Raw genomic sequence first — 41062 nt, 5'->3', positions numbered from 1 at the left:
ATCTCGCCCGAGGCGTACGCGATTGACGATGTCGGCTTCCCCAAGGACGGCTACGACTCGCCGGGGGTGGCGCGGATGTACTGCGGCGCGCTGGGCAAGCGGGGCAACTGCCAGATCGGGGTCAGTGTGAACCTGGTCAGCGACCGCGCCTCCTCGGCCGTCGACTGGCGCCTGTTCCTGCCCGAGAACTGGGACGACACCAAGCACGGCGAAGACCCGCTATTGGCCGAGGCGATCCAGCGCCGCCGGGCCAAGGCCGGAATCCCGGACACCGCAGGGCACCGGGAGAAGTGGCGCCTGGCCCTGGACATGCTCGACGAGGTGCGCGGGGACTGGGAGTTGCCCGACCTTCCGGTCGTCGCCGACGCCGGATACGGCGACGCCACGGGCTTTCGCGAGGGCCTGACCGAACGCGGCCTGACCTACGCGGTCGCGGTCAAGGCCACCACGACCGCCCACCCGGGCGACGCCACGCCCGAGCGTCCGCCGTACTCCGGGCAGGGCCGCCCTCCCGTGTCCGCCTACCCCCAGCCGCACACCACCCTGCGCGCGCTGGCCCTGGCCGCCGGACAAGCAGTCACCCGCACCGTCACCTGGCGCCAGGGCAGCAAGGCCACCAAGCACAACCCACGGGCCGAGATGCGCTCGCAATTCCTGGCCCTACGGGTCCGCCCGGCCAACCGGTCCATCCGCCGCGCCGCCGACGGCTCCCTGCCCGAATGCTGGCTGCTCGTCGAGTGGCCACCCGACTCCGCCGAGCCCACCGACTACTGGCTCTCAACGCTGCCCTCCGACACCCCACTGCGCGAGCTGGTGCGAATCGCCAAAATCCGCTGGAGAGTTGAACACGACTACCGCGAGCTCAAAGACGGCCTCGGTCTGGACCACTTCGAAGGCCGCAACTACCTCGGCTGGCACCGCCACGTCACCCTCACCTCCCTCGCCCAGGCCTTCTGCACCCTGCTCAGACTCGACCCAAAAGCCCCTGCGCCGGCCTGACCCTCTACGCGGTCCTCCGCGAACTCCAGGCCCTCCTGGCCACCTGGACCGGCGCCTGCTCGATATGCGGCCAACCCGCACCAACCCCCGAACCTAACAAAGCCCTACTAGGGCCAATACCGGTGACTTTGTTGGTGGTGGGTCGTTGGGTGTGGTGTGCCAAGGCCTGGACAGGTGAAGTCGTCGGGTGAGCGGTTGTCGGACCGGATCGCTCTGGGTGTGCTGACGCGGGTGTTCCCGCCCGAGTTGGTGGATGAGGTGGTTGTTGGGTGTGGGCGTCTGGAACAGCGGTCGCGGCTGTTGCCGGCCCGGGTGGTGGTCTATTTCGTGCTCGCGATGTGTCTGTTCTCCGGGCAGGGCTATGAGGAGGTGGCCCGGCTGCTGACGCAGGGGCTGGAGCGGGTGCGGCGGTGGGAGAAGCCGTGGCGGGTGCCGACGACAGCGGCGATCGGCCGGGCCCGTCGGCGGTTGGGGCCGGAGCCGTTGAAGGTGCTGTTCGCGCGAGTGTGCCGGCCGGTGGCCGTTGAGGACACTGCTGGTGCCTGGTATCGGCGGTGGCGTCTGGTTGCGGTGGACGGCACGGTCTTCGATGTGCCGGACACCGGGGCGAACAGCGCTTCCTTCGGCCGTCCCGGCTCGGGCAGGGGACAGCAGCGCAGTGCCTACCCGCAGGTGAGGGTTGCTGCGCTGGTGGAGTGCGGGACACACGCGGTGTTCGCCGCGGCGACCGGCCCGCTGTCGGTTCATGAACAGCAGTTGATTCCCGCCCTGCTGAGCCGGCTCGAGCCGGGAATGCTGCTGATGGCCGACCGCGGCATCACCGGCTTCGAGCTGTGGCGGGCCGCCTCGGGCACGGGCGCGGACCTGTTGTGGCGCGTCCGGAAGAACATCGTGCTCCCGGTCCTCGAAGCCTTCGACGACGGCTCCTACCTGTCCGAGATCGTTGCGGCAGGTGACCGCAAGCGCCGGGATCCGGTCCGGGTCCGCGTCATCGAGTACACCCTCGGCCGTGACGACGACACGGTCTACCGGCTGATCACGACCATCTGCAACCCGCAGGAGGCCCCTGCGGCCGACCTGGCGGGCCTCTACCATCAGCGCTGGGAGATCGAGAACACCCTGGACGAGATCAAGACCCATCAGGGCGGACACCGCCTCGTCCTCCGCTCGCAGTACCCCGATGGCGTCGAGCAGGAAATCTACGGCTTCCTTCTTGTCCACCACGCACTTCGGGACGTCATGCACCACACCGCTCACCAAGCCGGCCTCGACCCCGACAGGCTGTCCTTCACCCGCACCCTTCGCATCGCCCGCCGCCACGTCACCGACCAGGCGGCACTTTCCCCCCTCACGACTCAGTCGAGCCCTGACTCACACCAACCGTGAGCTGCTGGAACGACTCCTGCCACCCCGCAGGCAACGCTCCAACCCCCGTGTCATCAAACGCAAGATGGCCAACTGGCACCTCAAACACACCCACCACCGCAACCCACCCCGACCACCCGCAGCAGCAATCACACTCATCCCGCCCACCAAACCCGCCAGCAGACGCCAGAAGAACACCTAAATCACCGGTATTGCTACTAGGGCGTGTGTGAGGTCGTGATCACCAGGTCGTCTATGTGAGGCCGTTGATCCAGATCATGGAGGCCCGGAGGTGGAGGCCTGCGTCGTAGCTCTCGGGGCTCTTGTCGTAGCGGGTGGCGATGCCTCGCCAGGCTTTCAGCTTGTTGATCATGCGCTCGACGGTGTTGCGGTCCTTGTAGAGATCCGCGTCGTGGGTGACGGGCCGGCCGCCCCTGCTGCCTCTGTTCTTGCGGTGGGCGGACTGGTCCTTCTTCTCCGGGATGACGGCCTTGATGCCGCGTCTGCGCAGGTAGGCGCGGTTGGCGCGGGAGGAGTAGGCCTTGTCCCCGGCCACGGCGGCGGGCCGGGTGCGCGGGCGGCCGACGGGCAGCCGGACGCGGACCTTTTGCAGGACGGGGACGAACTGCGGGCTGTCGGCGGCCGGTCCGGAGGTCACCACGATCGACAGCGGGCGACACCTGCGGTCGGAGGCGAGATGGATCTTGCAGGTCAGGCCGCCTCTGGATCTGCCGAGCAGGGCCTGTTCCAGACGGGCTCTGCGTCTGCGCCGGACGCGTCGCCGTTCTTCCCGCCCGGGGTCGTCTCCGTCGTCCTGTCCGTTCTGTTCCTCGCGGCCGCCCCCTTTTGCCGGGCCTGCTCCTGTTCGCGCACGGCTTCCTCCAGGGCCTCCATGACCTCGGGACCGATGCGCATCCCGGCGGCGTCGTGATGCGCGCGGGCGGTCGTGGAATCCACGCTGACCAGCGACAGGTCCGTCTTCCCCTGCCGGGCGGCCTCAGCGATCAGCCCTTCCAGCAGCGCGGTGAACACCCCCGCGTCCCGCCATACCCGGAAACGGCCGTAGACGGTGGGCCAGGGGCCGAACTCCTCGGGCATCTCCCGCCACTGAGCGCCGGACCGGAAGCGCCAGATCACTCCCTCGAACTGGTCACGCAGCCTCACCGGGTAAGGGCCGTACTCGCCGATCGGCAGGTACGGCTCGATGAGTTCCCACTGGTCATCGTTCAACTGTCGGCGCGTCACACCGCCGTCCTATCGCGATCCACCCCGGCGCGGCAGCAGAATACGAATACTGATCATGACCTCACACACGCCCTAGTGCTGTGACCGGCAACGTTCACCGGTTTGCCATGGATGATCGGAAAGTTAGGCAGGGCGGAGCCGATGTCTGGGCTACTGCGCTGAGGGAGCGCGCTGTGCGGTGAGCACGGGCTGGTAGTACCCGCTGGAGGCCGGACTGTGCCAGGCGATTTTGGTGAAGCCGGCTTCAGTCACGAACTCTGTCAGCTGCGGGGGCGTCAGCGCCCAGTGGGTGGTCCGGCGGACTCGGACCTGCCAGGTGTTCTTTGCGGGGATGAGCTGGAAGTGCTCCAGGTCGTAGCGTTCGCCGTCTTCGTGCCAGTGCCACAGCTGGAAGGTGATCGCTTGGCCGTCGCGTGTTTGCGAGACCTGGGGAGGTGTCGACGTGGGTCTGGTCTGGCGCGTCTCGTTATAGGACCGGACGGTGATCACCAGCAGTCCGTCGTCTCGGAGTACTCGTCTCATGCCGAGGAGTGCCGTCCGGAGATCTTGCCCGGAGAGTAGGTGCGTGAGCGAGTTGTCCGCGCAGAGGACGACGTCGAATGACGTCTCTCTGAAAGGCAGTTGGCGCATGTCAGCCGCAGCTGCCGGAAGCCGGCTGCCCCGGGCCGCCGCCTCGGCGGCGGCGCGCGCGGCGGCGACCGGGCTCACGTCGCTGCCGACGACTTGGTGCCCGGCCAGGGCCAGGCCGATGGCCTGGGTGCCGATCCCGCACGAGCAGTCCAGGACGGTGTGTGGTCCCGCGCCGAGAGATTGGCGGAGGAGCCCGCCCAATACCTTGGCCTGGTAGGCCATGCTTGCGTCCCAGTCCAGGAACATCAGGTGGTAGTCGTGGGCCAAATCGTCGTAGAAATCCCGCACGGAGAGCTCGGACATGTATCCCACCGTAGTGCGTGGTCGCCGGGGAGTGCGGGCAGTTCAGGCAGCGGCTGCCTGACTTCGGCCGCCCCAGCGGATGCCCTTCTCGCTGCGGATACGGGCGCGTTCGCGGCGTTGGGCGGCCAGCACGTCGGGGTGGCGGGCGTTCGCGTTGCGCCAGCGGAGGTAGGCGTGAAGGGCTCGGGTCTGCGCGGTGTGGTTGCGATAGTTGGAGTTAGCGATGGTGAACTGCCGCAGCGGTCCGAAGTGGGCCTCGATCGGGTTGGCCCAGGACGCGTAGGTCGGGGTGAAGCACAGCTCGACCCGGTTCTTCTTTGCCCAGCGCCGGATGGTCTCGCCCTTGTGGGCGGACAGATTGTCCAGGATGACGTAGATCGGGGCGCCGTCTGGCCGGGCCGCCCGGATTGACCTCAGCGCAGTCAGGGTGTTCGCGGCCCCCTTCTTGCGCCGGTTGACGCCCCAGAGCGTGTCGTCGCCGACCGAGTAGCAACCGTGGAAGTAGCGCACCCCGTGAGTACGGTGGTAGGTCGCGGGATGCCGCTCGGGCCGACCCTGTTCGGCCCAGCACGACCCGGCGGTGGGCCTGATGCCGAGCGGGCCGAACTCGTCGAACGCGAACACGCGGTCCGGGAAGTGCTCCAGCACGTGCTCGATCCGGTCGAGCTTGGCGTCGCGCTCGGGGTCGGGGGATTCCTTCCAGGTCTTGGTGCGCTGGAAGGTGACGCCGCGGCGGGCGAGCAGGCACCGTAACGCCTCGCGGCCGATCCGGATCACACGGCCGTGTACGAGGCGCAGGTAGGCGGCGAGTTTGCGGATGGACCAGCGGGTGAAAGGCTGCCCGAGCTTGGTCGGTCGGGTGGTGGCCGTCTGGACGACGAAGTCCTCGTCGTCAGGACTGAGAAGGCGGGGACGGCCTCCCGCCCACCGAGGGTCCAAGCAGGCCAGACCGATCTCGTTGAACCGGTGGATCACGTCCCGGACCGTGTCCTCGTCGGCCTGCACCAACTTCGCGATCACCGGCACCCGGTTCCCGCCAGCCGAGGCCAGCAACATCATCGCGCGCCGGTAACGCACCGCACTGGTGCTGCCCCGGCGCACGATCTGCTGCAGCTTCTGCCCCTCCTGGTCAGTCAACCTGCGCACACGGACAGGCTCAGCCACCACACCCCAAGCGGTCAGATCGGACGTCACCGCTCATCTCACCGCTCGGACACCCAACCCGGCGAACCTACGTGGTCAGAGCACTAGCCAGCGGATGTTCATCGGGCGTGGGTTACACGGGGGCGTGGTGGTGCCGGTGGCTTGGGTGCGGTTCTTTTGAAATTGGCCGTGCTATATCGGTTGGCCTGACGGGCCGCTATCCCACGGCTCATTGCCGGCCGGCCCGACCGGTAGTCCGGCCCAGGACAGACCTGCCAGGTCCCTTCAACGCTGCGGTCGGCGATCACGACACCGGTGTTGTCCAACTCGCATTGCATTACGTCTCGGACAGAAAAGTTGACGGCACGGGCGGCAAGCCAGACCCGGATCGCCACGCCGTGACTGACCATTGCTACCGTCCCCACGCCGCTTTGTACGGCCTCGTCAACGACGCCGTCGAGCTGTTCCAGCACCCCCAGACCGCTCTCACCGCCGGGTACGCGGGTCGTGGGATCGGTGGGCCAACCGAAGACGAACTCCAGGAACGCGCTGTGGGAGGCGTGGTCGCTCGCACCTTCCCAGTGGCCGGCTGAGACCTCCCGGATCCCGTCACGGATCAGCACCTGTAGCCCGCGGGGTGCTGCGAGGGGGGCCGCGGAGAGTTCAGTGCGTTGATGGGTGGAGGCGTAGAGGGCGTCGATCTTCTCGTTGGCGAGGGTGCTGACAAAGAGCAGCGGCTTGTTGCTGACTGAGGCGGGTCAGCTGGGGACCGGGGAGGGTGGTGTGCATGGTGTATGCGACATTCGCCGGGGTTTGGCCATGGCGGATCAGAATCAGGCGCATGACGCCATGCTCGCGTCCCGCCCTCGATTCAGGCAGAGGGCCTCGGCGTGCAGAGCATCCCGACGGCGCACGATCCACCTGTCAAGTGCGCCAGAAGGCATGGCAGTTCAGTCGTGCCGCTCCGCGAAGGCCGGTGCGGCTATCGGGGGTAGAAACCGGTGATGCGGTAGAGCTGTTGGTGGTAATGGATTCTGAAGCCCATGACCCACTGCTCGGACAGGTCATCCACGACGATTAGTCGCGGGTCGGTGCGCGCGGTGGGCCGGTGCAGGGGCATGGCTACTGGCACTGGGCACTCGCCGAACGGGGACCGGGCGTGGAAGGCAGGGGCGGTTACCATGCGCCCCACGAGGGGACCGGTCGGGTGGTACTCGGCCGGCAGCTGTTGCAGGAGGCCGTCTAGTTCGATCGTGACGGTGCGGTGGCGTTGACCGGGGGAGGGGGGCGAGTTCATAGGGCCACTGCCAGGTGGCCCGTGGGAGGGAGGCCGTAGCGCATCCAGGATCTGAGGGCACTGGCGGTGTGGATCTGGCCGGTACCCGTGGCCCGGGAGCCGTCGAAGACCCAGCGGGTCACTTGCAGGAAGGCGCCGTGGCCGGTGCGGAGATCGAGCTCTAGGTTGAGGAAGACAGGGCGCTTGGAGATGGCGAAGCCTTGCCAGGGGCGCTCCCAGCGCAACAGCGTGCCGAAGTGCGGGTCGCTCCAGACGATGAGGCGCCGTGCGCGGTGAGCGGCACGGCAGTCCAGGATCCACAAGTCGGTGTGTGCTTCCCGGCCGGTGACCTCGGCGGGGGGAAGCGGGCGGGCCTGTACCTCAGCCCGCTTACCGCAATGCAGTTGGCAGTCGGCGCGGCGGTTGCCGAGGGAGATCTCGGTGACCACGCCCCATCCCTTGATCTCCTTGTGCCATGCAGACTCGGTCACAGGGCACCTGCGTAGCGCAGGAGTTCGGCGTCGTCCTCTTCCAGGCCGAGGGCCTGCGGCCCGATTTCCGTGAGCAGGTCGGCGACGGTGAAGATGCCGGGAAGGTTGTCGATGCCGGCGACCAGGCGGTCGTAGCGTTTGACCAGGGCGAGGATGCGGTTTCCGCGGAGTCGGTGCTTCTTCGCTCCCTGGGTGGACTCCTTGGCCTGCTGGTCGAGTCGGTCGGCCTCCCTGAAGTCGCGTTCGGCAAGAGGTGGCAGGACGTCGATGATGCGGTCGAGGTCTTGCAGTACGAGCTGCCGTGCGGTCTTCTCGGTCAGTTCGCCGCCTTCGCCGAGTACGACCTTCGCGACGACGTTGTCGTCGGTGGCGCCAGCGCGTGGGCCGGGAACGCTTACGCCGTCCGGGTCGGCGGGGGTGGTGCCGCAGTCGGGGCCTTGGGGGGCGCGTTCGTTGTGCGGGGGGCCAGGTGGTCCGGCCAAGGCGGCGACGCGGATCTCTTTGGAGACCTTGTTGAAGGAGGTGGTGCACATCGACTTCACCGCGCGGTCGAACACCGCGTGGTACTCGACCGACAGCACCTTGACCTTCGACCGGACGATTCCCTGCAGCCGGGCGAACTGCTCACTCTCGCTCCCGCCCGCGAGAATGCAGCGCAGGGCTTCACGGTCGAGGACGTCGCGCACGGTGTTGGAGTAGCGGCCTGCGGCACTGGGCATGGATTTCTACTTTCCCGTCAGGAGTCGGATGGTGCGGGGGCGCTGTTGTAGGACCCGGTCGGCCCAGGAAGTGACCGAGTCACGGATGGACTCGACGGACTCCCACACTTCGGGGTCGTTGACGTCCACGAAGTCCTCGGGACCGAGCAGCAGGATTTCTCTGGCCTTGTGGGCCAGACCGAAGTAGCGGATGGTCCAGTCGGCGTGCGGATCGTGTTCCTCACTACCGACGAGCTCGTCGAGCAGCGCTTCGTCCGCTACGGGAGCCGGCCGCATCTGCGCGCGCACATACCGGGCGACGTCCTGGTCCTTCAGGACCGCCCGCACTGCCGGTTCCCGCAGCACGGCCAGCACTGCCGCCGGACTCTTGGTCAGCTCGGCCAGGACGGCCTCGCGGACCTCCTTCCGGTCGAGCTGCGCAACGATCTCACCGGGAGGTTCCGCCCCGGAGTCCATCCCGCCCGCCAGGCCCAACGCCTCGCGGTACTGTGCCGCATCCAGTGCCACTGGCCAGCCCGCCCGCTCCGCGCTGTCCAGCCGTTCGAGCAGCAACTGGACGCGTCGGGCACGCTCTTCAGGGGCGGCGACGCAAGCGGTGGTCACGCACTTCCACGGGACGTGGATGGCGGAGGCGAGTAGGCGCTCGCGAAGCGAGGTCCCCGCCAGGCGGGTAACCCGCAGGTACTTCTCCAGTGTGTCCGGCGCGTAGCCGAGCTGCTGGGCCAGCTGTTCCAAGGCGAAACCTGCGCCAGGCGGCGCCCCATCGGCGATCTCGGCGCAGACGTCACCGAGACCGAAGCGGGCCGCCAGCTGCGCCCGGGATGCCCGGATGTCCTTTTCGGCGAAGGTTCTCGCGCGGCTGAGCTGTTCCTCGGTGTAGCCGGGATCGGTGGTCCCGTCCGGCTCGATCCATACGTTCTCCATGGCCGAGGACCGTAGGCGGCCTCAGCTGCCGTGAGCGCTGCGTATCCCCGGATCGGACCAGGCGAAATGTCTGCGACGACGAATCATGCAGAACCGTGTGCTAGGCGCCGAACCGGGTGCGCAGCGGTTTGACTGGCCGCACCGGATGCCTCGAATCTGCACGTCGTCGTAGTCGGATTTGCAGTGAGGCGTACAAGATGAGCACAAGCCCGAGCTTCGCCCTGGGCCGGGAGTACCCGTCATTTCCAGAAGGAGACCTGCCCGAGGAACTGCTGACCCTCTTCGACCTCACCGAGTCCGAGGTCGAGCTGGTTCTCGTGAAGCGCGGACCGCAGAACCGGTTGGGGTTCGCCATCCAGCTCACCTGCCTGCGCTATCTGGGACGGCTTCCCAAGCCGCAGGAGTTCGCGTCACTGCCGCAGTCGGTCGTGGAGCACGTGGCGGCCCAGCTCGACATCAGCGACGGCATGAACATCCTGCTCACGTACGGAGAGCACGACGGGCTGACGCGACGTCACGCCCAGGAGATCAGGTCGGTCTGCCACTGGAAGCCGTACGGCAAGGGTGAGGGCGCGCTGAAGGTCCAGTTGGCTTCGCGTGCCAAGCACACGGAGGAGGGAGTCAAGGCCCTTCTACGGCTCGCGATCGCCTGGTTGCGGGAACAGCACATCGAGCTGCCAGGTGAGCGAACCCTGACCGACCTGGTGCGATCAGTACGAGGGGAGGCCGACCAGGAGATGTGGCAGGCGCTCCTGGGCCCGTACGTTGATCGGCTGTCCGAGCTTGATCGACTGACGGCAGTTCCGGACAGCGAACGCAAGTCGCCGTTGGCCGAGATGCAGCGAGGACCGGGCAAGCCCACCTGGCCGAACCTCGCGGGCGCCTTCGACCGGAACAAGAAGGTCCGCTCTCTCGGGCTGCCGTTCGTGGACACCCGGGCCTTCTCCCCCCGACGGCTGTCGCACCTTGCGCGGTTTGCCGCAGACCATGAGGCGCAGAGGACGAAACGGCGAGCCGCGACCGTCGCAGCAGTCGGCCGCCTCACCGAGACCGCCGCGGATGACGCCGTGGACATGATGGTCCACCTGATCGCCAACGAGCTCATCGGAAAAGCACAACGCAAGACGGCCAAGGAACGAAGCGCGTCCTGGCCGGATCTTGCCCAGGCTGCCAACGTCCTGAAGGAGACGATCCAAGCCCTGCTCGACACGAGGCGTGAGCAAGTCGACACCGCGACGGGAGAAGTCCTCCCACCTGCGGCGGACACGATGATGGTGGGGCAGTTCCTCGCTCGGATCGACGACCTGTCCGCGCTGGAGGCCGCCGCCGCGGTGGTGGGTGATCTGGCTCCCTCGTCGGGATCGGACTCCGAAGAGGCTCGCCGTGCGAAGATGATCAAGCGGATTGCCGTGCTGCACGCGTACCTGCCGCACATCGTCGGAGGGCTGCCTTACAGGGCTACCACCCCGGACGCAGAACACGTCCTGCATGCCCTGTGGTCGCTGACCGACCTGATCGACCGTCCCGTGGCCAGCCGCGCCGAGATCGACGAGAGCCTGTTGACCGGGTCGTGGAAAGAGCTGGCTCTCCACGCTCCCCACCTTGCGCCCGACACGGTCGACACCGCGGCCTACGCGTTCTGCGTGGTGGAGCAGTTCCATTCCCGGCTCCTACGGCGCGACATCTTCGTCGAGGGCGCATCGAAGTGGGGCAACCCCGAGGCAGGCTTGCCAGCGGGGGCAGAGTGGGCCGAGAAGCGATCCTCGGTGGCCAAGAGCCTGGGGCTTCCGCTGGACCCGGCCGCCCACCTGAAGCGCCTGGGAGAAGCACTCCACGCCAAGACCCGTGCGGTCGCGGAGCGCCTGCCCAAAGGCCAACAAGTCGAGCTCGGCGATGGCGGCCGGCTACTTCTGTCCACGTCGCCGCTCCCTCCGGACCCCAGGCTGCGCAAGGTGACCGCGGAACTCGCCGGATGGTTGCCCAAGGGCGACCTGCCTCAACTCCTCCTGGAAGTCCTCACGTGGACCAAGGGCACCGAGGTGTTCACCACACCCACTGGACTAGCCCCCCGCCACCCGGACTTCGATGTCACCTTGTCCGCAGCCCTGGTGGCGCTCGGCTGCAACGTCGGCGTCGACGCCGTCGCCGGCAACTTCCCCGCACTGAACAGAGATCACGTCACCTACGTCATCGACAACTTCCTGCGACCGGATCGTCTGGAAGCACTCAACAACCGCCTGCTGGCACGGCAGTCACAACTCGACGTCGCCGCATCATGGAACGGCGGCCACATGGCCTCCGTGGACGGCCAGCGCCTGGTCGCACCCCCGACAGCCATCCAGGCCCGCCTCTCTCCCCACGGCACCCCGCATGTCACCCACCTCACCCTGCTATCCGGCCAGGCAATGGGACTCGCGACCAAGGTCGTCGCAGGATCCGTCCACACCTGCCTGCACGTTCTCGATGTCCTCAACGACCGCCGTACCAGCGCTCTCAAAGCCACCAGCACCCGTCACCACAATCGCCGACAGGAACCCCAGAAGATCGTCGCAGAGGCAGGCCCACATCAAGAGATCATCTTCGGCCTCCTCGCGCTCTCCGGCTACGCCTACACGCCTACGGCCGCTGACATCACCGACATGACCCTCGCGCGCATGGACACCGCCTCCGCCGAGGACTACGGCCCTTTGCAGCACGCCACCCGCAACAAGATCGACTCCGCTCTCATCGAACGGAACTGGGACGAGATGCTCCGTCTCGTCGGAGCGGTCCACCTCGGCCTCGTGCGATCCGAGGACGCGATCCGCATGGTGGTCCGCAACGGCCGCCCCACGCCCGTCGGTAAGGCGCTCGCCCACTACGGAAAGATCTCCAAGGCCGCACACATCCTGGACCTCATCGACAACCCCGACTACCGCCGCCAGATCGAAAACCAGAGCAGCCGCCACGCCCAACGCCACACGCTGGCCGCGAAGATCTACCACGGCACCGAAGACCGCATCCACCGCTACCAGACCGGAATGGAGGAACAACTCGGCGCGCTCGGGCTGATCGTCAACATGGTGGTGCTGTTCAACACCGCCTACATCGACCTGTTCCTCCAGAAGAAAGCTAGCCACCTCCGGCCCGTTCCCGACGAAGTCATCCGGAGCTTGTGTCCCTTCCTCTACAGGCACATCCACATGAAGGGGCGATACGCCTTCGAGAAGCCCGAGCTGTCCGACAGCTCCATGCGGGCCGTGGAGGATCTGGACGACGGCCCTGACGACGTGACGGACGACAGCCCCGACGCCAGCTGATCCGCGGCGGCGCTCCCCACGCTCACGCAGTACGCCATTTCGACTTCGTGATCAATAGACAGTCGATGCGCCGAATCCGTCAGCTTCCGTCCGCTCCGCATCGCCCCTGCGACTCGCACTCGGCTACGGCAGTCGATGACCTCACTCTGACCTGCACTGATAGGGGCTATCGCACGGTTCAGCAATCTTCGGCGTCGCAGCCTCGGCTACCCCAGCGAATCCCTCGCCCAGCACCCCGTCACGGCGTTCCAGCCCCTACCTGACGGCTCTCGGGCTCGCGCACCGCTCGGTTCAGGTAGGGGCGAGGCCGTCACCCGCGTGGATCGTGGCTGGCCAGCGGAGCATTTCTGAGCGGGGTGTAGATCCTCTTTGGCGCTGTTGCGGACTCGGTCTGGCCGTCCGGACTCCGGAGGAAGGCCCCGATGGGCTGGCGTCAAGGTGCCTCGAGGGGCGGACTGCTGTGGCTGGGGCTTGGTACGTTCTGGCGTATAACGCTGCGTTCGGTGGATCTGCGCAAAGAGCCTGTGGAAGGCGTACTGGATCGTGCGGAGTGAATGCTGGGGGTGCGCCTCGATCGCGAGACGGTGGTGCGTAAGCGGCGGTGTGTGGGGGCGCGTACGGACCGCGATACGTGGGTGCGTATCGAGCGGCGTGGGCTCGACCGGATCGGGGTTCAGGGCGGGGATGGCACCGCGTCCGCGGAGGCCCTGCGAGGGATCGCCAAGCCGGCCTGGCTCGCCGGTGTTGCGTGGCGGGACGAGGTGGTCCACGTTCCCGCCCGGATCGCCCGCTCCGCCCGGCGCCTCACCCTGCACCTACCGCAGCGATGGCCCTGGCAAGACGCGTGGGCACAACCGTTCGCCACCGTCCACGCGCCGCCCGAGACACCCTGACGCCACTCCCCACCCCGCCCGCCAGGGCCCGACCCAAGCCGAATCGTGGAAAAGCTGGGCAGACCAGCGGATACACCCTGCCCGCACTCAGCTGACAGTCCGAGGCCCCGCCCCAAAAACCCTCGCAGATCATTTCGAAACCACGTCGGTGAATCGAGGCTAAGGCCAGGTGGCGGATCCTGCCGCCCGGACGGATTGCGGTGATCGTCCTGGCCGTGCTGCGGCATGACCAGCGCCTGGCCGACATGGCCGGCGGCAACAACGTGTCCGAGTCCACCGTCCGCCGCGGGCGCGACGAGCTGATCACCCTGCTCGCCGCGCAGGCACCATGCCTGGACCGCGCCCTGGAGAAGATCGCCGACGATGGCGGGGTGGTCGTCCTGCTGGACGGCACCCTCGTGCGCACCCGCCGGCGCACTGGGACAGAGAACCGTAAGAACTACAGCGGGAAACACAAGTCCCACGGCCTGCTGTTTCTTGCGCTCACCGACGAGAAGGGCAACCTGATCTGGATCTCCGCGGCCAAGCCCGGGCGGTCCAGCGAGATCGCCACCGCCCGCCACAACAAGATCACCGAGCATCTCCGCGAGGCCAAACTCGGGGCCCTGGCCGACCTCGGCTTCGTCTGCCTGGACGACGACCCTGACAACCCGGTGATCATCACCGGCCGCAAGGCCACCCATAACCACCGGCTCACCGACGCCGAGAAGGAGGCCAACCGCCTACTCAGCCGTGAACGCGCGGCCGTCGAGTATGGCTTCGCAAACCTGAAGCCAAGACGGCACGCTCCGACGGCGATGAACCGCCACCCTGCGCCACCCTCTTCCGCTGACGTTGCCGCCAACTACTGTCGTCAAACAGCCGAGAGGCCCCTCCGGAACCTTCGGAGGAGCCCTCTCACTTTGTCTGTGCTACAGAAGCGCGTCGATCATCTGACGGAACCAGACGGACATCTCTATCACCGGATACAGGACGAAGACGGGGATTACCAGATTTCTGGCTCCTGCCATTGGGCACACGTTGGACGCTGCCCTCCGGAAGAAAGGAATTCCTTTGCGGCCTGACGCACCAGAGAAAGGGGGATTTCTGCAGTTTCGGGAAAATCGGTCGGATTCTCTGCGACATAGTAGGTAACCTCCCCTCCGTTACCTGCCGAAGAGCCGAGCGAGACGTAGTTTTTCTCGTCCATGAAGCTCAGAACCCCTACCTGCCGTTTCCCGTCAGCGCCAACCCTGAACTCGTGATCTGGAAATCCTGACGGCAGAAGCTCACGCTCCGAACTGTGCAGAATAGCCGAGTTCTCGAACTCGTCGCCCGTAGCAAGAGCGTCGATCAGCGCATCGACATCTTCGGGGGTTCGGATTACCGATGGTTCGTCTGCATGCTGTACGTGATAGTACGCCTGAACCCTGTTGTGCGTCACTTTCCACCCATCCCTACTTTGCCATTTCCATAAGTCCACGACCTGTAGCCACCTTGCCCGTTCGGCCAGTGTACCGTGAGTTCCCTGTTACCCAGCATGGCATTAAGTACTTGATCGCAACCCATTGGCTCCATGCACGGCCCGCCAGGTTTGTTGATGACGATCTCGGCCTTTTTGATGTTGTCCCGAATCATGAACGCAGTAAATTTCTGTTCAGCATGGTGAGCACTGCCCGAGGTTGACGTACCCCTCGTGACTCCCACCTCTCTGAGCCTTTTGTTGGCGATGTCCAACAGTTCCTTGTCGAGCGCCTTGTTTCCGCTCTGGACGGCGTAGATCTGCCCGTCGGCAGCGACGCCTAGTCCGGCGGTTGGCCCACCCTTCTTGAAGGGAATCGACTTAATCGATTCCTTCGCGGCCTTCACCGCTTGCGCGAAGCTAATGGCTGTGCCAGCGTGGCTTGCATTTCCTAGAAGACGACTCGCGCCCCCAGGGCTCCAAGGGAGGACAGCCTCATTGAGCGGAAGGTACTCACACGTGCCATCCACCTGGCACATGAGGTACATCTCGGGTGGACCAAAACCGAGTTGCTTCCAGACCCACTTGAGAGCTTGAAGTGGAAGGTCCTTGATACCTGCGCCTTTGTACGGACCGGGGAATGGTTCCGGCCCCGCACTCGGGCTCGGGAGTGGACCATCGCTGCCAGTAGTCGCCGTGCCACCGCTGCTGCCGCTGCCATGAGTGCCTCCGGACGTCCCCGGAGTGGGGCTTGGCGGCCCCGCCGGACCGTCGGGCCGGGGCTCGCTGTGGCCTGTGCCGTCGTCGATCCACATTCCAGTGGGGTCAGCGGAGGTCACAGGCGTGTTGTTGCCGTACGCGTACCCGTTCAAGGACTGGTGCTGATCGGGGTCCAGTACAGGGTCGACGCTGATGAACTGGCCGACGCTGGGGTCATATTCGCGGGCGCCGATATGTGTAAGCCCAGTGGTGGTGTCGGCGGGCTTGCCCAGGAAGGCCTTGTCGTCGGGCCAGGTCGTGGGCTTCGTTCCGCGGGGTGCGCCGAAGGGGGTGGTGTAGCGCTTGGTGACGTCCTGGGTGGTGGCGTCGGTGGCGATGCTGCTGGTGCCGTGGTGGTCGGCGGCGAGGAAGCTGAGCTTGCTGCCTGCGGTGCCGGCCGTTGCGGTGCGGACCGCGATGGTCTGGCCTGCGGCGCTGTAGTAGCGGGTTCCGGAGACCGTTTTGGTTGCGCCCTTGGTGGTGAGGCGTACTTCGGTGGCGCCGAGGTAGAGGACGGTGTCGCCGTCTCCGGTGGCGCGGCGGATGAGGAGTTCGCCGTCGGCGTCGTAGAGGTAGGTGGTGCCCAGTGCGGGCTTGGTGCCGGCTGCTGGTTCGGTGGTGGAGGCGAGTTCGCCTTCGGTGTTCCAGTCCAGGGTCTGGGTGGCTTGGGTGCCGGGGCGTCCTGTGGTGTTGCCCGCATCGTCGTACTTGTACGTGGCGGTCTTGGCGCCCGTGGTCTTGACGAGCGGGTGGGGCTGGCCGGTCGGTGTCTTGTATCCGTACGAGGTGGCTGCGTCGCCCGTGGCCGTGTGGATGGTTTCGGTGTCGCGTTGTCCGGCGTTGTTGTAGGTGTAGCTGGTCCAGTACGGGGCGGCGCCGTCGAGGTTGGCGGTGGTGCGGCCACCGGTTGCGCAGTCGGCGGTTTTGGGGGTCCAGGCTTCGGTCAGGCGCCGGTTGGCGTCGTAGGTGAAGCACTGGTTGTCGGCTTTGGTGGTGCCGCCGAGGGTGGTGGGGTCGAAGATGGACTGGACGTTGCCGGCGTCGTCCTGGGTGAAGTTGAGGTCCTGCAGCATGTACGGGTGGGTCTGGTCCGTGACGTGGCTGCGGGTGAGTCGGCCGGTGCCTGCCTCGTACTTGTTGGTGATGTAGGTGTTCTTGGCGCCGGCGCCGAGGGTGAGCTGTTCGGCCTGGCCGAGGGCGGAGTAGGTGACGCCGAGGAGGTAGGTGTTGGTTCCGGAGAGTTCTGTGGTCAGGCCGACGGAGTTGTATTTCGGCTGGACGATCTCCGTGGGGAGTCCGGCGATGCCGGGTTCTTTGGTGTTGTTGACGGCGCCGTCGAGTCGGTAGTCAGTACCGAAGGTGATCTTGTCCTTTACGGCGCCGGAGATGACCAGCGAGTCGTCGGCCGGCAACAGGACGTCGGTGCTCGTGGCGCGGCCGAGGGTGTCGTAGGCCGTGACCTGTTTGGTGTACGCCTTGCCGGTGGTGCCGCCGACGTAGCGGGTGGAAGCGTCAGGCTTGCCCTTGAGGAGAGTGTCGTAGCTCCAGTGGGCGAGTTTGTTGGCGTCCGTCTTCGTGGTCTGCCACAGGTCAGTCTTGCGGCCGATCTCGTCGTACCCGTACAGCAGTATCGCGCCACGCGAGTCGGTGGTGAAGTCGATCTGGTCGAGGTCGGTGTAGTCGGTGCTGGAGGCGCCCTTGTCCGGGTCGGTCGTGTCGGTTTGGCGGCCGAACAGGTCGTAGGTGTAGGTCCACTTGGCGTCGTCGATGCCGGTGATCTGTGACTGCTTGCCGTCGCGGGTGTAGTCGTACTTCACCCGGGTGTAGGCGGTGCCGGTCGTGGCGCCGTACGCGGTGTCTTTCGGCTCGGTGCCGGCGTAGGTGCGGGTCTCGGCGGTGCGGCCCAGGGCGTCGGTGATGGTGCGGGTGGCGTTGCCGCCCTTGACCGCCGTGGTGGCGGTCGAGTCACCGGTGTAGCTGGTGGTGGTCGACCATCGGTCTTCACCGAGGACGGTGAACGTGCTGGTTGTGGGGCGTGCTGCATCGTCGTACGTGGTCCGGGTCAGGGCCGGGGTGTGGGCGTAGGAGGCGCGGGCGTACTTGCCGTCCGGAGCGTTGAGGTTGTCGTAGATGTCGGCGTAGGTCTCGTAGGCGAGGCCGCGTGAGTCGTAGCGGGTGTCGGTCAGGATCCGGCCGCCGAGGGGCGATGCGGTCTGGGTCTGGAGTGGGCGCAGGAGTGCGTCGGTGATGGCGTAGGTGGCCTGGTAGCTCTTGCCGTCGGCCTTGATGGTGGAGACCGATGTCCAGGGCTGGCTGCCGCGGGCGAAGTTGTAGTCGTACTTCACCGTCGGGGTGTCGGTGCCCTTGTTGCGGTTGGGTGCCCAGGTGTCGGTGATGCGGCCGAGTGCGTCGTAGCTGTTCTCGGTCTTCTTGACGTTGGCGTCGAGGGTGCTGGTTACCGTTCCGCGTGCCGGGTCGACGTAGGTGTACGTCTTGTGGGACTGGCCGTTGGAAGCGAGCTTGGGGGCGGCGACGACGGTGGAGGTGAGCGGGCCGGCCGCTGCGGGGTAGTACGTCGTGGTGGTGGCGTTGCCCTTGGCGTCCGTGATGCTAAGGGGACGTCCGAGGGTGTCATACGTGGTCTTGGTGACCGTCTGCCAGCCGCCGTTGAGGGCAGGGGTGCGGTCGTTCGTACCGATCGCGGCCGGGTATGCCTTGGCTCTGCCGGTCCAGGTGGCGAGACCTCGGGTCGGGGACTGGGAGGCCGACCAGCCGGTGGCGGCAGCGTCGTCGTACACGGCGGCGGTGTCGGAAAGCACGTCACCGCGCGTCTTGGAGTTGGCGGGGAGGTTCAGTTTGTCGTCGGTGATGACGGCCCCGGAGCTCAGGCAGGCGGATCCGACGACTCGGGTGCGGGAGACGAGACTGGTGAGTCCCTTGTCGGGGTTGCGCGCGTACCAGATGCGGGTGCAGGTCTCGTCCCCGGTCTTGTCCTGGTCGCCGATGGCTTCGGACTGGGTGACCATGCCGTACGTGTCGTCGTAGGTGTGCGAGGTGTAGCTGCGGCGCCAGGTGTTGCTGAGGGGCAGGTAGGTGTAGGCGTAGGTGCGACCGGTGCGCACGAAGTACGCCTTGGCGTTGGCGTAGGACCGCTGCTGGCTGGCGGTCAGCTGGTTCCAGAAGTTGTTGACCGTGACGGTGACCGGTTGGGCGCCGTTGTAAGTGAGCTCCTCACGCAGGGATCCCGCGTACTGGTCGGAGTCGGTGGCGTCCGATACGTCCAGGCCTGCCACGTCGATGCCGGCAACGGTGGCGCTCCGGGTAGTGGTGGTGTTCAGGCGTTTGTCGCCGTGCATGCCCTGCATGTAGAGGCGGACGGTCTTGGACTGCGGGTGCCTGGTGTCGCCGGTGTAGGTGGTGACTTTCTGGTATCCGCGCCAGCTGGACCAGGTGCGCTCGTCCTCAGGCGTGAAGGGGTCGTCGTTGTAGTGCCAGCCAGGGTTCTCGTAGGTGTAGAAGTTCTCCACGGCCTCGTTCTGGCCGGCCGGATCCGAGGTGGACACGGAGATGACGTTGTACTTGTGGAACCAGTCCAGTTGCGGGTCGCCGCCGTTGGCGGGCCAGTACACGGGGTAGCAGGACAGGTTGTTGTCGTCCTCGGCCTTTGGCATCTTGCTGCCGCGGACGCACTCCGGCTCGGAGAGCGTGACCGTGGTGATGGCGCCGGTCTCGGTGGTGATGGTGTTGATGCGGGGGCGGGTCAGCGGAACGATTTTGTCGGCGTCGGATTCCACGCGGTTTGGCCGCATGTGGTAGTCGAACTCCACCGGCGGCACGGTGATGGTGCCGCCGTTCTTCCCGGTGCGCTGGAGCGTCTTGAGGGTGAGGGTCTTGTCGGACGGGTTGCCGATGTCCGCGCCGTCCAGGAATTGGTAGGTCAGGCTGTAGCTGTCGACCGGCTTGTATGCGTCGGGCTCGGCGGCTGTGGACCAGACGCTCGTGTTGATGCCGGTGAGCATTTTGCGGGTGAAGAACGCGGGTCCGGTGGGCAGGCAGTCGGTCTCATCGGCTGTGCAGATGGCGTCGAAGGGGACATCGGGCCAGTTCTTTGCGGTGTCCTCGGTCAGTGAGGAGCAGTCCGTGGCGGTGCAGCGTTCCTTGTAGGTGAATTCCACGGTGCCGGAGGGCTTGCCGGTGAACAGTGTGTCGGAGCGCTGTCCGTACTTGATCTCTTCGAGGTAGCCGCCGCGGGTGTAGGCGGCGAGCTTGGTCTTGTCGCCGTTCTTGGCGTAGTGGTTCGTGTCCGCCTTGTACCAGTAGGTGGAGGCGTTGCCGTGGATGTCGGTGACGAGGTCGAGGTTCCAGCGCCATGCCTGTGTCTTGGCGCGGCCGGAGAAGCTGGTGTCGGAGGAGTATCCGGGTTCTCCGGCGTCGTCGCCGAAGACGGGGGCAGTCCAGACCGAGTTGGTGCGCTCGGTGCCGGCGCCGGAGAGTTTGTTCAGGCCGAAGGTGTAGGTGGTGCCGTCACCGGTGACGACCTTCCAGTACTCGCCCTTGCCGTCGCCCTTGCCGTCGACGATGTTGTCGCCGTCGTCGCCGTTTTCGGCGCCGGTCTCGTGGGTGACCTGGGAGGCGTCGTCGTTCTTCAGGTGCCAGATGCCCTTGGTGTCGTCCTTGACGAGTTCGGTGGCCTTGCCGTTGAGGACGAGGGAGGCGTTCTCGTACTTCCAGCACTGGTCGGACTTGTCGTTCTGGCCGTCGTCCTCGCACGAGCCGTACTTGCGCTCGATGTAGGAGGAGGTGAGATCGAACCCTTCACCGAGCATGGAGCCCTGGTTGTTGGTGTTCGCGGTCCGCCCGTCGGTGCTGCCGGAGTTGTAGGACAGTGAGAGCGAGGGGGCGGGGCCCGCTGCTGCGGGCGGCACGCTGATCGGGTAGGACCAGGTGAAAGCCCCGGACGAACCGCCTGCTTCCCAGCTGGAGGAGGCGGTCAGCGGGGTCGCCTTGTAGTCACCGGACCCGGATGCTGGAGCAGCGGCAATCGCCGTCACGGCGAAGACACCCGCTGCTGACGGTCCGCCCTTGGCCGCGGTCGCCTGCGGCACGGCGACCTGTGCGGAGACGGTCTGCTTCGTGGCGTCGTTTCGGGATGGGACGGGCGTCTGCGTACGGCACTGGGCCTTCTGCGGGCTGGTGAGCGCGCAGGCGGGCAGGGATACCAGGCCGAGGCGGGATCCCCAGTGGCCGCCGATCGCATCGGCAAAGGTGGAGTAGTCGACGGTGATTCCGGCAGTACCAGGGGATTCAGCTGCGGCGGTGAACACGACGCCGGTGATACCCGCGCTGCGGGATGCCTTCTGGTCGAGCACGTTCACCGTGGCAATGCCTGCGGCAGCAGCGGCCGGTTTCCCGTTGCGTGCTGAGATCTTCACGGGACGAGGTGCGGTGACGGAGACGGTGGCCGTCGCGGGCTTGCCGGATATCTTCTGTGTGCTGTGTGAAGCCTTCGGCCAGTGGGCGGCCCGCTCACTGCGTGCCTGAGCGGCCTGCTTGCTGTTGGTGGCTCTGTTCTTCGCCACCCGCTCTCGGGCCTCTTTTGCCCCGAGCGCGGAGACCGTCTTGACCTTGCTCACCCTGGGCGCTGGAACCTCCGGGCGTCCCAGCGGATCCGCCGCAACGGCAAGGGGAGTGAGACTTGCTGGAATGGACAGTGCGAGAACCAGTGCTCCGACCAAGGGGATGCGGGTCTTCCTGGTCCCGGTGCCGGGCTGGCGTCTTGCGCCGCGCTTCAGGAACGCGGGGAAGGGTCTGGAAACGAACACGTCTTCTCTCCGGGAAAGAGGCCGGTCACCGATAGGCGAAAGGCGGCGCTGGGGCGGAGCGGGATGGTGGGACCGCGGGGGCCGGCCGTGATGGCCGGCCCCGTGGCGAGCTGACAGAGCAGCGGGGCGGTGTCAGGTTCCGACGACGTCGTATACCTGTGTGCCGTCGCTCATTGCTCCCGCCCAGAGGCGGATGTCGCCGATCCGTCCGGGCAGGTAGTTACCCCAAGCTCCGAGATATCCCTTACCGGCGGAGAACTCGCCGCTGCCGACCTGTGCGGTGTAGGCCATGGCGTCGTCTCCCTGGGGATCCGAGGTGAGATAGAGCTGGATAGTCCTGTCCTGGGCGTTGTAGACACCCGTGAGGCGGACTTCGGAGTCCAGGACGGCTTCTTCCTTACTGACGACCGATGCTCCTGTGCCGTCGGCGGTCAGACGGCCGAAGTGCCACCGGCCGACCGGAACAGTCTTGTTCACCGGGTTGCCGTTCTCGTCGAGGACTGGTTCGCCGTTCTCGTCGAACTCGGGTTCCTGCCGTGTGTCGGTCTTCTCGAACCACAGGCTCCAAGAAGATCCGGTGGCCGTACGCTGACCGAGGATCTGGGCCTTGTAGCCGTCCGGCTTCGTCACGATCCTGGCGGCGTCGACGACTGCCTGTGTCGTCACCGTGAACGACCCCGAGTCATCAACCACCGGGCCCGGCGTGGTCCCGGCACCCGAGGTGCCGTCCAGCACCAGTTCGTCGTCGACCAGCGAGGCGCCCGAGGAGAGAGACAGGGTGCCGCCATAACCCGATGCGCTGTTGGCCAGCGACGTGCCAGTGGCTTGAGCGGGGTTCCATGAGGCGACGAGTTCCGCGGAAGGCTTTCCGTACGCGTCGAGCAGCGTGCTCTCCTGCTTCACCTGTACCTCGGTCAGTGCCTCCTGCCACGCCGCTGCTTCATCGATCACGCCCGGGAAGTAGTCCGTGTATGTGCCCGACCATTGGACGCGGCCGATCTGCAGACGTCCGGTCGCCGCCCATGGCGTCGTGAACGGTGTGGTGCCCTGCGGCTCACCGTTGACGTAGAGGCTGATCGTGTTGTCGGTGGCGTTGAAGACACCGGCCAGGTGGGTCCATACCTTGGGAACGGCCGGGTTCTTGGAGGTGACCCGCTGGTAGGACAATGTCCCGTCGGCGGGCGCGTCGGTGTCGGCCTCGCGGAAGGACTACTTCTTGGTGCTCTGCTCGTAGCCCAGCAGGAACGGGCTGCGGTTCACGCCGTCCTGACCCATGACGGTGGCGTTGCGTGTGTCCGTGTTCAGGCGGACCCACGCGGCCACCGTGTACGAGGCGCGGGTGTCGATGACGGGGTCGGCGGTCGCGGCGTAGCCGGTGGTGCCGTTGAGGCTGAGGCCGCTGTCCGTGGCCTTGACCGCCGGTGTGGTTTCCGTGGCCGGGGTGACGGTGATTTCGCCGCGGCGTCCCTGGTCGGTTCGGGTCGCGCCGCCGGTCAGGGTGGCGTTGTCCTGGAGTTTGGGGTCGGTGGTGGAGGAATCGACCGCCTCCGCGCCCGTGTCGTGGAAGTTCCATCGTCCGACCGGGCCGTCACCCTCCTTGACCACGAACTCGACGGAGTTGGCGGCTCCTGGACCGTAGGTGTCCTTCGCTTCCACCTGCAGGGTCATCGTGCCCGAGGTCGGAGGCACCGGTGCGACCGTCACGGTCGCACCGGACACGTAGGGCGACCACGCGGTGTCGGTGGACAGCTTGTACCGGTAGGCGGTATTGACGTCCCCCGCTGCCGGGCCAAGGGTGAAGGACCCCGCCTGACCGGGCTTGCCTCCCGGGACGCAGTCGTTCGCCGTGCACGGGGTGTACGGGGCAGTCTTGTTGAACGCGATGGTCGGGGGCTTGGGAGCCTTGCTGTCGACCTTGAAGTAGCACCAGCCGGTTGTGGAAGCGTTCGACGGGCCGGACAGCCATTCGGAACCGTAGTACGACCGGGTCCAGGCCCGGTAGCGGTACACCGTGTTCTCTTCCAACGCGGTGGACGGCGACGCGGTGACCTTGACGTTGTCACCGACCGGACTGGACGGCACCAGCATGTCTCCCACCGCCTTCGTCCAGGTCGTGCCGGTCTTCTTGTCCAGAGCCATGACGATCCGCAGGCTGGCCCCTGACTCCCCGCCTGATTCCGTCTGGGCCGTGGCGGTCAGTGCGGGAGTAGGGTCGGTGGCGATCGCCGGGGCAGACTCTGTGGTCGTGCAGGTCTGGCTGGATCCCGTGACCAGGCCGATGGCGCTCGGCTTCGCAGGCTTGCCGACGTAATCGACGCTCAGAATCGCGTCGTCATCGAACCGCTTCCAGGAGACGGTGTCCTTCTCGTCCTTCGCCATCAGCATCAGCGTCAGGCGCGAGATCTTCCCGTCGGCGAAGCTCCGGACGGTCGGCGTCAGGTTCTCGTCCGGTTCCGGCGCGTAGTCGTGGAACTTGATCGTTGCGCGCGGCTGGGAAGGATCACAGTTACTGCCGCGGCCCGCGGACACATTCCGGTCGCCCATCTGGTCCAGTTTCGTCGGGCCGGGCCACTTCGATGACGGCGAGATGTTGTTCGTGCGCTCCAGATCGACCCACCGCGCGTCACAGGAGAACGACCACGTCTCCGTGACACGGAACGTGGCGTCCAGAATGTGCTTCCCCTTCAGCTTGCCCGGGTCGAACTCGAAGTACATCCGGTTCACATAGCCGTTGCCGCAGTAGTAGGAGATGCCGCCGATCACTGCGGATCCGCACTTGCCGACGCTCATACCGTTGTCGCCGCCGGAGAAGTTCCAGAACACATCGCCATCCGACGACAGCACGGTGCGCTCCGACTCGTTGAGCTCGACCGACGGGTCGATGTACAGCGGAAAGTCCGCCTCGTCGGTGGCTGCCAGAAGCTCAGGGTCCGGCTCGACCGTCACGGATCTGTCGGTGACAGCCAGGCCGAGGACCGAGGACGCGTCACCCGCGCCAGGGCCGGCCAGCGGGTCACCCTCCTCCGCAGGGCCCGCAGGTACAACCTCGCCCGCATCGGCCTGAGCGGGTCCGGCAAGGTACAGCGAGCGCTGCGCAACAATCGGGGCGGTGTCGTCTCCCGCGGAGTTCCACATCCGTGCCGCAGGCGAACGGAACACCGGACGGCCGTTGCCGTCCAGGGCGTCCACTCCGCCCCCGGCGCCGGCCTGGACCGTCAAATTCTCCGCACCGAGCTGGTATTCGATGCGGTCCAGCGCCGGGTTCGCCGCAGCCTCGGGGGTCTTCACCTCCAGAACCTGACGGAAACCCTCCACCGTCGCGGTGAGGACCAGGTCCACATCGGGCAGCACGTTCTCGTACACCGCACGTGCACCATCAAGCCGCGGAGCGGGCAAGGTACCAGGCCACCCCAGCGACACCGACTGCGTGCCCTCAGCGATCGTGACCAGCTTCGCCCCGGCACCGCCCGGCGAGAACGACAGGTCCACGGCCGCGGCCTTCGGACCGACCGAACCGTCGGATTTCTCCACCAACGTCGCATCGGGATCCACCCAGCCACCGCCCTGGGCGGCGACCCGCACCGGCGCGATCGACTTCTCCAGCGTGAACGTCGTCCCGTCAGGATTCGCGAACACCGTCTCCCGCTCGGTGCGCTCCTCCACAACCTCTACACGTTCACCCGACGCTGCCGCAGCAGCCGAAGCTCTCGACTCCGGCGATGCTGACTCCCCCGCAGCTTCACCAGAGGATGCGGGCACAGCCACGGCCTGCCAGGTCAGAGCGGGAATTGAACCCGCCACTGTGGCCGCAACAACCAGCGCGCACACACCGTGACGTACTCGACGCCACACCCCGCCATTCACATGCCCCGCCCCATTACCTACATAGCCTTCACAAAAGTCAGCCAAATATCTGACCAAGATCAGGATCGGTCAAGAGTGACCTGGGTCACCATCTGGGCAGATTGCGGCAGCGAAGGATTCGGGTTCGGTCGAGGCATTCCGCTCGCATCGCATGCACCAAAACGGACCGTACGGTCTCATTCCTGTCAGAACTCTTGGCGCAGCGAGCCAAGTTGTACTGCCCAGCACGCTCACCCGCGAGCAACGGCACTCTTCCGTCCACGCCGTAGTTTCTTAATGCGAACCATGCTGACCGTGCGTCAAACTTGGCCGGTGGCACACCAAGCACAGTCCGAACAGCGACAACCGAGCCAGACGCAGATCGTCGGCGACCGCTTAACTCACCACGGAAAGGCAGACCGTGCAACGCTGCGTGATCTCCTCGGGCGGGTCGAGGCATCCGCGTATGTCAACAGGGTCCGCAACGACGGCGGCCTCAAGCGTCTTCACAGTTACCGGCGGTCGACCACGTGTCAAAACCCTCGAACTGTGGAGATCTTCTATGCGGCCAGCTCCAAAGCGGAGTCGGCCGGGTGGTCTTGTTCGTAGTCGATCGGGCTGTGGTATCCGCACACGCTGTGTAGTCGATGCGTGTTGTAGAACCCGGTGATCCAGGTCGCGATCCTCAGCCGGGCCTCGGTGCGGCTGTTGAAGGTGTGCCGGTGGACGTACTCGACCTTGAGCACGCTGTTGAACGCCTCACTGACGGCGTTGTCGAAACACGACCCGACCCGGCCCATGGACTGCGTTGCGCCCAGGCGCCGACAGGCGCGTTTGAATCGCCGGGAGACGTGCTCTGAGCCCCAGTCCCTGTGCCACCACCATCGCTCCAGCCTCCCTCACGCCCCGACGCAGGGCAGGGGGCACGGGCGAGACTGTGTCTCTGGTAAAGGGTCTTATCGAGGCATGGAGCCAGCTTCCCGTCGCGTGACACGCTGGGCGGATGACGACCGCCCTGCCGGAGCTCTGGACCGACTGATGCTCGGTCACCTCGACGTCCACCGAGAACAGGGACGAGCGGACGCTCGCGCGCTTCATCAGGCAGGCCGCACCCTCCCGCCGCGTGCTCTCCGACGGTAGGGGGAATGCCCGTGACGATAGAGGCTCAGACAGCAGTCGCCGCTGCCATCGTTGTTCAGGACGAGCGAGTCTTGCTCGTGAGGCGACGAGTCGCGGAAGGCGTACTCTCGTGGCAGTTCCCGGCAGGGAAGATCGAGCCTGGCGAAGCTCCCGAAGAGGCTGCAGTGCGTGAAACCCAGGAGGAGACGGGGCTCCTGGTGACCCCGACCAGTTTGCTGGGACAACGGGTTCACCCTGTGACGGGCCGGGAGATCCACTACATCGCATGCCGACCCCTCAGCGGCACGGCGTTTGTCGCGAGCGTCGAAGAGCTCGCCGAACTGGCGTGGGCCACTCACGGCCAAATCCCGCAGTACGTTCCGTATGGGCTATTCGAACCAGTGCAAAACTACCTCGACGAGGCTCTGCTCTCGTGAGCACCCACGGGTCGGCTCCCTTGAGCACACGAGAGCGCGTTGTCGTTGCGGGTGCTGGGGTGGCAGGCTCACTACCGGCGTCGTTCTTGCCGAGGCCGGGGCACCGGATCGGCGCCCGGCCGACCCGCGCCGCGGTCCGCGTGGAGGCGGAGCGGTGGGAGGACGGCACCGTGGTCGTGCACGACTACGGGCACGGAAGGGGCGCCGGTCACGACCAGGGAGCCGTCGGCCGTTCTCCGGGTGCCACCGAGCATCAGAGACGGGGAGCGGTAGAGCAGCGCACCGTCGCGGTACAGCTCGTACTTATACCCCCGACTGCCCTCCAGATTGCGCCGCTGCTGTGGATCGGCGTCCGTCAGGGGCAGCTCGACGGGTCCGCGGCCCTCACGCAGGACGCCCTGGGAAGCGATGTGCCCTGTGAGGGTGCATCAAACGATGTCCTCGCAGTTGGGAAGGATTTCTGTCTGGGGCCGGACCTGGTCGAAGATCTCGGCATCGGCATGCATCGCGTCGGCGTCGGCAGCAGCTGTGGCGGCGCCGAGGAATTCCCTGGCCCCGCGGAGCCTGATGCTCAGCCGACGTTGCGTGGCCTGGCTGTTGAGGCGTACGTCCAGGGCTCCCAGGAGGTGCGTGTCCGCGCGGCGGCCGACGGGCAGTAGGGAGGGGTCGACGCCGTCGCGTCGGGCGATGAGTACACCGAGTGCGTAGCGGCTGAGGGCATCGCATCCAGCCAGGTGGAAGACGCCGGCTGCGTCGGACACCGCAAGCTCCCACAGGGCAGCCGCCAGGTCGGCGACATGCACAGGGCAGCGGATGTCGTCCGTGAACAGGGCCCCCTCCCGCGCGCCGCCGGCTAGCTCGTGCACCACTCGTTCGTGCGCGGATCGGCCATTGCCGATGATCAGGGAGGTGCGGGCGACGACCGAGGCCGGGTGGAGGAGTCGCACGGCGGTCTCAGCGGCGGCCTTCGCGGCCCCGTAGGGGGTGACAGGATCGGGGAGAGCCGTCTCGTCGTAGTGCACGTGGGTCCCGGAGAACACGGCGTCGCTGGAGACATGCACGAGGCCGATCCCCCGCCTCGCCGTCGCCTCGGCGAGGCGGACGGGGCCGTCCGCAGTGACTGCCCAGTCGGCCTCCCCGCTGGACGCGTTGATCACCATGCTCGGTGCCACCGTGTCGATGATCTCGTCGAGTCGACGGGGATGCCGTAGGTCCAGGTGGTGCCACGAGGTGCCGGAGGCGTCGCCAGGGCGGGAGTTGAACGTCGCGGCCGTGACGCGACCTGCGGACGTCGCCTGGTGCACCAGCTCGGTCCCCAGGAACCCGCTGGCTCCGATGATCAGCACAGTCATGCCGGTACACGGTAGTGGAACCCCTTGCTGCCCCGCGGTGGAACGGGGAAGCACGCGAAGAGGCGGCCTACCGGCATCCGTCACGAGCGGGCCGACGCCGCCGCGACGGCGGCGGAGGAAGCCGCCAAGGACGCCCAGGCCTACGCCGAATCAGCACAGCAGGCAGCCGAGTCCGCCGAACGCAAGGCCGCCAACCAGACGGTCAGCGACGGCGCCGGCACCAGCTTCGGCGGCGGCACGTTCTTCGTCGTGGACGAGGACAGCGTCAAGGTCACGGATGTCAGGCAGCACCAGCCGTGCGAGCTGCCGCCCGGCCTCGGCACGAGCTGCACGGTCACCTTCACCTACACCTTCGACGTCAAGGTCGACTACTACCTGTGCACCAACTCCAACGTGCCGGCGACCCAGTCGGGCTGCCCCTCGGTGGACACGGTGCACCTGGGTTCAGATCCCTTCACCGGCCTGAAGAAGGACATCACCAAGACATTCACTCAGTTGGAGATCCTGCAGGGCTTGCTCAAGACCTATCTCGAGATCGGCAAGCAGATCCTGGTCCAGGACTTCCTGGACTGCTGGCACGGCAGTGTGTCCGGCTGCGCCTGGGCGGCGTCCAACTTCATCCCGGGTAAGGCGCTGGGCAAGGTCGTCGAGGGGCTCAACGCCCTGAAGACCGCCATGCGCACGGGCACCGGGGTGCGGGAGGCGTTCAACGCGCTGAAGGCACTGGACGTCGCCCCGGCGACCCTCGCCAAGATCGAGAACACTGTCGACACGTACGAGGACTTGGTTACCACCTGCATCCGGAACAGTTTCCCCGGAGGCACCCAGGTACTCATGGCGGACGGCTCCCACAAGGCGATCCGCGACGTGCACGTCGGTGAGACGGTGCTGGCCACCGATCCGCAGAGCGGGCAGTCCGCGGCCCAGCCGGTGACCGCGACCTTCAGCCACGACACCACGCGGCTGGTGGACATCACCGTGAGCGGCGGAGTCCTGACCAGCACGGCCGGTCACCGGTTCTACGTCGCGGAGCGCGGCTGGACGCTGGTCTCGGACCTGCGGGTGGGCGACCGCCTGCGCACCCCCGACGGAAGCCGGCACCGGGTGCAGGGCCTGCGGGACCGCGCCAGCCTGGCGCCCCGTGAGGTGTTCGACCTCACGGTCGACGGGTTCCACTCGTTCTACGTCGGCACCGCCGGGCAGCGTTCCCGCGACGTCTTGGTGCACAACTGCACCAACATCCTCGCCGACGAGGGCCTCGAGGGTGCGCACACCCTCGAGGACCATGTGGACCTCAGCCCCCAGAAGCTGGCCGACAAGCTGGCCAAGGACGGCGTGGCCACGCAGTGGGCCAGCAAGGACATCGCCGTCGCGGCGGTCGACCAGGCCATGGCAGACTGGATCAAGCTGCCCGGCAACGGGGACAAGCTGGAGGCCTGGCGCCTCAGGCAGGCCCAGCGGGCCGGCAAGGGCATCGGCTTCGACCCGAGAAAGGACCTGCTGCCCATCTGCTTGCAGGTCACCGGGCACGGCGCCTCGCTCGGTACGAAGTGGGTGAAAGGCGGCAGCTCGGCAGGCGAGGCCGTCGGCAACACGGTGGTAATCCAGCTGAAGTTCGCCAAGGGGCATATGAAGCCCAAGACCTGGGTCGTCTACACCGCCTACCCGGAGTAAACATGACATACGAGACCGGCCTCACCTGGCTCTCCGAGCAGTGCGATGAGCTGGCGGACCTGCCTCCTGCGGAGATGGACTGCCTCATCGAGCGGGGGCCGGTCTCGGCCATGCTCCTGATCACCGAACGGTCGGTCCGGGAGCTCGGCCACCCGGCGTCCCTGCAGCTGGGCCGTGACGTACGGCGGCTACTGGACTCCGGCCTGGCGGACGACACGATCCGCACGGCCTGGGTCGGCTCAACCGACCACGCGTTCGACCCGGCCAAGCAGCAGGTCGGAGCGCGGGAGTGGCTGGAGCGGATCGAATCGGCCTGGCTCGCGGCGGAATCCCACCGTGACCCCGGCTTCACCCCGCCCCCGGCCGACCCCGTGACAGACGAGTCGCTGTGCGCCGCGGTGCACAGGGCGACGGCTGCGGTGGCCGCCGCGCTGACGCGGGCGCACGAGGAAGGAGAGGTGTTCAACCCGCTGCCGCTGCCCGCCCCCCTGGTACCAACGCTGGAGCAGGTGATCACCGGGGCGTGTGCCGACCTCGGTTTCCGGCTCTTCCTGCGCGCGGTCAAACGCCACGCGCTGCCGCTAGACGGCCCGTGCCGGGCAGCGCTGGTGGCGCTCGGCGAACGTCTCGGCTACCCGGAAGGTGCAGTCGACCAGGGCCTTCAGAGGGACTGACGTTACGAGGGGTGGGCGGGGTGCACGTCCCGCCCACCCCTCGCAGCAGACGTCAGTACACCGACTCTGCCTCGTCCATCCGGTCCACCGGCACCGTCTTCGGTACCCGGTCGAGGTGATCTCCCACTGCGTGTGGCTGTACTTCCGCTTCCCGTTGTCATTCCGTGAGGTGGAGGAGCTGATGCTGCAGCGCGGCATCATCGTCTTCTACGAGACGGTCCGCCGCTGGTGTCTGAAGTTCGGACAGGCCTATGCCGACGGACTGCGCCGCCGTCGGCCACGGCCCGGGGACAAGTGGCACCTGGACGAGGTCTTCATCAAGGTCAACGGCGAGCTGAAGTATCTGTGGCGGGCCGTCGACCAGAATGGAAACGTCCTCGACATCCTCGTCCAGAATCGGCGGGACAAGACCGAGGCAAGACGGTTCTTCCGCCGCCTGATAAAGAAGACCCGTACGGTGCCGGGGGTGGTCGTCACCGGCGAGCTCCGCTCCTACAGCGCGGCGCACCGCCGAGGTCATGCCCTCGGCGGAACACCGCTCCCACGAGGGTGAACAACCGGGCGGAGAACTCCTACCAGCCCAGGCGGCAGCGTGAACGCGCGATGAAGGGATTCCGTTCCGTAGGCGGGGCCCAGCGGTTCCTGTCCGCGTTCAGCGGCAGCTCGCCCCACTTCCGCCCTCACCGCCACCTGATGACAGCCTCCGACCACCGAGCCGAGATGACCGTCCGCTTCGCGATCTGGGACCAGATCACCCAAGCTGCCAGCCGGCCCACCACAGCCTGACCACAGGCCTGGACCGCAAGCCCACCATGCCCCAACGCGCCGTCAGGCACCGACATACTCAACAACTTGACAGCGCCCTCATGAGCGGTAGGGCTGGCCTACAGCCTCGGCGGGCTGCCCGAAAGGCGAGGCGATGAAGCACCGCGGGTCAGTTTGTCGTACGTAGTCGGGTGTTGTTGGGCCATCGAGGCGGCTGGGCGGTGCTCGACAATCTGTCAGAGGTTGAGACCGGCGGTGGTGAAGTCGTCGATCCACGCTTGGAGGGACTGGCGGCCAGTAACGGTGGGTCATTCCCTCCGACCAGGTCTCGGCCACGTGGCGGGCGTCGAAGTAGCTGTTGCCGTTGGCGAGCCAGTTGGCGGGGGTGGCCCGTGGACACGATGAGCCGGCCACGCGGCTGAAGAACACGGCGGAGTTCCCTCAGCATGGCGACGCGGTCACGGACGTCAGCGGGGCAAGACTCGCGTCCGGAACGTCTCCAAACTGCCCCGCCCCACTCTCACCGGCCCTACGGGTGGAGCCCAGTGGGAGCAGAATCGGGCACGCCGAACGATGGTGGTGCCGGAAAGCTCCGAGGCTCACGTGACAGGGTCGCCTCCCTGAGAAAGCCGAGCGCTGATCCTCTCGTCGAGTTCCGCCATGGTGCGGTGGAAGACGCGTTCGAGGTCCACGTTGTAGCGGTGAGCCAGGATGAGTACCGACCAGAGGCAGTCGGCGAGCTCGTGCTCCAGGGCAGCTCGGCCGCCCAGGTTCTCTCGCGCGCCATCCTCCGCCATGACGAGCTTGGCCAGGTCGCCGACGTCTCCCATGAAGCCGAGCATGAATTCGCTGCGTGTCCAGACTCGGCCGCGCTCACGACGGTTCAGCTCGTCATAGCGGTCGTGGATGCGGATCGCCTGCCGCTTCAATTCGTCGAGGTCCACGGAGTCTGTCCCTTCGGGGTGAGTGTGCTGCAGTGAGTTGCCCCGTCCGTGACGAGGAGGTGCCGGGAGCTGGCTCGATTTCTGAGACGAGCGTGGCAGCACGTGGCGACGTCGACAGGAGCGTCGGACCAGCTCGCGTGTTCAGGTCGAGAAGTACCGGCAGAGGACCTGGTGCAGGTAGTCCGCGCCCGAGCCGAGGCAGGCAGCCTGCTCGGCCGACGACACGAAGGCGATCTCGTCGAGCTCGGGTACGTTTCCACGCTCCGTCTCCGACACGGTGAGATCCGCGTGCCGGCGACGCACGAGTGCGCTGGGCACGGACGGGGCGAGGAAGTGGAAGCCAAGGCTGCCGAACCGTGCTCCTCGGGTGAGGCCCCACAGCCGCAGCTTCTCGTCGGCGGCGTGGATGCCGAGTTCCTCGGCCAGCTCGCGGGCGGCATGCCGACGGAGTGACGCCATGTCCAGGGGGTGGCCGGCCGCAGGCGGCTCCGCTGTGCCGCCGGGGAGGGTCCAGCGGCCGGGCGTCGCGGTGGTGGGGGAACTGCGTCCGACCGCGGGTCCGTCCTCGGAGGGCAACAGGACGGTGACGAAGACGGCCCCGGGGACTTCTTCGGGCGGCCGGAGCTGCCGCAGGGCCCGGTGCCGGTACGTCATTCTGGCCCATCGCACCACCAACGGGCCGGGCCCTGACGGGTCGATGCCCAGGCTCGCGACGAGGGGGCCATCGAAGGCGGTGGGGTTGTGGGCCTTCGTCTCCTCCCAGAGACGGTCGACTTTGCCCTGTTCCTGCGGTGACAGGGCGGGGGGAGGGTGCTCGATGAGGTTGATCTGGTGCGCGTCGAGGAACTCGACAGGGAGATGTCGGGGCTGCATTGGAGGTCCTTTCCGCCCGTCCGGGCGTTTGACTTGGTCGAAAGTGGCCGGTACGCGCTCCTCGCTTCCTGAAGATTGCCAAGGCCATTCCTACCGGCAGGTCCAGGTCATGGCCGGCGAGGGAATGGGACGGAAGCCGAGTTGGGCGTAGAGGGGGAGTACTTCGGGGGAGCGCGTTGAGGCGGACGGAGGAGCAGCCCTGGGAGGCGAGCCACTGCATGGGGGCGGTCACACCGGCGAGGCCGTAGCCGCGCCGGTGCCGGGCGGGGTCGGTGGCGACGGCGTGGATCTCGCCGTGGAACACGGAGCGTTGCTGGTGGGGCTGGGGAAGCGGGGGACGTAGGTGCCGACCGCGCAGGAGGCGAGACCGGCACCGTTGGGCGCGTTGACGACGAAGGCGACGAAGCGGGGTGCTCGGAGGAGTCGGCGAAGGCCGCCGCACACGCGGTGAGCCATTCGTGGTCCGGTGCGGGCCGCGTGGTGTCGAGCATGATGCGGCGCAGCCTGGTGAGCTGGGCTGCGTCATGGCGGTCGGCACGGCGGACATCCAAGGTGCTCCTCCTGCATCACGAATCGGGGTTGACGACGGGATGGTGGGCCGAGCGGTTCGCGGCCTGGCGCCGGGGCTACGGGGCGGTGAGGGCGCGGATGATGTCGTAGAGGTGGGTGCCGTGTGCCCATCTCTTGAGGTCCTCGCGGCCGATGGTGATGAGACGGTGGCGGGCGGCGAAGTCGAGCGCGGGCCGGGTGAATCCGTTGAGCCCGATAATGACGGCGTGGTCGGCGCCGTGCTCCGGACGGGCTGTGCCGTTGAACTGCTGCATCGCCGGTGAGTTGACGGGCCGGCTGAGCTGCTTGCACTGGACCACGACGGTGAGGCCGTCAGGGTCGCTGGCGATGACGTCGGCGCCGAGGTCGCCTGAGCCGCCCACTCGCCGGGCATGGAGGAAACCGTCCCGGGCGAGGAGTTCGGCGCACGCATGCTCGAACCCGGTCGGGCTCATGGCTTCGAGCTGCTTCATCCGGTAGGTGAGCAGGGTCGGCTCCGGCTCAACGGGTGTCGCATCCACGCTGACCGCGACGGCGCGTGTGGTGAGAAGGTCGAGGACGGCGCCGGCGAGCCGGGCGAGGAGCAACAGTGCGGTGAGGGAGCCGAGCACGATGAGCGCGGTCCACCAGGGGTGCTCGGTGACCGCGCCCCACAGGTCCACGGTGATCCAGTCGATGACGGTGCCGGTCAGCCACTCCCAGAGCATCTTCCCGGCGGCCAGGACCAGCAGGGCATACAGCAGGACCTTCAGGAAAGGGTCGAGGGAGCCGTCTTCATCGAACACCGTTCGTCCTCCCCTTTGAGGCCGTCCGTCCGTACGGAGCGGGGAACGGTTGTCGAGTGCCGGAGAGCCGTCGGCGCACGAGGGTGGGCAGTCGCAGGATCTGATGGAGTGGCACGCCCAGCTCTGCCCACGAACGCAGTCGCTCGCGGTCGGCCCAGCCGATCGTATGCCGGTCTCCCCACTCCCTGGCGTCGCGGGTGAAGCTGCCGTTCGTCACGACCACTGCCGAGTTCGCCCGGTGGACGGGGCCGGCTGTCCCCTTCACCTGGTACATGACCTGGGAGCCGACCTTCGCGGCGACCTTGGTGTGCTTGGCCTGGACGACGATCCGCCCGTAGGTGGGGTGGCCGGCGATGACGTCGGCGGCCTGGTCGCCCTGCTGCCCGACCTGCCGGGCCGACCAGCCGTCCCGTATCAGCAGGTCCCGCAGCGCGAACTCGAACTGCCGGTCGTCCATCGCGTCGATCTCCGCCAGGGTGAACCGCAGCACGGACAGACGCTGTGCTCGTGCCGTGTGCTCGCGCGCGGCTGCCGCAGCGCGCCAGGCGCCGACCGCGATACCAAGCAGAGCGAGCACGGCCACGACAGGCCACCACCGTACGAGCACCTCGCCCACCCACACGAGCAGCCGCACCACCAAGGAGACCGCTGCGGCGGCGACCAGGGCCGCCGCCCCGTACTCAGCCACGCCACGCGGCCGACGGATCGTAAAGCGTCGCCGGCTCATCAGCGGCCGGCCGACGGCGTCGCCGTCACCCCGGGCGTGGCGGGCTGTGCCGGCGCGGCCGCCTCGAACCCGAAGAACTGCCCCCACAGCACCACCACGGCGGCGATCCCGGCGATCAGCCACGGGCTCATCTTCTTCGCGGACCGCCGGGTCGGATTCCGGCGGATGTGGCCGCGCACCCGGTGATAGCCCTCAGGCGTCATGAACTTTCCCCTCCCGGAACTGACGGCCGCACAGCGCGGCCCTTCTGACATGGATGTAGCAGCGACCACCGACACCAACCCGGCAGAACCGCACCGCGATCACTCCAAACCGGCCACCACCGTGCACGGCCTTCCATCCGCAGCCGAACGTGAGGTGAATGACCAGGTGACTATGGAGAACCGAGCGCCGCGACCGCTGAGTGCGCCCCGACCAGGCACCGCACGGCAGCCGAGGAAACCGCTGGTCAGAGCGGATCCGCCGGGTAGGCCGAAGTTGGCGAGAAAGACAGGGGGTGCGCTCCCGCGTATGCGCCCGTGCGCCCCTACGCGACGTCGCCCGGATGCGGCGCCGCGACGCTTCTCGACTACCCGCCGGACACAGCAGACCCCCGATACGGAAGAGTTCGGTGATCGGTCGGCGAGGGGAACGGGGCAGGCCGAGCCGGGCGCGAGCCTCGTGGACGGCGCTGAGCTGGTCGGCCGCGCTGGACCCCCAGTTGGACAACTCGGTGCCCGAGACCAGCCAGTCGGCACGGGCAGAACCCGCCCTTGTTCCTCTTCCCTCGAGGAGGAGCGGGGGCACCCTGCACCACTGTCCGAATCCCGTCCTACTGCCATGCGGTGGACACGGGTTAACTCAGAAGTTCGCCCGGAGCCGGGTGGGAGAACCGAAGGGAAGGGCACAAGATGGCAGAGAGGGCATCCACGCAGGCGGGGACCAGCCCCGAGCTTCTGATCGCCGTGGAGGAGCTGGCGACCGCGCACGACCGCAGCGAGTCCGAGCGGTCCGACGTCACCAGCTCGCAGAACAGCGCGGGCGATGACGGCGACAACCGCGACCTGAACCTCCCGAAGGAGTAAGGGGAACCCATGGAGCACCGGCTCGTCACCCACATCGAGAAGGCTCTCGGCTGGGACGGGCCGGGTTCCGTGGGGACCGCGTTCGCACGCGGCCGACTCACGGACCCGGAGCTGCCCGCACGGCTGTTGACCCCACTCAAACTGCTGGACCTGATCAAGCGCCGCCACCTGGCCAACCCGCAGCTGCGCTGCTACGCCGAGGGCGACGAAATTCATCCGTCCACGTTCCTGTCCACCAACGTCAACCGGCGCAGGCAGGCCGTGAGTCAGGCAGACATGGCGGCCCTTGGACGGATCCTCAACGACGACGGCACCGTAGTCCTGGACCACGTGGACTTCTTCGACCCGACGCTGGAAGTCGCCTGCCGGGCCCTGGGGTGGTGGTGTGGCGAACTGACCTCTGCCAACGCATACCTCGCGGTCGGTGACACCGACGGATTCCATCTGCACTGGGACGATCACGAGGTCATCGCCGTGCAGCTTTCGGGCGAGAAATCGTGGGAGGTGCGCGGACCGTCCCGGCCGGCGCCGATGTACCGCGACGCCGAACGCAACCGCACGCCCTCGGAGGATGTGCTGTGGAAGGGAACCATGCGGGCCGGCGACGTCATGCACATCCCGCGCGGCTTCTGGCACACCGCCACCCGCGTCGGCTCCGGTAGCGGTGGACACTCGCTGCATGTGACGTTCGGGTTCACCAAACGGACCGGCGTCACGTGGGCCAACTTCCTCTCCGACGCCGCCCGCGCCGACGAAGCGTTCCGCCGCGACCTGGAGGGCGCCGAAGAAACCGCGCACAAGATACTGACGGACAAGCTCAGCGCTCTGGCCGCCACCCACAGCCCCGAGCGGTACCTGGACGAACTGCGGTCCAACACCCCGCCCGCACGCCACATGCCGCATGTGGCTGCCTTCGGCCGCCCGGAGAAAGTCGCGGCCGCCACCGAGTTCGCTCCCACCATCGTCCGCTCCGGCGCCACGGTCCAAGTCTGCGGCGGTGGCAAGCGGCTGACCTTCCACGAACGCGCAGAACCGGGCCTCCGTGCGCTCCTGTCGGGCCACCCGGTCTACCTCGATGACGCCCCCGACGACATCACCACCCTGGCCGACCTGCTGATCACGGAGGGGCTGTGCGAACCACTGACGGAAATGTCGTCCTCGGGCTATACCGGTCTGGTCACGCCCGTGACCTACTCGAAGCCGCCGCCGACCTCGGCGTAACACGCCTCGACACAGCGTCCAACTACCTCAGCCATCGCTCCCACGAGGTGCTGAAGACAACAGCCGGCGATCTCCTGCCAAAATTCTCGGTCTCCACCAAGGTCGGGTATTTCCCCGAAGGCCACAGCCTCGCTCCCACCCGGCTGCGCACAGCCGCCGAGCAAGCCATCAAGGACCTCGGGCAGGAGCCGGATCTGGTACTCCTCCACAACCCGGAGCACTCGGCACCCGACGCCGAGACGCTGGCACAGGCATGCGCGGTCCTGGCCGACGCTACACAGGCAGGGCTCTGCCACTCCTGGGGCGTCTCGACCTGGGATCCGCGCCCGCTCATGACCCTCGACGCTCCGCGCCCTGATGTCCTCATGATCCGGGCGGGACTGCTGGTCGGGGTCGACGTCCTCGAAGCAGCCGAGGCCCTGGCGAAGCGATGGTGTCCGTCGCAGGTATGGGGCATGAGCCCCTTCGGCGGAAGTACGGCCAAGGCAGTGTGGGAGCGCTTCGATCCGCGGGTATTCCTGCGGAATCCCCCATCAGCCACGAAGGTCCAGGCCGCTTTCCGCTCCTCCTACGACCTGCCCCGGGTTGACGCGGTCGCGGTCGGCACGGACAACATCAATCACCTGCGGGAGCTGACCGAGGCCCTGACGTACGAGGTCGACGAGAAGGCAGTCCGGGAGTACCGGCAGCTCCTCAAAGCCCGTCAGCTCGCCTGAAGCTCCCGCAGCAGCTGCTCCGCAGCCTTCCGCGCGGGGGCCAGGCGGGGGTCCTCGGGATCGGAGTAGGGGCCGAGGATCTTCGCGGCGACGAACAACGTCATCAGCTTGCCGTCCCGGCTCTCCAGATCCTCACGCCGCTCGCTGCGGACGCGATCGGCCAGAGCCGGGACGGCGAGGGAGGCCCCCCACAGATTTGCCGCGTCCAGGCCGCACGGGGCCATGCCCCAGTCCTCCCAGTCGAACATGCAGAACACCGGCGCCGTGATATTCGCCCAGTTGAAATCCGCATGAGCCGGACGCCATTCGACCACGGACGTATCGACACAGGGGAAGACGCTGTGGACCGTTCCCGTGACCAGTTCCTGTGTGAGGGTCTCGGTATCCGGTGTCGCGATCCGGTTGGTGTGCTGCGCGGCGAGAGCATCCAGGGACGCGTTCAGCGCGGCCCACCACTCATCGGACAGCTGCGGACCCTCCGCCACCACGGCGCTGCCCACCGGCGGCCCCGGCAGCAGCTCCGTCTCGTCCGCCCGCCACATCACCGCCTCCGTCTCGTCCCGCCACGCGACGCCGGCGAGCCAGGCCGGCTTCGCGATCCCGAGCAGGGCCTCGGCGGACGCGGTGCCGTCCCCGCCCTGGACCCCGATCCGGTCGAGTCCGCGCCGCTCGATACGCACCCACGTATCGCGGTCCGTACGCGCCCCCAGAGACCGGCGCTTACGGACCACCGTCCCCTGGTCCAGGCACACCCCCAGCGACCGCTCCACACGGTTCAGTACGGCTTCCACGGGTTCCTTGCGTAGATCCACCGAACGCAGCGTCATACGCCTGAACGTACCAAGTCCCAGTTGCACTTTGAGGGAGATCTGGGGCAAGGCATAGCTCTCGCCGGGAGCGGGTCGGCAACCCGCTGTCAGAATTGTCGGTGCATGAGTCTTGACCGACGTGGAGGGTGCACGTTAAGGCTTCCGGGTGGTGCAGGCGAGCCGCCGAGGACTCCAGCCAGCCGTCGGCCGAGGCCGTGATCATATCGGCGTGTAGCTGGCGGACGCGCTCGACCCCGATGAAGACGGGCAAGAACTTGTGGGAGTCGACGCCTATCCCGGCGGCGAGCGGCGGGGCCTCGCTGAGCCCGCCAAGGGCTTCGGCGAATCGCGCTTTCGCCTCGTCCGGCGAGCGGGCCAGAGCAGTGTCGAGGACGGCCTGTGAATGGGACGTGGGTAGTAACTCTCCCCGCCGGCACCCCACTTCGAGACTGTGCGGTCGCTGATGCCCAGGTGGGCGGCGAAGTCGGGAAGACTCATCCGCATCGCTTCGCGAAGCATCCGGGACTCCCGGCCCGACCGCCACTGCACCCTGACCGCCACCGAACCTCCGTCCGCCGTCTCGCGTGGATGCGCAACACCCGGTGTAGCTACGGATGTTCGGCAGAGATGCGGTGTTGGTGCAGCGCTTGTACGTCACGCACAGCACGTGCGGTCCACCATGCTGAGTCCGCAGGCCCGGAGTGCAGCCCCGCGAACTCGGAGGCGTTCCCCTCCCAGTGCCACGACCAAAGGAGCAATCGGCATGACCGACATCGTCAAACGCAACGCTCGCGCGATCCTCCTCGACGGCGACGAGCTGGTCTTGATCAAGCGCACCAAGCCAGGCAGGGAGCCGTACTGGGTGTCGGTCGGCGGCGGCGTCGAGGACGACGACGCCACCATCGAGGCGGCCCTGCACCGCGAAGTGTTCGAAGAGCTCGGCGGCAAGTTGGAGCATGCCGAGCTCGTCCACCTGATCACCGACGAGTTGGAGGGCGGCATCGGCGTCCAGCACATCTTCGCCGCGCGCCTGGAATCGATGGACCTGGCCGCCCGGACGGGCACAGAGTTCGCCAAGCCGGAGCGGGGCGGGTACGAGGTGGTCCGGGTGCCCTTTACGGCCGAGGCAGTCCGCGAGCTGAACCTGATGCCGCCGGAGCTGGCCGATTTCATCGCCGCCAACGCCGACGCGATCGTCTCCGTGCTCGACACCTCGATCCGCGAGGCGTGAGTGGCGATGCAGGGAAGGATGCCGGATTTCGTCAGCCTCAACGGCCCTAGGGTCGGTTTGGCTGTCGAGGGAGCGTCGGCTCGCTCAGGCTGCTCCATGCCAGGCGTCGGCGAGGGCACGCACGGAGGGAAACCTTGCCGGTGGATCTGCTGCCGTCGCTCGCCGGATCACGGACAGCTGGTGGGGGGTGCCGCGCCACTGCTCCTCCTCGTCGCCGGCGTCGAGGAGGAGACGGAGGGCTCTGCCGAGGTTGAACACTGTTGTCCGGATGTCGATCAATGAACCGCGTACGAACTCCTCCGGCGCCATGTATCGCCGGGAGCCGGGAAGCCGGTCCGTCTCCAAAGTGAACGGACCTGGTCGGTACTCATCCAGGTCGCACAGCATCATCCGGTGATCTTCGAAGTCGTACAGCATGCAGCCGTCATAGAGGTCAACGGCAACGAACCCTGCCTGTTCCACGGTGAGGTGGGCGTCCAGGATGGCACCCAGGGCGGCGTGGATCAGAGGGAGAGGCAGCCGTCGGAAACATGCCATCGGGCTATCGGGCGCAGCCCGGCCTCCGTGATGGGACACGGTCGGGTGGTAGAGAACCTGGCCAGGGACCCATGGGTAGACGAGGACCAGTCCGTCCTGCGCCGAGAAACTGTGCAGCAGTGGCACGATGGTCGAGTGGGTGATGGCCTGGTGCACGGACTCAGCGCGGTGTAGCGACGACACGGCTTCCGGTGTTGAGGCCGTTTTCACGAACCAGCTCTGCCCGTCGACCAGCACTCCGTATGAGGTGCACCCGGAGTCCTGATCGGCGAACGTTCGGAAGATCGTTCCAATGTCTCCAACGTAGGTCTCGAACGCGGCCACGTGGGTGACCTCTAAGAGGGTGTTCGGTACCGTTTCATGCTGCCGCGGGCGGTTTCGGGCGGAGGTATTGCCCGATTTGGCTCGGGCTCGCGGTCAGCCTGCTGACCAT

General features: G+C 67.0%; 31 protein-coding genes and 4 pseudogenes. 14 read left to right on the top strand and 21 right to left on the bottom strand.

Going from position 1 to position 41062, the window contains the following annotated elements:
* Positions 1-999 (top strand): IS701 family transposase (locus ACIPEK_RS39190; protein ID WP_402006544.1); only part of this gene is annotated, 999 nt, incomplete at its 5' end.
* 156 nt (positions 1000-1155) lie between these two features.
* Complete coding sequence (locus ACIPEK_RS39185) at positions 1156-2385, top strand: IS4 family transposase (RefSeq protein ID WP_402006541.1); 1230 nt, start codon at positions 1156-1158, stop codon at positions 2383-2385.
* A 232-nt stretch (positions 2386-2617) separates the two neighbouring features.
* Here the strand turns inward: ACIPEK_RS39185 and ACIPEK_RS39180 are convergent.
* The 8 genes and pseudogenes from ACIPEK_RS39180 to ACIPEK_RS39145 form a co-directional block, all read right to left on the bottom strand.
* A pseudogene (locus ACIPEK_RS39180) lies at positions 2618-3609 on the bottom strand (IS5 family transposase).
* Positions 3610-3759: 150 nt separating this feature from the next.
* Positions 3760-4542: a class I SAM-dependent methyltransferase gene (locus ACIPEK_RS39175; protein ID WP_402006538.1), complete on the bottom strand. Its 783-nt coding sequence runs from the start codon at positions 4540-4542 to the stop codon at positions 3760-3762.
* A gap of 42 nt (positions 4543-4584) precedes the next feature.
* The gene (locus ACIPEK_RS39170; RefSeq protein WP_402006535.1) at positions 4585-5706 is read right to left on the bottom strand and encodes an IS630 family transposase; all 1122 of its coding nucleotides are present in this window, start codon (positions 5704-5706) and stop codon (positions 4585-4587) included.
* A 98-nt stretch (positions 5707-5804) separates the two neighbouring features.
* Positions 5805-6386 carry a histidine phosphatase family protein gene (locus ACIPEK_RS39165; protein ID WP_402006550.1) on the bottom strand — a complete coding sequence of 194 codons (582 nt, stop codon included), beginning with the start codon at positions 6384-6386 and terminating at the stop codon, positions 5805-5807.
* Entirely contained in the window at positions 6349-6528 is a 180-nt protein-coding gene (locus ACIPEK_RS39160) for a phosphoglycerate mutase family protein (RefSeq protein WP_402006532.1), read from the bottom strand. The genes ACIPEK_RS39165 and ACIPEK_RS39160 overlap by 38 nt, the downstream gene beginning before the upstream one ends.
* A 450-nt stretch (positions 6529-6978) precedes the next feature.
* Positions 6979-7452, bottom strand: coding sequence for a hypothetical protein (locus tag ACIPEK_RS39155; RefSeq protein ID WP_402006529.1), 474 nt, complete (start codon positions 7450-7452; stop codon positions 6979-6981).
* Positions 7449-8171, bottom strand: coding sequence for a hypothetical protein (locus tag ACIPEK_RS39150; RefSeq protein WP_385139238.1), 723 nt, complete (start codon positions 8169-8171; stop codon positions 7449-7451). The genes ACIPEK_RS39155 and ACIPEK_RS39150 overlap by 4 nt, the downstream gene beginning before the upstream one ends.
* Before the next feature lie 6 nt (positions 8172-8177).
* Positions 8178-9095 carry a hypothetical protein gene (locus tag ACIPEK_RS39145; protein WP_402006526.1) on the bottom strand — a complete coding sequence of 306 codons (918 nt, stop codon included), beginning with the start codon at positions 9093-9095 and terminating at the stop codon, positions 8178-8180.
* Between the two features lie 197 nt (positions 9096-9292).
* Here ACIPEK_RS39145 and ACIPEK_RS39140 point away from each other — a divergent pair, with 197 nt between their 5' ends.
* The 3 genes and pseudogenes from ACIPEK_RS39140 to ACIPEK_RS39130 all read left to right on the top strand — a co-directional run bounded on the left by ACIPEK_RS39140 (position 9293) and on the right by ACIPEK_RS39130 (position 14351).
* A complete protein-coding gene (locus ACIPEK_RS39140) occupies positions 9293-12394 on the top strand; it encodes a Tn3 family transposase (protein WP_402006523.1) in 3102 nt (1033 codons plus the stop codon).
* A 488-nt stretch (positions 12395-12882) separates the two neighbouring features.
* Positions 12883-13152 (top strand): annotated as a pseudogene (locus ACIPEK_RS39135) (hypothetical protein); the annotation flags it as partial.
* A 335-nt stretch (positions 13153-13487) separates the two neighbouring features.
* Positions 13488-14351, top strand: a complete 864-nt coding sequence (locus ACIPEK_RS39130) for a transposase family protein (protein WP_402006520.1) — start codon at positions 13488-13490, stop codon at positions 14349-14351.
* Here the strand turns inward: ACIPEK_RS39130 and ACIPEK_RS39125 are convergent.
* The 5 genes from ACIPEK_RS39125 to ACIPEK_RS39105 all read right to left on the bottom strand — a co-directional run bounded on the left by ACIPEK_RS39125 (position 14273) and on the right by ACIPEK_RS39105 (position 25970).
* Positions 14273-14710 (bottom strand): Imm1 family immunity protein, encoded by a 438-nt coding sequence (locus ACIPEK_RS39125; RefSeq protein ID WP_402006517.1) that lies wholly within the window; start codon positions 14708-14710, stop codon positions 14273-14275. The two genes, ACIPEK_RS39130 and ACIPEK_RS39125, sit on opposite strands and share 79 nt — an antisense overlap.
* Complete coding sequence (locus ACIPEK_RS39120) at positions 14707-21120, bottom strand: RHS repeat-associated core domain-containing protein (protein WP_402006514.1); 6414 nt, start codon at positions 21118-21120, stop codon at positions 14707-14709. Before ACIPEK_RS39120 ends, ACIPEK_RS39125 begins: the two co-directional genes overlap by 4 nt.
* A gap of 321 nt (positions 21121-21441) precedes the next feature.
* Positions 21442-22476 carry a LamG domain-containing protein gene (locus tag ACIPEK_RS39115; protein WP_402006511.1) on the bottom strand — a complete coding sequence of 345 codons (1035 nt, stop codon included), beginning with the start codon at positions 22474-22476 and terminating at the stop codon, positions 21442-21444.
* A 42-nt stretch (positions 22477-22518) separates the two neighbouring features.
* Positions 22519-24972 carry a hypothetical protein gene (locus tag ACIPEK_RS39110; protein ID WP_402006508.1) on the bottom strand — a complete coding sequence of 818 codons (2454 nt, stop codon included), beginning with the start codon at positions 24970-24972 and terminating at the stop codon, positions 22519-22521.
* A gap of 740 nt (positions 24973-25712) precedes the next feature.
* Positions 25713-25970 carry an integrase core domain-containing protein gene (locus tag ACIPEK_RS39105; RefSeq protein ID WP_402006547.1) on the bottom strand — a complete coding sequence of 86 codons (258 nt, stop codon included), beginning with the start codon at positions 25968-25970 and terminating at the stop codon, positions 25713-25715.
* 327 nt (positions 25971-26297) lie between these two features.
* Here ACIPEK_RS39105 and ACIPEK_RS39100 point away from each other — a divergent pair, with 327 nt between their 5' ends.
* Positions 26298-26708 carry an NUDIX hydrolase gene (locus ACIPEK_RS39100; RefSeq protein ID WP_402006505.1) on the top strand — a complete coding sequence of 137 codons (411 nt, stop codon included), beginning with the start codon at positions 26298-26300 and terminating at the stop codon, positions 26706-26708.
* Between the two features lie 101 nt (positions 26709-26809).
* Positions 26810-26917: pseudogene (locus tag ACIPEK_RS39095) on the top strand (FAD-binding oxidoreductase); the annotation flags it as partial.
* A 219-nt stretch (positions 26918-27136) separates the two neighbouring features.
* On the opposite strand, the gene ACIPEK_RS39090 reads toward ACIPEK_RS39095, so the two are convergent.
* Positions 27137-28060 carry an SDR family oxidoreductase gene (locus ACIPEK_RS39090; protein WP_402006502.1) on the bottom strand — a complete coding sequence of 308 codons (924 nt, stop codon included), beginning with the start codon at positions 28058-28060 and terminating at the stop codon, positions 27137-27139.
* Positions 28061-28084: 24 nt separating this feature from the next.
* Between ACIPEK_RS39090 and ACIPEK_RS39085 the strand changes: the two genes are divergently transcribed.
* The 3 genes and pseudogenes from ACIPEK_RS39085 (at position 28085) to ACIPEK_RS39075 (ending at position 31194) form a co-directional block, all read left to right on the top strand.
* Entirely contained in the window at positions 28085-29734 is a 1650-nt protein-coding gene (locus ACIPEK_RS39085) for a polymorphic toxin-type HINT domain-containing protein (protein ID WP_402006500.1), read from the top strand.
* Between the two features lie 2 nt (positions 29735-29736).
* Positions 29737-30408 carry a hypothetical protein gene (locus ACIPEK_RS39080; RefSeq protein WP_093900453.1) on the top strand — a complete coding sequence of 224 codons (672 nt, stop codon included), beginning with the start codon at positions 29737-29739 and terminating at the stop codon, positions 30406-30408.
* A 115-nt stretch (positions 30409-30523) separates the two neighbouring features.
* Positions 30524-31194, top strand: a pseudogene (locus ACIPEK_RS39075) (IS6 family transposase).
* A 578-nt stretch (positions 31195-31772) separates the two neighbouring features.
* Here the strand turns inward: ACIPEK_RS39075 and ACIPEK_RS39070 are convergent.
* The 5 genes from ACIPEK_RS39070 to ACIPEK_RS39050 form a co-directional block, all read right to left on the bottom strand.
* Positions 31773-32117 carry a MazG nucleotide pyrophosphohydrolase domain-containing protein gene (locus ACIPEK_RS39070; RefSeq protein WP_189281739.1) on the bottom strand — a complete coding sequence of 115 codons (345 nt, stop codon included), beginning with the start codon at positions 32115-32117 and terminating at the stop codon, positions 31773-31775.
* Positions 32118-32258: 141 nt separating this feature from the next.
* Complete coding sequence (locus ACIPEK_RS39065) at positions 32259-32990, bottom strand: NUDIX hydrolase (RefSeq protein WP_402006496.1); 732 nt, start codon at positions 32988-32990, stop codon at positions 32259-32261.
* Positions 32991-33616: 626 nt separating this feature from the next.
* Positions 33617-34324 carry a restriction endonuclease gene (locus ACIPEK_RS39060; protein ID WP_402006493.1) on the bottom strand — a complete coding sequence of 236 codons (708 nt, stop codon included), beginning with the start codon at positions 34322-34324 and terminating at the stop codon, positions 33617-33619.
* On the bottom strand, positions 34314-35051 hold the full coding sequence (locus tag ACIPEK_RS39055) for a restriction endonuclease (RefSeq protein WP_402006491.1): 738 nt from the start codon (positions 35049-35051) through the stop codon (positions 34314-34316). The genes ACIPEK_RS39060 and ACIPEK_RS39055 overlap by 11 nt, the downstream gene beginning before the upstream one ends.
* Entirely contained in the window at positions 35051-35254 is a 204-nt protein-coding gene (locus ACIPEK_RS39050) for a hypothetical protein (protein ID WP_259933728.1), read from the bottom strand. The genes ACIPEK_RS39055 and ACIPEK_RS39050 overlap by 1 nt, the downstream gene beginning before the upstream one ends.
* A 687-nt stretch (positions 35255-35941) precedes the next feature.
* On the opposite strand from ACIPEK_RS39050, the gene ACIPEK_RS39045 reads away from it, so the two are divergent.
* The 3 genes from ACIPEK_RS39045 to ACIPEK_RS39035 are packed head-to-tail and all read left to right on the top strand — an operon-like array spanning position 35942 to position 38052.
* Positions 35942-36115, top strand: coding sequence for a hypothetical protein (locus ACIPEK_RS39045; protein WP_385134170.1), 174 nt, complete (start codon positions 35942-35944; stop codon positions 36113-36115).
* A 9-nt stretch (positions 36116-36124) separates the two neighbouring features.
* Positions 36125-37336 (top strand): JmjC domain-containing protein, encoded by a 1212-nt coding sequence (locus ACIPEK_RS39040; RefSeq protein WP_402006487.1) that lies wholly within the window; start codon positions 36125-36127, stop codon positions 37334-37336.
* Positions 37246-38052 (top strand): aldo/keto reductase, encoded by an 807-nt coding sequence (locus ACIPEK_RS39035; protein WP_402006484.1) that lies wholly within the window; start codon positions 37246-37248, stop codon positions 38050-38052. The genes ACIPEK_RS39040 and ACIPEK_RS39035 overlap by 91 nt, the downstream gene beginning before the upstream one ends.
* On the opposite strand, the gene ACIPEK_RS39030 is transcribed toward ACIPEK_RS39035, so the two are convergent.
* Complete coding sequence (locus tag ACIPEK_RS39030) at positions 38040-38879, bottom strand: hypothetical protein (protein WP_402006481.1); 840 nt, start codon at positions 38877-38879, stop codon at positions 38040-38042. The genes ACIPEK_RS39035 and ACIPEK_RS39030 overlap by 13 nt on opposite strands.
* 745 nt (positions 38880-39624) lie before the next feature.
* Between ACIPEK_RS39030 and ACIPEK_RS39025 the strand changes: the two genes are divergently transcribed.
* Positions 39625-40092 carry an NUDIX domain-containing protein gene (locus ACIPEK_RS39025; RefSeq protein WP_259933723.1) on the top strand — a complete coding sequence of 156 codons (468 nt, stop codon included), beginning with the start codon at positions 39625-39627 and terminating at the stop codon, positions 40090-40092.
* An 84-nt stretch (positions 40093-40176) separates the two neighbouring features.
* Here ACIPEK_RS39025 and ACIPEK_RS39020 read toward each other — a convergent pair whose 3' ends face one another.
* Positions 40177-40785 (bottom strand): serine/threonine protein kinase, encoded by a 609-nt coding sequence (locus ACIPEK_RS39020; RefSeq protein WP_402006478.1) that lies wholly within the window; start codon positions 40783-40785, stop codon positions 40177-40179.
* Positions 40786-41062 lie beyond the last annotated feature (277 nt).

Origin of the sequence: Streptomyces sp. NPDC088246 (assembly GCF_044741025.1) — a bacterium.
Classification (GTDB): Bacteria; Actinomycetota; Actinomycetes; order Streptomycetales; family Streptomycetaceae; genus Streptomyces.
The sequence above is the reverse complement of the archived record's forward strand: the minus strand, read 5'-3'. Positions and strand labels throughout refer to the sequence as shown.

Bases quoted from the DNA above. Each gene is read 5' to 3' on its own strand.
- ACIPEK_RS39175 (WP_402006538.1), bottom strand. From the start codon at position 4,542: ATGTCCGAGCTCTCCGTGCGGGATTTCTACGACGATTTGGCCCACGAC.
- ACIPEK_RS39160 (WP_402006532.1), bottom strand. From the start codon at position 6,528: ATGCGCCTGATTCTGATCCGCCATGGCCAAACCCCGGCGAATGTCGCA.
- ACIPEK_RS39150 (WP_385139238.1), bottom strand. From the start codon at position 8,171: ATGCCCAGTGCCGCAGGCCGCTACTCCAACACCGTGCGCGACGTCCTC.
- ACIPEK_RS39145 (WP_402006526.1), bottom strand. From the start codon at position 9,095: ATGGAGAACGTATGGATCGAGCCGGACGGGACCACCGATCCCGGCTAC.
- ACIPEK_RS39140 (WP_402006523.1), top strand. From the start codon at position 9,293: ATGAGCACAAGCCCGAGCTTCGCCCTGGGCCGGGAGTACCCGTCATTT.
- ACIPEK_RS39100 (WP_402006505.1), top strand. From the start codon at position 26,298: ATGCCCGTGACGATAGAGGCTCAGACAGCAGTCGCCGCTGCCATCGTT.
- ACIPEK_RS39090 (WP_402006502.1), bottom strand. From the start codon at position 28,060: ATGACTGTGCTGATCATCGGAGCCAGCGGGTTCCTGGGGACCGAGCTG.
- ACIPEK_RS39080 (WP_093900453.1), top strand. From the start codon at position 29,737: ATGACATACGAGACCGGCCTCACCTGGCTCTCCGAGCAGTGCGATGAG.
- ACIPEK_RS39065 (WP_402006496.1), bottom strand. From the start codon at position 32,990: ATGCAGCCCCGACATCTCCCTGTCGAGTTCCTCGACGCGCACCAGATC.
- ACIPEK_RS39055 (WP_402006491.1), bottom strand. From the start codon at position 35,051: ATGAGCCGGCGACGCTTTACGATCCGTCGGCCGCGTGGCGTGGCTGAG.
- ACIPEK_RS39050 (WP_259933728.1), bottom strand. From the start codon at position 35,254: ATGACGCCTGAGGGCTATCACCGGGTGCGCGGCCACATCCGCCGGAAT.
- ACIPEK_RS39045 (WP_385134170.1), top strand. From the start codon at position 35,942: ATGGCAGAGAGGGCATCCACGCAGGCGGGGACCAGCCCCGAGCTTCTG.
- ACIPEK_RS39040 (WP_402006487.1), top strand. From the start codon at position 36,125: ATGGAGCACCGGCTCGTCACCCACATCGAGAAGGCTCTCGGCTGGGAC.
- ACIPEK_RS39030 (WP_402006481.1), bottom strand. From the start codon at position 38,879: ATGACGCTGCGTTCGGTGGATCTACGCAAGGAACCCGTGGAAGCCGTA.
- ACIPEK_RS39025 (WP_259933723.1), top strand. From the start codon at position 39,625: ATGACCGACATCGTCAAACGCAACGCTCGCGCGATCCTCCTCGACGGC.